Here is a 57,671-nt window from a genome sequence, read left to right as displayed (position 1 = left end):
GTACTTCGAACCACTGCAGCAGCGGGTCGATGGATTAAAAGAAACCATGACAGAATCGCAAGCCATAAAAGATATTCAAGTCGAACTCGATATCTATCATCAAGGTTTTGAGCAGTTTGGTTATCAAGTGTTTATATTGCAAAAAGTCAGTTAGACGCGATAGCCCAGTAAACACGATAAGCGAGCCGTTTGTTTAGGGCTTAATATTCACAAATGGATATTAAGCCCATTAAGCGAAGTGGCGGCCTTAATTAATGCGTTTCAATTCCTAATTTTATCCATTCCCACCGATGCTGAACTTCACGCACTTTTTGGTTGAGGATAATGTCCCGAATATCGTGAACAAATTGTTCAAGCAATTCGCCAGACTCCCCCTTACGGCAGATAACAGCCAGTTGACGGGTAATACTCGGTGCTGGCATTGGTATGCAGTCGAGTTGATCAAGCAGGGTAAGTTGGCGTGCTAAGAACGTCGGTGTCGTGATCGACCAGCCAAGACCTTGTGCGACCAAACCAAGTACGTTGTCGGCACGATCAAGCGAGAATTGTTTGTTAACGTTGATATTGCGCCACCTTAACCAGTTATTGGTTTGAGTGCCCGTTGGCGTCCAATTTTCATAACCAATGTACGGCTTGTTACGAGCGAGCTCTGTAATCGTGCTTTGTTCCCAATCTTTAGGTGTCACTATTACGTACTGCTCACTGAGTAATGGCAGCATTGCCAATTCTTGGGGAATGTCTTGGTTAGACATTGTGATAATGAGATCACTTTTACCTGACTGTAAAGACGCTAATAGCTCGGGGGCAGTCCCTGTGATTTGGTGAATGTGTGCGACTTTAGGCTGCATGTATTTGAGCAATTCGATACCCGCCAGTTGCGTGACAGAATCGACCATCCCTATGCGTAACCTTGGCAGTTTTCCTGTTTCGAGTGAATGCATCCAGTCTTGGAGCTTTTTGGATTCCACCAACAGTTTACTGCCTTGCTCATAAAGTTCTCGACCTGAGATAGTCAGCTGGATCGGACGCTTGCTTCGATCAAGGAGTTTGCTTTCAAGTGCTTGCTCTAAGCTTTGCACCAGCTGTGAGACCGCCGATTGGGTCTGATTAAGTTGCTTCGCTGCTTGGCTAAACGAGCCTGACTCAACCACGGTAATGAAAGCGCGTAGTTGGCGGAGATCGAAGGCAAGACTGTCCATATAAAACCAATACTATAAGTTAAACTAATAGTGTTAATTATAATATCCACTGCTTATAAAGTACCGATCTACCTCAACTTTTCCTTTTATATCCTGAAATACAATTGCTGCAATTGAATACAGTTGTGGAATAGAGCAATGAGAAAAGAATTTGATGTATTAGGTGAAATGATTTTATCAGACGATGCTTATTATGGCATCCAGACCCAAAGAGCATGTGAAAACTTTGCCGTGTCTGGTCGTACAGCAATCGATGTGCCCCATTACATTTGGTCGGTTGCCGCGATTAAGCAAGCAGCCGCGAAGGCGAACTGCAAAATCGGCGCGCTTGATAAGACTATTGCGGATGCGATTGTTCAGGCTTCCCAAGAAGTGATGGATCAGCGCTTTAACGACCATTTCCCAATCGATATTTTCCAAGGTGGTGGCGGTACGTCTACTAACATGAACGCGAATGAGGTTATTGCCAATCGCGCTAATGAAATTCTTACTGGCAATAAAGGCTACGATGTTGTCCACCCCAATACTCACGTCAATATGGGTCAATCAACAAATGATGTGATCCCAGCGGCAATGAAAATGACCTGCCGTTTGAATATGCATCATTTGATCGCAGAAGTCGCCGCACTAGAGGCAATGCTAGAGCAGAAAACCCAAGCCTTTGAACATGTAGTCAAATTGGCAAGAACTTGCCTACAAGATGCTGTGCCAATTACGCTTGGGCAACAGTTTAGTGGTTATTTGCATCAGGTTCGTCGTTTGAACCAATCGTTGAAAGCGGCTAACCAGCATACGTTGGATTTACCGCTGGGAGCGACGGCGGTTGGTACTGGTCTTTCAACCCACGAAGGGTACTTAGAGCAAGTTTACATTGAACTGCAAGCAATAACCGATGAAGCGTTTGTGGCTGAGGATAATTTCTTCGATGGCTTGCAAAATGGTGATGCTTATTTAGAAGTTGCTGCTCAAATTAAAAAATTAGCCACCTTTTTGTCGAAGATGGCGACTGACTTTAGAATTCAAGGCAGTGGCCCTCGTGCTGGGTTTAACGAATTATTTATCCCTGCGGTGCAGCCGGGTTCATCTATCATGCCCGGAAAAATTAACCCAGTAATGCCAGAGCTGATTAATCAAATCGCTTATCAGGTTATCGGTAATGATGTGGCAATCACCATGGCGGTTGAGGGCGGTGAGCTCGATTTGAATGTGTGGGAGCCTGTGATCATCAAGGCGCTGTTTGAGTCATGTACGTTACTGACCAATGCTATTCCACTCTTTGTCGATAAGTGCTTAAAAGATTTACAGCCTAATGAAGCCGTTTGTCGCGAATATGCAGAAAGAAGTACGGCGCTTGCCACCGTTATCGCCACTTTGTTTGGCTATAAGGTAGGCAGCCACATTGCCGTCCGCGCATTTGAGGAAAACCGCACTGTGCGTGAAGTGGTGCTGGACGAGAAATTATTGACGCCAGAGCAAGCGGATTACTTGCTAGACCCAATGGTGATGACCGATCCGAAAAACAGTGCAGCGGCGGTCAAACGTTATCAACAAGAAACCAAAACGCTGCCAGCATCTGCAGAGGTAACGGCATGATGAGCAGTGAGCCACTACTACGCCAGATCGCCCGTTGGTGTGTCAATTTACAGTGGCAGGCGATCCCTGAACCCGTTGTCGATTTAACCCGAATCGCGTTGACCGACTATGTTGCTGTAACCATTGCTGGTAGTGAAATGCCTGTTGCTCGAAATATTCAAGCGTTTGCCGCCTCGAGGGCAGCTCAGGGTAAATGCAGTGTATTTGGCACGACACATACCAGTAATGCGGCTTATGCCAGTTATGCCAATGGTGCAGCTTCCCATGCATTGGACTTTGATGATGTGAGTTGGGCAACCATTGGTCACCCAACGGTTACGGTCGCCCCTGCAGCGTTTGCTGTTGCCGAGGAGCATGGATTAAGCGGCAAAGATATTATGCGAGCCTATATTGCTGGTGTCGAAGCTCAGCATCAAATTGCTCGCTGGTTGATGCCAACGCTATCCGAACAAGGCTGGCACACTACCCCGACAATTGGTGTTTTCGGGGCAACTGTTGCCGCAGGTCTGTTAATGGGGTTAGACGAAGAGGCTCTTACACATGCCTTAGCCATTGCAGCATCTTCTGCTTCCGGTGTTAGGGGGAATTTTGGTAGTCAAACTAAAGCAATGCATGCGGGGTTAGCCGCGTTCAATGGGGTTAATGCGGCTGAACTTGCGCAGATTGGTGTTACCGGGCAGCCAAATGTCATCGAAGCTGCTGATGGCTTTGGTCAATGCTTTGCTCAATGTACCGATTTAACCCATGTTGAGGTAACACTGGGTAAGCAGTGGGATTTGTTAGAGCAGGGTTTGGTGTTTAAACAATACCCATGCTGTAGCGGAAGCCATCCTGCGATTGATTGCTGGGATGAACTGTTAAATCAACGGCAACTTGGCCTTGATGATATCGAGTATATCCAAGTAGGTGTCAGTTTACTTGGACCGCGAGAGCTGGTGTGTAGCCAACCACAAAATGTGATTGAAGCGAAGTTCTCTATGCAATATGCATTGGCTGCACGTTTGATCTACGGCGAGGTCGGGCTGGGTGTTTTCTCCGATCTGAATGTGCAGGATGAGCGTGTTCAAACCCTCATGTCACAAATACACATGCGCGTAGATCCTGAGCTAGAAAAGCTTGGGTTTATCGGCACGGCACCCGTGAAAATTCATGTGTATTTAAAGTCGGGTGAAACATTGTTTATCGAAAATGATTTAGCGAAAGGTAATCCAGAGAAACCGCTATTACTTGCCGACATACAACAGAAATTCACCGCTTGTGTTTCCCCGAAAATGAGCCCTCAAAAATGCCGTCAATGGTTAACGGTGTTAGGGGATTTTGAAACGGCCAACAGTGCTGACATTTACGAACTCCTGAATCAATAACAGGAGCGGAGGTATTCAATGATTATTATCCATACGTGTTTACTCTTAGGCGCCATTATTCTTGCAGCTCGCCTTGGCGGGATTGGTGTCGGTCTTGCTGGTGGTTTGGGAATGGCGATTGCGGTCTTTGGCTTTGGCTTGCCGCCGGGTGATATTCCGGTCGCTGTTATTTTGATTATTATGTCGGTGATCTTGGCATTGTCGGTGATGCAGCAAGCGGGGGGGATGAGCTACATGGTCAGCGTCGCTGAGCGCATGCTCCGTAACCACCCTCGGCATATCAATATTCTGGCACCAGCCACGACATTTATACTGACGACGTTGGCAGGGACAGGCTACACGGCAATGTCGGTGCTGAATGTTATTCAGCAGGTTGCTAAAGAAAACGGGGTACGTCCAAGCCAACCGCTAAGTTCTGCGGTCGTCGCTTCACAAATTGCGATTACGGCTTCCCCTATTTCAGCAGCGACTGCGGCGATGTATGTGGTCGTTGAACAAATGGGGGTAAGCTTCGGTACGGCATTAAGTGTGATTATGCCTGCGGCTTTATTTGGCACCATCGTGGCAGCGTTTGTTGCAAGTCGTCAGGGCTGTGAGCTGAAAGATGACCCTATTTTCCAAGAGCGAGTTGAAAAAGGCTTGGTGAATTTCACCCCAGAACAGCAAAAACACCAAGAACCATCGAAAGAGGCCAAGTACTCGGTATGGCTGTTTTTGAGCGGCGTTGTCTTCATTGTTACCTTGTTGCTGTTCAAACCTTTATTAGGGCACAGTTTAGGCTCACAAGATATCATTGTGATCGTTATGTTGTTGGTTAGCTTTATTATGGCGATGGTCTGTAAAGTGCCATTAACGTCTATCAAGAAAGCGCCCATTTTCGCTGATGGTGCGGAAAGCTTGGTGGTGATCCTCGGTATTGTTTGGTTAAGCTCGACAATTATCGGTGTTTATATTCCTGATATTAAATTAATTGCGGGCGATGTCCTTGCCAATTACCCAGCACTGTTGGCTATTGTATTCTTTGGAACATCTGCATTACTGTTTAGCCAAGGGGCCACCAGTGCGTTGTTGATCCCTATCGCGGCTTCTCTCAGTGTTGATCCTGCGACTATTCTTGCGAGCTTTGTGGCGGTGAGTGCGCTGTATATGACAAACATTTATCCAACCACGGCATTTGCGATTGCGACTGACGATACAGGGTCTTTCCTTAGCCGTCGTTGGAATGGTTCTTACATTATCAATCACCCGTTCTTCTTGCCGGGAATGCTAGGGATCGTTGCCGCCGTACCGTTTGGTTTTGTGTTGGCGAGTATGTTGGTTTAGTGAAGTAGATTGAGCCGACTGGCTCAGCGAGGAAAGTCCCAGCAATATCATTGCTGGGCTTTTTTGTTCGTTGGACTGATGGATTCATTCCATCAGAGTGTTATCAGGGATGAACGAGATCAGCTCTCGTTGCCGAAGTTGCAGTAGATGAAGCAAGCGGCTCCAGAGATCAGAGTTGTGAGTGAAAAAATAACAAATCCCATACGTTTCTCCCTTCAGGCTCAGAATACTAAATAACTTCAAAACACGTATTATCATTATCACGGTTGATAAGGTGGAAACATCAATTTTGATGGATTTTCATCAATGATTCGTTGTCGCTCACAGATCACGATATTTTACACTAATGTTAGTGGCGATATTTGCCTCCTAAAAGCATTTTACGTTGATTAGTGGCTGGGTGATGAAATCAATCTAGTGCTTGTCAATGGTTCGGTGATTCACTAGAGAGCCATTTCATTGGCCGAGCGTGGAGACTATCTCAAACGCAACCTTCACCGCCTCTTCTATCAACAAGCTATCTGGGGTCGTGATATACGAAACGGTAAAAGTGAGGGGATTGGGAGTCCACTCTGAATCGATAATTCTCAGGCGGCCGTTTTCGAGCTGCTCTTTGATGACCTCCTTGGGTAAGGTGGCAACCCCAACACCGCTTTCGACCAGTTTAACACTGGCAGAGAGAGCACTGACTGAGTAGTACTGTGGGTGGATTTTCTGTCCGGTAAAATGGCGGTTTATTTCGTGGTACGGCACTGTATTTCTGGCATAGGTGATAATCGGCCAGCGGGTAAAGCTATGGGTCTCAGCCGGCTCATTTAAACCAAGTGAGGGGCTCGCAACCCAGTATAAAGGATACTCACATATTACTTTATTGATCACTGACGGCTCAGAAATGGGGCCAAGGAGAATGGCGATATCAATATTATGCGCCATCAGCTCTTTGCTTAGGTTCACTGTTGCATCAACAATCAACTCAATTTCAACATCAGGGTATTTTTCATTAATACTTGTCAAAAATTCAGGTAGCCAAGTGTGTACCAGTGTTTCTGATACACCAATGCGGAGTAAGCCAGAAAGGGCGCTGGCTGCGTCGGCTTTATAACAAAGTTGCGCTGTACTATTGAGGATATTTTCCGCTAAAGGGAGTAATTCTCGTCCCTTTGCTGTCAATGTGACGCCGCCTTTTTCTCGATTAAACAGCGTTGTATTAAGCGTGTGCTCTAGGTTGGTAATACGGGTTGAAATGGCGGGCTGGGTTGTACATAAGTGCTCAGCAGCTTGGCGAAAGCTGCCTAAATTGGCAATCCAGACAAACGTTTCAAGCTGTTTTAGGTTCAACATCACAGACCCTTTCCTTATTCCTTTAAGGTATCGATAGCCGTTATTTTATGGCCACATAAATTTTTTTTATCAATATACGCAAAAAATCACGAATAGACATTATCTAAATAAGCCGTATTGTTACTTGGCGTTAACATATTAATTACCAAGGGATGGCATTATGACTGCGTCAGTATCACAACTTCCTCTTCCTGCATTACGTCAACGTATTCGTGAAAATGCATTTACCGACTCGACCAGTGGTTTAGCAAAGGGATATTTGCAAGCCAACCTTGTGATATTGCCGGCTGAGTGGGCGAATGAATTTTTGCTATTTTGCCAGCGTAATCCAGTTGCTTGTCCATTGATCGGAATGACTGAACCCGGTGCTAAAAATTTGGCTGAGATTGGCCTAGATATCGATATTAGTCGTGATGTGCCTGAATACCATGTGTTCTACGATGGTCAGTTTGAGCTTGCGACACCGGATTTAACTCAGCATTGGCGTGATGATTTGGTCACTTTCGTTTTGGGTTGCTCGTTCTCTTTTGAAGAAGCAATGCTTCAGACTGGCCTAAGTGTTCGTAACATTGACCAGCAATGTAATGTCTCTATGTACGATACCAATATTGCCTGTCAGCCCGCAGGGCGATTTCATGGCAACATGGTGGTATCGATGCGTCCGTTCACACCTGCTGATGCTATTCGTGCAATACAGGTGACCACTCGCTTCCCTAAAGCCCACGGTGCCCCCGTTCACTTTGGTACGCCAGATGCGATTGGTATTGAAGACATTAATATTCCAAATTATGGTGACCCGGTAACGATAAACCCGCAGGAAGTACCGGTGTTTTGGGCTTGTGGTGTTACTCCGCAAAACGTCATGCGCAACAGCAAGCCACCGCTGTGTATTACGCATGCTCCAGGCAAGATGCTGATCACCGATCGGCTGAATAACGAATTTGCATTCCTGTAAGGCGAAACCAAGGAGAACGTCATGAAAATTAACTGTGATATGGGTGAGAGCTTTGGCCTCTGGCAGTTAGGCTGCGATGAGCAAGTGATGCCTTATTTGGATATGGCTAATATCGCCTGTGGTATGCATGCGTCAGATCCTGTGGTGATGAAGAAAACCGTCCTGCTAGCCAAGCAACATGATGTCATGATTGGTGCACATCCGGGTTACCCCGATCTACAAGGCTTCGGTCGCCGCTTTATGGCAATGGAAAAAGACGAGCTGGCCGCGTTTTTTATTTATCAGCTTGGTGCGCTACAGGCGATCTGCCAGAGTGAATCGGTGACGCTTAGTTATGTGAAACCCCATGGCGCACTGTATAACGCGATGATGAAAGATGATGACGTTTTTCTCGCGCTGCTCTCTGCCCTTAATCAGTACAATGCTGATCTTCCGTTGGTTGTTATGGCGGTTCCGGATCACCGGAGGTATCAAGATCTAGCGGCAACTTACGGTATTCAGCTTTGGTTTGAAGCATTTGTCGATAGAGCCTATGACGACAGCGGACGTCTTACCCCGCGCTCAGTATCAGGCTCAAGCCTTACCACGATTGAGCAAATCGAGCAGCAGGCTTTAATGCTGATTGAAGAGCAAGCGGTGATCTCGCTGTCGGGACAGAAAATTGCCATTCATGCCGATACCTTATGCATTCATGGCGATGGACCATTATCGCTGCCAACGGCGCAAGTTCTGAGTGCGAGGTTACATCGCCAATGAAGATCTCTGCAGTAAATGAAAACACGTTGATGGTGTATTTTTCGGATACGGTTAGCCCTGAAACGGCTGAGCAGATCGCGGCAGCAATTCCTGTCATCCGTGAGCAGTTAGTATTGTATGTGGTTGATATCGTACCTTCATATACCTCGATATTAATTAGCTTTGATTTGATCACTATCGGGCTTCGCGAATTTAACCTGCGCTTGCAGCATGTTCTGATTGAATGTAGTCGAGCTTCGCTATCTGCGAATCAGGCAAGGTGCATTGAACTACCTGTTTATTATGGGCCTGAAGTTGCGTTGGATGCACAAGAGATCTGCGGTCATACCGGCTTGTCGTTTGATGACGTCGTTAATATCCATGCATCTGCAACATACCGCGTTTACGCGATTGGCTTTGCGCCGGGCTTTGCGTATTTAGGTAATACGGATAAACGGATAGAAATTCCCCGCAAACAAACGCCTCGTTTGAAAGTACCAGCCGGAAGCTTGGCTATCGCAGATCGGCAAACGGCTATTTACCCGAAGCAGTCTCCGGGGGGCTGGCAGATTATTGGTCGAACACCCATTAGTTTGATTGATTACCAACGTGAGAATCTAACGGTGTTTGAAATGGGGGCACAAGTGTCATTTACGCCTATCGATAGGGCGACATTCCTAGACATGGGTGGGGTACTGCTGCCAGAAGAAATCGCGATGGACAGGGAGGTGGCATGACGTTACGAATTTTAACCGCTGGCCCGTTGAGCCTACTGCAAGACCTTGGTCGATTTGGTCATCAGTCTATCGGGGTGAGTACTGGCGGACCAATGGATGAACATGCGTTCTTATGGGGTAATCGCCTGCTAGGTAACGACCGTAATGCGGCACAAATTGAGATTGCGATGGGGCAGTTCAGCTGTGAATTCTATGCCGAAACCACCATTGCTTTAACGGGCGCTGATATGGCAGCCACATTGAATGGCCGGCCTATTGCATTCTGGCAGTCTTATCCTGTTCGTCAGGGCGACCAGTTAGCACTGCGAGGAGCTCGTTCTGGGATGCGGGCATACCTTGCTGTTCAAGGCGGGTTCAAGGTGCCTACACCCCTCAATAGCTGTGCGACTGTCATTCGGGATGAGCTAGGCGGCCTTCAAGGCGTAGGTGAAAAGCTGAATGCCAAGGACTTTATCCGGTACTCGGTGAGTCAACCAATGGCGACTAAGCAAGTACTGCCCCAGTTTATTCCGCAATATAGCCAACAAGTGACACTGGAAGTGATCCCCGGTTATCAATATGACCTATTTACACCAGAGCAACGCCAGCGATTTTTCAATGCGAGTTATACCCTAACACCGCAGATGGATAGGATGGGGTGCCGATTATCTGGTGAAGCCATCGAATGCCAAAAGCGTAACTTGATCTCGGAAGGGATCGCCCTTGGCGCGATCCAGATCCCTGCAGATGGGCAGCCGATTGTCTTACTACGAGATAGGCAAACCATTGGCGGTTACCCGAAAATCGGTTGTGTTACAGCCAAAGGGCTGAGCCAACTTGCGCAATGCCAGCCGGGGGCTGAAATTCGGTTTGTTGAAAAAGATCTCTATGAAGCAGAGGCGGAACGTGCGATTCAACAGCAGTTTTTTCACGGCTACGTCGGGAAAAAATGGATACAAGAACAAACCTTAGTCGGGTAATGTTCATCAAATTATGGAAGAAGCAGCATTCGGATAGTCGCTGCAGAGTAACAATTACAGGAGTTATACATGTCTACAGACAAAGTGATACAGCAACCGGCGAGTGACTCGATCTCAAAGCCGTCAGCTAAAGGGGGCTTTAACTGGTCATTGATCATGGGCGCTGCTTTTTTAATGGCGACCTCTGCAGTTGGTCCGGGATTCCTTACTCAAACCACCGTCTTTACTCAAACACTTGGCGCCAGTTTTGCTTTTGTTATCTTGGTGTCGATCATTCTTGATATCGGCGCTCAACTGAACATATGGCGGGTAATTGTTGTCTCGAAAAAACGTGCTCAAGACATTGCAAATGATCTTTTGCCCGGTTTAGGTTTTGCCATTGCAGGTACTGTTGCGTTGGGGGGACTGGCATTTAATATCGGTAACTTAGGCGGTGCTGGTATGGGAATGAACGTCTTATTTCCGGGGATCACGCCAGTAGCAGGTGCAGCGATTAGTGCGGTGATTGCGATCAGTATCTTTTTATTAAAAGATGCTTCGAAAGTGATGGACCGATTTACCATCGTGATGGGTGGTTCACTGATAGTGATGACGTTATACGTTTTGTTTTCGACTTCGCCACCTGTTGGTGAAGCGCTGTATCGCTCTGTTTGGCCAGAGAAGCTTAATGTGTTGGCTATTGTTACTTTGGTTGGTGGTACCGTTGGCGGCTACATCACATTTGCGGGCGCACACCGATTGATCGATGCTGGTGTGACAGGGCAAGAAGCGTTGCCACAGGTTAACCGAGGTTCAATTTCAGCCATTAGTTTGGCATCTGTAGTTCGAGTAATATTGTTCCTTGCTGCGTTAGGGGTTATTAGTACAGGCGTGATCCTTGACCCTGAAAACCCACCAGCATCAATGTTCCAACATGCGGCAGGTAATATTGGCTACAAGATCTTTGGCTTAGTGCTATGGACTGCAGCTATAACCTCGGTGATCGGTGCGGCATATACCTCTGTTTCATTTTTGAAAACACTTCACCCTTTTATTGAGCGCAACACTCGAGGTTTCATTATTGGCTTTATCTTAGCGTCGAGCCTTATTTTCTGCTTTATTGGTAAGCCAGTTACTCTATTGATTGTAGCGGGTGCATTGAATGGGTTTATTCTACCCGTCACATTAAGCATCATGCTGATTGCTGCTCGTAAATCTGCCATTGTCGGTGACTATAAGCACCCTGTATGGATGTCGGTATTTGGTTGGTTGATCACTATCATGATGGCGGCAATGAGCCTGTACACCCTGTTTATCATGATCTTTGGTTAAGCTAAATTACTAACTATTAAAAAGCCCCACCATGCTTAATGCAGGGTGGGGCTTTGTTTATATATCTATTGGCTAGTGGTTAACCGAATAGATAGGTGTACATGTAGCCTGCACCAATTGCCATGCCTAGGATGACAGCAAGGAAGGCTGCGATCATCTGATTCTTGAAGATAGATTTCAGTAGAATCACTTCCGTCAAACTCGCGCCTGCACTACCAATGATCAGTGCCATAACTGATCCCATCGCCATGCCTTTTTTCACTAATGCCGCACTCAATGGGATAACGGCTTCAGCACGGATATATAGTGGGATACCAATGATCGCGGCCACTGGAATCGCATACCACATACCTTCACCGGCGTACTTGGCGATTAAATCTGTCGGAATGAAACCATAGATGAAAGAGCCAATGAAAATACCCAGCATCAAGTAAGGAAGTACTTGCTTAAAGTCTTTCCAAGTTGAGTGCCAAATACGTATCCAGCGACTTTCTTCTTTCACGGTTAGTACCGCTTCACCACAACCGCTTACTTCAACAGTTGCTTCTTCTTTCGTATTACAGCAAGAGCTTGGTGCTGCTGGTGCGGGTTTTGGCGTTGCTGTCGCCGCACAGCTTGAAGCTACTGGAGCGGGTTTAGTGCCACAGGTTGAGGTCGTGCTACCACAACTTGAGCTGGTATCAGCCGTTTGATAAGCCTCTTCACGGACATAGCGTTCAAAGCCTAGTTTTTCAAGCACGTAGCCAGCTATAACCGATACAGCCATTGCTACGATGAAGTAGAACACTGCTACTTTTATCCCAAAGGTTACGACGAATAAACCAATGATGATTGGATTAAGCAATGGGCTGGCGAACAAGAACACCATCATCGGACCAAACCCTGCTCGGGCACGAAGTAAACCTTTTAAAAAAGGAATGGTCGAGCATGAGCAAAATGGTGTGATAGATCCTAACAGTGCTGCGATCACATAACCTTTCCCGTTACGTGAGCTTAAGATCGACTGGATCTTTTTTGGGGTTAAAAATTCCTGCAATACGCCTACTAGATAGCTAATGGCTAGGAATAATACGGTTAATTCTGCTGCGAGGAATAGGAACATGCCAGCAGCTTCTTTAAACATGGTTACGAATTCAGGGCTCATAATCTTGCCTCGGTTACTCTAATGTTTCGATATATGTCGAAATATAGTGTGATGGTAGATTTCTGTCAATACGTTACTTCTGGTTTTATCGAAATAAATTTGGAGGTGATTTTATGGTATTGATTATTAACGCATAATGTTTTCAGTTTGGTAGACGAAAAATTGCTGGCAAGGTGGCATTTTTAGATTGGTATCTAAAATAGCTCTAAAAATTTGAAAGGGGCATATTGGCTGATAAGGCTTACGTCATAAGGGAAACTTGGGGTGAAGATGAACCGGAATGAAAAGTCAGCTCAATGTTATGAACACTATTTTGAGGTAGCTGGCTGAAAGCATTTGAGTTTGGTTTTTAATCGATGCAGGTGTCGTTTACGAGTCTCATCAGAGATCTGTTTAGCTTTGTCTGTACTGTATAGCTTAGCAATGTGCATTGCTTGAGTTGTACGGCTAATGCTCCACACTGTAGTTTTTCCTCTCACTTGTAGTTATACCCCGTCTCTTATCGTTAGAGAAGGGAATCTATTTCGGCTGGCAACGTTACTGGTCGTGCTTCTTTGTGTCCATATGAATTCTGTTATCAGATTTATAATAGTTGATAGCTTCGCTGTGTTATATAACCCTAATTACCTAAAAAAATTGAAAAAAGTAGTTTGATAAAATGGGCGTCACTATGTAATGACACCCATAGGTTTATATGTGTTCAGAAATCAAAGCGACTATTTATGATGATATTGGCATCGAAGCTGAGAGACTTTTCGCGTTATCTTGGTCTGTAACCAGAAAATCAAACTCGGCCACTAATTGCTCGAAATTGGCAAGATCATCATTGGTGATACTCGATGCGACGGGGAGCTCATAGGTATAGGGGTCAACGGGGCGGTTTCGTACTAATAGTTCAAAATGTAAATGTGGGCCTGTTATTCGCCCAGTTGCGCCAGAGAGGGCAATTTTTTCTCCTCGTTTGATCTCCTGCCCTTTTTGCACAAAGAATTTGCTTAGGTGCAAATAGCGTGTTTTGTAAATATTATTGTGTTCAATAACTAGGTATTTCCCAGCGTATGGGTGGTTACGTACCACAACCACTTTGCCATCCCCAATAGAATATACTGGAGAGCCGACAGGTGTGGCATAGTCAGTACCATTATGTGGGCTAACACGCCCAGTGACAGGGTGCTGCCGCTTTGGATTAAAGTGGGATGTTACTCTTCTAAATATTTTATCTACCGGAAATCGATCAAATGCCTGTTCTAGGCTTTCGCCACTGCGGTCGTAAAACCGACCATCATTTGCCAGAAATGCAGATACTTGTTTACGGTGCGCTTTTATTTCTATCCCTTTTATTTCAGTGTTGCCAGTTTTATGGTCATTCACGTATTGCTCGGCAACAAGGATATTAAATTTGTCGTTTGCTCTTAATTCTTTGGTGAAATTAATGTTATCCCCGACGATGCGTGTGATGTTGGCAATTTGATTTGTAGACAGTCCTTGCTTGTGAGCTGAGAGAGAAAAACTACCCTGTATAAAACCGCTATAAAGGGTATGAATCCATTCCGAAGGGCGCTCATTAAATTCATAACGATAGCTACCGTCATCTGTTAAGTGGTAGATAGCACGATCAACAATACTTTGGTTATAGACTAATTTATTCAGTGTGTTATTGGTTGAATCCATCTCAATCTCTAGGTGGTCACCGGGTTTAATCGTGTCTAAATGCAGATAATCTGAATCTGTTTCTAATACTTTTTGTAAGCTTGTGTAGGGGATCTGCCACTGAGCAAAAATGGTACTAAGTGTATCGCCAACCTTGACGATGTAATCAACATACTCGATAGATGTTATCGCGATTTGATTTTGAGTATCTTCGCTTGCTAACGGAATTTCTATTGATTGTTTGGGGGCTTTTTTTGTCGGTAATATGGCGGCTAGAGAAAATGACGCAGTGGCGACGAGAAGAAGCGTTGATTTCAGGAACTTCATAATAAATAGAGTGATTGGTTTTGTTATGTTATAACATAACCATTGAGGGATGTAACCCGACATAATGAAAAGGCCAGTCTTGCGACTGGCCTAATAGGTATTAAAACTGGCTATTTTTCGGGGCTACTGGCAGTTAGCTGGGCCAAGTTCTTGCCATACACCCCACTCGCCGCTTAATGTTGGATCGTCGCCCTTCGTCCACCACTTAGCGCGCCACTGTTTAGCAGCATGGGTGACTTCATCACCTTCAACATAAATGCTAGTGGCATCCCATGCATTCGGGCAAACAGGAGTATTGTCGTCATAGACTTCAACATTACGATTTTCGCTGATGCTCTGTCCGTTGCCATAAGCGGTGGTGTAGGTGAGAGCATAATTACCGACGGTACTGGTATCAACACTGCCTGATACTGTGGTTTGGTCGGTAATGTCACCATCAGTTGGGTGCGTGACCGTAACCCCTGCCATAGGGTCGAACGTACTATTCAGTACAACGCGTGTATCGTCGATACCCTCGAAGATCGGCAAGAGATCATATACTGTCACTTTTCTTGGCTCGGTAGCACTGTTGCCATCATTATCTGCGACGTTGTAGGTCAATATGTAATCGCCAATTGTGTTGGTATCTACATATCCGTCAACCGTGATATTAGCCGTAATGTCATTGCCATCGGCATCGGCTGCAGTAACTCCCAATAATGGGTCAAAGTTGTCGCCACGTAGTACACGTGCATCAATCAGGCCGCCAAAACTTGGTGTTAAATCGGGGAGGGGCGGCTCTTGATTGTGAATAAAGTAACCGTAGTCTTTAATGAACTGCTCATTGTACTGCTGACCTGCCGAGTTGGTTCCCATATCCCAGTTGACTGACCAGGTCATCACGCCGCGTATAGGTTGGCCTTGGGCTGATAAACGATTGAAGGCGTTGTATAAGTCGCTCGGCGTTTCAACGTAGCCGTTTGCTGCACCGTCGATATTGGCGGGGATACCAAACACTAATTTGTCATGGGTGATTTGGTTGTAACCACGTGTCCCATTTATCAAAGAGTCAGACATGTAGTAGATGAACTCTTCTTTACGTGGGTCATTCTGCGATAGCCAGCCAACACCTTCTACGTAGACACCGTCGCCGCCCTGATTATAAAACTGCGGGTTGATAAAATCGTAGTAACCTTCCAAGCCATCAATGTACGGCATATATTTGCCATTAACTTCTGAGAGGTAAGGGAATTCAGGAGCCATGGTGATCATGAAGTCTTTACCTTGAGCCTTGTAATGATCTTTAACCATTCTTAACGCTGCTGGTATGACGGTGCTGTTGCTGGCAGCCGTAATTGCTAATTGTTCGAGATCGATATCAAGGCCATCAAAGCCGAATTTGTCGGTTAGACGAATGACTTCGTCTGCGAAAGCTTGTTCATCGCCCGCCTGCAATTCAATATGGGCGTCAGCCCCACCTAGTGCAAGTAGGACACTACGTCCCTCGGTATTCAATTGTGCGATTTGAGTAATAAATTCATTTTCAGTTAAGCCAATGGTGGGATCTAGCTTAAAGGTTGGGATACGGCCTTCTGCAGGGTCATAGACCTTCATGAACGAGACATCGACTACGTTATAGTAAGGGTGCACATCCGTTAACTCGATACATGGTGCATTACCACCTTTATAGCCAGCACCATCACACCAGTTATGCCAGTAACCAACGACCACGTTGCCATCTTGTGCCACCATCTCATTTGCCATGACAGTACTGGGGGCGACGAATGCTCCTAGTGCCAACGAGGCGGTGAGAAGACTCATTTTTATTGCCTTCATGTTAACTCCTTTTACAACGTTATTAGTATTCCCATTCTGTAATACAAGCCACTCTCCAAGGGCTTAGTGATACCCCAAACAATATATCCTATGAAGTAAAGGGCATATGTATAAGGTATATTCAGTTATTGATAGAGGATATATTTCTTGTTGCAAATAAAGATCTGCATCCAAAAACAAGCTCTTATTTTGTTGCATTTGTGATCACAGATACGATCGTGATTGTTAATTTGAATAGGGCGTATTAGCTTGCCTCCCTCCTAATATCTCAGTAGTCAGAAACAAGACCTCATGGCTATTGCTAGATTTTTAATATCAGCTTGAATACGCCTGTTTTTTTGGGGACAAATTGCGCTGTTGTAGTATCAAGCTAGATAGTATGCCCAGTGTGCTTACGATGAGTTGATCTAATGTATGCTGGTGAAATTGGTATAAATGGCAGGACAGAAGAACCTGTCAAATAATTATAACCCCCTGAAGTTACCTATTTGGCTAGGTATGGAGTGTTTTAATGAATACTTCCCGTTATCTTTTGGCGGTCGTCATTCTGGCGTCCGTTACTGCTTGTCGTGATGATTCTAACGATGATGATACTAGTGCTGGAATTGCTGCGGCAGGTGAAGGCGAGCAGGTGACAGAACCCGCTGCTGCCTCAGAATCACCACCAGAACCTGGCTCTCAACCCGATGAACCAGCCTTGCCACCGGCTGAAGAGCCGCCACCTGAACCTAAACTTGATATCGATGGCCTGCCGTTGCCTGATTTATCGGTTACTCATGACTATGAGGCTTACCTAGCGGCACGACCTGAATATTACACAAGAATTACGGCGCCTTTTGGCAGTGTTGATGGCCAAGATAATACCCCCTTCAGAAATCCAGTGACCAATGCCGGTGCAAATTTGGGGCGAGTTATTTTTTATGATGTGCGGTTGTCGGCAAACAGTACAATTGCTTGTGCTGACTGTCATATTCAGGAACATGGTTTCACTGATCCCAAAACATTCAGTGATGGGTTTGAGGGAGGCAAAACTGGCCGTCATTCAATGAGCTTATCGAATGCAACGTATTACCGAAATGGTAAGTTCTTCTGGGATGAAAGAGCAGATTCACTAGAAGAACAAGTGTTGATGCCAATTCAAGATTCGGTAGAAATGGGGATGAACCTGTTTGATCTTGAAGTTAAATTAGCTGAAACCAGTTTTTATGGCCCGTTGTTTGAACAAGCTTTCGGTGATGAGGCAATTACCAGCGAACGTATTGGTCATGCCATGGCACAGTTTATTCGTACTATGGTGAGCTATGAATCGAAATACGATCAGGCCTTTGTGGCTGGAGAGTGGGACGACCCAGATTTCTCTGCGGTGTTTACCGAGCAGGAAATGGAAGGGTTACGTTTGTTTTCTGGCTTTCCGGGGCCAGAGCGCTCGTCACTTGGATGTGTGGCTTGCCACCAAACGACAGCACACAGTATGGATCAGGCGCATGTGAATGGTGTAGATGATAGAGATGCTACCGATCAAGGTGCTGGTGGCGGTTTCTTTAAAGCACCATCACTGCGTAATATCGCGGTAGGCGCTCCCTATATGCATGATGGGCGTTTTGAAACACTGGCTGACGTGGTTGAGTTTTATAATAGTGGTGTCCAGCGTCATCCGAACCTCAGTCCCGATCTCACCAGTAATGGTCGAGTAGGCGGTGCGCCAGTTCGTATGGAATTAAGCGAGGAAGAAAAAGCGGCATTAGTGGCATTTTTAGAAACGCTTACTGATGAAGATTTCCTAACGAATTCTATTTTTTCTACGCCATTCGAAGAACGGCCAGAGCAAGATGGTAGCGAAGAGCCAAGCGGTAACGGTACGCCATAATGAAAGTTGTATATTAAGATAAAAACGCCTGCTCAGAATAATGAGCAGGCGATGTTTATTTTGCCGCTATTGAATTGACGTTAGACAAATGGGCCTTGTTTTATATCGTGGCCAACTTTTGTAGCTTAGCCACCCCATCCTTTACTGCCACTAGAAGAACGGCTGCTTCCCCAACTTGATTTCGCCGATACGGTAGAGCCGAATCCCCCGCGTGAAATTGTACGGCTAACCGTTGGTTTCGGCTTCATTTGATCGCGGTTAACTTTTACCTTGGTGTTTTTATAACGGCTGCTGCCATAGTCACGACCATCAGCCGTTGTCCAGCGGTCATAAAAAATACTGCCTGGATAGCTAGAGCGATACATCGGCTGGGAGTAGTAGTTATTGTTGTTCATCATTCGGCCAAACATAAAGCCGGCCATAGCAGGCATAAACCAATTATTACCACGAGGTTGAACACAAGCATCATTACCAAATTCGGCTTCGCAATCATTTTGGCTTTGATACTTTGGTCCAGTACGAGATGCTTCTTGAACCGCATATTGATAGGCGCTTTGACACTCGGCGCTATAATTAGGGTTTTCATCAATACAGTCATCAAGCGATTGATAAATAGACGCATCTTGCTCGTTGTCACTACAACCACTTAGTACGGCACTGGCGATGACGACAGTGACAGGAGTGAACGTCAGAGGCCGCCAGTTTTTACGCATACTTGCGAGAACGACATGTTTACTGCGTTTCATCTGTCTTCTCCCTAGTAGGTCATACAAGCGGCATTTAATAAGCCAACAGAAACCGATGTTGCTGCCATTACGATTCCCGCTGGAATTTCACCTGCCTCAATACGTTCAACAATTTTAGGCATAAAGCCGAAGCGTAAAATAGCAAAAGCAATGAGCTGTGCAATCAGTGCAACCACGCCCCATAAAATGAAGTCGATAATGTTGACTGAGTTACTAGCCGCGCCAGCGATTGCAAGGCAGTAGCCAAGGATAGATCCTGAAAGGCCAATAGCGGCGGCAATATTTTTGTCTTCTTTTACCAGTTTCCATTCATCGTGCGGTGTGAAGCGAACATAGACAAATTTAAACAATAATAAGAAGGCCAGAGATAGCGAGAAATAAAGTAGGAATGCGCCAAGGCCTGCGAGTGAATTAGTTATTACATCCATGTGAGTTCCATTTAGTTAGCGTTAAAAAAATAATGTAGCTTTTTATTAGGTTAGCCTATGAGTTTAAAATCGGTGGGTGACAGATCAAACCCGGTGCTTATCGCGAGACAGCGTTCGGCCTGTTGGTGTCGGATCTTTTCTTCGCCAGCGACGAGTAGAAATTCAAACTGCTCACTCTCGGTTTCTCGCTCATAAATCATAACAAACTGGTCGGTATCGCTGACCGAACCATTTTCGAGCCACGTCGTTTCAGTCATTGCCACTGGGCGTACGTTGTCCCAAGCCTTGGTAAAATGATGCCCTTCAAGTTCCCATGTCGGCTGAATAAGGGTGTGGTCGAGCAGTTGCTGCCATTGGGTTTGGGTATCAATGGGTTTGGATTCGTAAAAATAATAGAGCTTCACTTCACTAATGTCGGCTTCTGATTCGCCATGTAGCAATACTTGTATGAAACCATCATCATCAGTGTAATAACGGATCAAACGAGTTTGGTCATCGAGTTGAACGACGCCAACGGCTTTAATTAGCTGGGTTCTTGCTGCGCCTTCGATAATCAAATCCGGCTCAATCAAGCGCAGCTTTAGATCATCGAGCTCAAATGCACCACCGAGCCTTAGCCCTAATATTTCAGGGCTCTTAGGTGTTTCCGGTTGAGGTGATGTTTTCTTTTTAAACCAGTCAAACATAATAATTCCTGCGTGGTGCGTGTTATGACACTGAGTTAATGCTGGAGCCAGTTAAAGGTATTGACCCGTTCATCAGCGATATAGAACAGCTTAGTCCCTGCCGGTACGGGGTGATCTAACGGTGGGTTTAATTCAACACCTTGTCCGGTATCAATCGCAATCAATATAGCCTCATAGTGTTGTTTAAAAGCCGTAAACAAAGGTGCGATTGTGGTTGCCTCAGCATCGCTTGGATAACTGACTGAATATTGAGTCATACCTTTATGGGTGCTCAATAATTCGTGGTGTAACTCACTTGAACCTGGGTCTACCGCAGCTTTGGCTAGCATTTCAACGGCAACGGAAGGGATACATTCTGCGTTAGGGCAATGGCGTTTTAGCAACTTGCTGAGTGAGTCGTCATTGAAGTAGGCCAAGAGGTGCGCATCAGGGTTACGGCTGGCACTATAAAGAGCAGCTGAAAGTGTGATGTCATCTTCTGTATTATCTATGACAATACAGCTGGCTGTATCGATTCCGGCTCGGCTCATTCCTTCACTGTCGGTAAAGCTGGCGACACGAACAAACTCAATTTCACCGGGTAATGGATTTTCAATTTCGGGCCTGACACATAACACGATAGGGCGCTGCCCTGACTCTTCATGCTGCAGCATTTTGATTAAATGGAGGGTACGCTGTTCGTTCCACCCCAGTACTAAAATATGATTGTCCACTTTCAGTTTCCTTTTTCCCAGCAAGCCACGCTTCCAATAATCAATAAATAAACTTGCGACACGGCCCACACCTAATGCAAATAGCCCAAGTCCACCAGGTATGACGAAGAGCATGACGATCCATTTACCGGTAACGGTAACGGGAGACATGTCTCCATAACCCACCGTTGAAGCCGTTACGATCAGGTAATAGATGAAATCGGTGGGGGATTGCACGAGCGCTTTTTCGCCCACAAGAGTGAGCAAAATAAAACAGATAACGGCATAACTCAGGGTGAGAAAAAGGAGGTTTTGCCCACTAAGCGCATTAAATTTTGTCGCTGCCCAGCGACGAAAAATCAGCCATAGTGACATGGGCACCTCCTTTCAAAAATAACGTCGCTATTCATTACTTGCCGAGAATACGCTTTAGTTCATCTTCGGCAGAGGATGATTGGCCACTTGTAACCCCAGCTTCTGCTAGTTTTTTGTCTAGGCTTGAGCCTGATTGTTCTTCTGCCATTTCAGCAGCCGCTTCTAACTGAGCCGATTTTTCAGCTTGACGCTGTTTAATCCGTTCTAGCGATTCGACGGCAGTATGCATCTTGGCACTGGCACCCACGTTGGTGGCTGATACAGCGGACTGGGCTTTTTGAACGGCTTCATTGGCTTTCACCACATCAACTTGCTGTTCTAGCTGGCGCAGCTTATCTTTCGCCTGACTAATGTTAGTGCGCATGCGTTGTTCAGACGTTATGAACTGGTCAAGGTATGTTTGCTCTGCTTGTTGTTCGTTGCGAATGGTCGCGACCTTTTGTGCGCATTCAAGCGCAAGCTCTTGCTGGCCTTTCTCCATCGCACTTCGGGCGTGGCCTTCATATTCTTCAATGCCTTGGTTAAAGGCATCGACCTTTTGTTGTGAAAGTTTTCGCTTAGCGACAATGCTGACAAGTGCTTCATCCGAACGGCGAAGTTCTTGTTTCGCATCGCGGATTTCTTGATCCAGAATACGCAATGCTTGACTGTCGGCAACCGACTCTGCAGTTTCATTCACACCGCCCTTAATGGCAGTAAACAGTTTTTTCCAAACGCTCATTATGCGGTCTCCTGAAGGTGGTCTTGATACAGTTCAATAAAGGCTTCGACATTGCGAAATAGGGTCGCGACTTCAATGACGACACTTTCTGCTTTTGATTGGGAAGAGAGTGAGCCAAATGCCACGTAGTAACTTATACCACCCAGAGTGTTAATGCCGATTGTAGAAAGCGGGAACATTTTGTGGGTACGTAGAATTTCTTCGTTTAGTTTGGTGGTATCAGCGACTTGCTCTGCGGGAAACAGCAAGACTTCCACTAAAATTTGCTCGCCCGAAACGGCAAGATACGCTTCAATGCCATCTTCATTTTGTACCGTAAGTACTTCGTTATTATCGGTGACATGCCAGCCATCGTGGCTAGCGAGAATCGGAGTCAGTTCTGCAAGTTGCCAAGTCATGTTAATGCCTTCTAAGTTATGGGCGGATGCTTGTATGAAAAGTGTACTTTTATTATGGGGTTAAACTTATTAATTACCACAGAATACGTTACTTTTGTTGTGTTTTTGTGAGGGGTTTTGAGGGTTTTGGTTAGCTGATGAGTTTAATAGTGGTTCTTGCGCTTGTACCGGAAGTCAGTAGAACCCTTCAGTACTAGTTAAAGCTCGGTATGGATATTAGCAACCAGATAATCGATGAGTGCCCTAACTCGGGTAGATAAATACTCTTGTGAGGAGCAGAAATCCCCAAGATTCTGGCCGCCTTGGCAAAGCTGCCTGTTAGTCGACGGCCCTTTCTTTTATTTCTGGAACTGACGGTTCTGGAAAGTCTATCCAGTCAGGTTATCTAAGAAGGATTTTTTATTTAAAGACTTCTTCAAATCCTCAAGCCACTCAGCCCCTTCTTCCGAGAAGTAGTCCCGGGTCGTTTCATACCCCATAGTATAAAGTGTTGTCAGGCTGTCATTGTTGACGTTGAAGGCTCCCCATTTATCTATGCCTTCCGGCGAAAGGCTGATATCAGGCAGCTTGATACTTTTTAGCAGGTGGGCAGAGCTGTAAATCTCGAATACCCTGTCGATGACATCAAAGGCATCGGAGAACTCATGGTTGGCCTTATGCTCTAATGGGCTTAAGTACATGCCGATATGGGCACGACACTGGTCGTGGATGAGATCAGTCGGGTAATTATTGGTGATACCACCGTCAGCAAAGAGCTTATCGCCGATTTTTACCGGGGTGAACATGCCCGGGTAGGCAGCAGAGGCGAGAAGGGGTTGAATGAGTTCCCCTTCCTTGAACACGACTTGTTGCGCGGCATTAAGATCAGTGGCCACCACATAGAGCGGGATGTCGAGGGCATCGAAGTTATCTCGTTTTATCCAGCCGTGGAAATGGCGGTTGAGCTTTTCGGCGTTGATCAATCCCAGTTTGTTAAAAGAGAAGCTGCTGGCTTTGAACATTTGGCTTTCAACGAAGAAAGAAAGGATGTTCTCAGGATTATGACCAGCAGCATAGAGAGCGCCAACTAACGCGCCGCCGCTTGCTCCAGATATCACATCCGGTTTTACGCCCTGCTCATCGAGGTACTGCAACATGCCGATTTGTGCCATGCACTTGGCGCCACCACCTGAGAGGGTGACTCCGAATTTATAGGGTTTTAAGTTGAATAATGATGACGGCAAAGTCTCTATCCTTTACTAGCCCGGTTCATGAGGTTCAATATATCACTAACTCAGCAAGCTTCATGATGAGATTGTGTTAAATAACATCCTGACTTTCCGATTTTGACCAATTATTTGGACACTCGGTGTTAGTGGGCGTTGCTTCGTCATTGCTAACTTCATTGAAAATGCCGGCGAGTCGTCGGCACTTTTGGTGTGGCTTGAATAGTTAATTGAGAGGTATTTGGGACATTTATAAAAACAAATAGTTAAAACGTTGTGATTGGTAGCAATGTAGTACTTTTCATAACTCCATTGTTTTCTAATAATTAAAATATTTATATCCAGAGTTTATTTAAACGCCACAAATTAATAATTCAATCAAATCAATTAATAAGTAATGAATTTCAATTGTTATTACATCGATTGCTAACAAAAAGAGAAAAATGTCAATAATTGACATAAATAAGAGCGCTGGATATGATTTTTACAGTAGATAATTAATGGATTCATTCAATGAGTAATATTCTTCTTAATACAATTAAGCATTCTGATATTGATGATGTTGCAAATCTAATTTGTTCTGAATTTAGCAAGAGACAAGTCTCTACTTCTGGAGATGAATCAGACGAAGAATTTAAAAGTTTCCTGAAATATACGGCACTTGAGTGTGTCCAAATAGGCCTTGGTTTTACGGCGAAATCAGGAGATAAGCTAGCGGGATGTGTGCTCTGTGTCGACTTGCATAGTACCTTTGATTCTAAAGAGTTTATTGATGCGTCCAAGCAAGAGCCAATGCTGGCGATGATATACCAGCTAAACAAAAAATACTTTCCAGATATGAAGGTCGAAAAAGGCGAGTACCTCAATGTTAAATTTATTGCAGTTGATGAAGAATATTCTGGTCAGGGTATTTCGAAATCATTAATTCAATTAGCATTGAAAGAAGCTAAAGATAACCGTTATATCTTTGCACACACTGAATCGGCCGGAACCGCTTCACAATATGTATTCAAGAAAGAAGGCTTCATTGATGTTGCCGAAACTATTTATGATGAGTTTACCTTTAATGGTAAGAAGTACTTTGTTTCCTCAGAAGGACATCGTTCTATCCAGTTACTAATAACTAAACTGTAACGACAAACCGTAGTGGCGGTGAACCGCAAATTGGTTGGTTGATAAGGCCGCAATCAGTTTAAAAGGCGAGACCAAACGAGTTGGAATCGCCTTAAATAAGTTATCTTCGACGTATTCCCACAAGCGAGTTACAGGAACTTCTCGACCAGAATCTCATCAACATACTCGCTGCGCACGTAGGCAAACAGTTTTTCGTAGCCTTTTACTTTCTCATTGTGATTTTTGAGGGTGTTTTAACGCGTGCATCGGTGTGCTTGCATGCTGTTTTTGAGCCTTAATGACAGCTGATGCAAATCCCTATCGCCGCCCACAATACGCAGTCGTGCATACTCTGTATCCATGGTTGGGTTGGTGATTTTGAAGTGCTGGCCAGAGCACGACAGTATGCCGAGCTGCCTTAGCATTTCGGCCATATCCACTCCTTGTTTATGAACCAATAGTATCGGGGTTTGTTCTGATGTCGGTACAATGTTGAAGCTGTAAGTATGGAGTACATCCATCATTGCTCGCTTGAAGGTGGTGGTTTTTGCTTGATTGTTGGCAACAAAATCGGCGGCATTGGGCAATACATGGCAAGCGATTTTCAGTGCCGGTAGCGACGGGGTAAATATGGTGACTGCCGCCTGCAAATAGGGTGTAAGTTCAGGAGAAGAGACAATATAGCCAAGACGCAGCCCTGCCAGTCCTAACCCTTTAGAAAAAGTCCTCAATACCATCAGGTAGCTGTAATGTTGGCACTCCTTTACCATAGATTGGTCATCAGTTAAGAACTCGCCGTAAGCCTCATCGATGATCAGCAAGCTACCGGCTTCCTCACACACATGGCACAAAGACAGTAAGTGCTCTTTGTCGTAAATTCGGCCGGTTGGGTTGTTCGGGTTATCGATATATACCAAGGTCGGCTTCTCGCGCAGGATCGTATTTTCTAACGCCCCAAACAAATCATTATCACAGTTGAACTCAAACATATTGAGGGCTTGGTATTTGCCGCCAACCAATTGGAACTCTGAGACCCCTTCAACAAACTGTGGGCCGATGCCAATCATGGTTCGTTGCTGATGGTCGATGAGCTTATTGAAAATCAGCTCCAATCCCCCGAGCGAGCCGGTTGTGAACGTGAGGTCATCACTGTTGACGCCTAGATATTTGCCAACGAGATGGCTCAATTGCGCGAGATTGCTAAAGCTGTAGTACTCATTGATTTCATCGAGGATCTCAAGCATTAGATCAGGCGAGATCTCAGGAGATCCAAAAGGATTCGATCCCAGCGCACAGTCAATGGTGTATATCGGGGTGACATACGAAGCCTGATCGTTTTCCAACTCACGGTTTAATTTCACGTTCAACGTCCTTGATGATCTTTTGCAATATCAAGTTTAAAGGTGACCACTTCTACACCTTTTAAATAGGTCAATTGGCGACAAATGGCTTGCCATAGTGGGCAATTGTTCAGTCGCGAAATGACCTATTTGCGGTTGTGGGCTAGGGGTAATATCTGCGCAGAAATTCAAACAAACTTCAGTAAAACGGAGCAACTCAGTATGAAATTAAAAAACGTTGCGTTAATTCTGGCACTCGCCACCTCGATGAGTGCCACTGCTGCTAATGCAGAAGGGCTTCCAGAGGCGATGAAAGAAGCCCTCAAGGTTCCAGGTGCTGATGTCACCTTTGATGTCCAGCGTGCCAAACAGCCTTTTAGCCCGCAGTTTGCCAGTGAAGCCCAGCAAGCCTTTAATAACTTCCATTTGCAGATGGGTGGCGACCACGCGGTTTACTACAACGGCCACATGACTGAGGTAATGAAATCTGCTCTGTCTCGTCCGAACGAAGACTACAAGTCGCTGGCGCGTAATATTAATGCCCGCATTGGCGATCTTAAAGTAGAAACCGGGCAGGGTATACTCCCGCTCGATGAGTACATGGAAAACCCGATGTTCCGTACCCAAGCCATGATCATGGTTCACAAGGGCAAGGTTGTTTATGAGGCCTATCCGGGCATGAACAAAAACGATCGTCATATCTGGTATTCATCGGCAAAAACCACGGTTGGCCTCGTCATGGCGCAACTGGTTCAGGAAGGTAAGGTCGATGTGAATAAGGTGGTGCCTGACTACATTCCAGAGCTAAAGGGCACGACTTGGGATGAGATCACCGTCGAAAGTGTGATTAATATGACAACGGGGTTGGATAACGAAGAAACCCTCGAGTCCATTCTTAACCCAGATTCCCCTGTGGTGCGCTACTTTGCTGCCATCACCGGCTCACCAAGAGCGTCTACGGGCGAGTATGAGGATTGGTTAACGGACGTTTCGGTTGATCAGACAAAACTTGAAGGCGAAAAGCAGGGTGATGTATTCCGCTATGCTTCGATCAATACCAGTATTCTGACCCAGATTATCGAGAATGTAGAAGATAAGACATGGACCAAGATTTTCGAGGAAAAAGTGTGGTCGAAAATGTATGCGAGGGAGCCTGCGGTATTTGGCTTAGCACCTAACGGTCACGCCCTAGCCCTTGGCCTGATGCAAACTACACCGGAAGATATGGTTCGTTTCGCCACGCTGTTTACTCCAAGCTGGCAGGCGGTTGCCGCCGAGCAAGTGGTGACGCCTGAGGTGCTTGATATTATCCGTGGTGAAGTTGACTCTGAGCGCTATGTAGGTACAGCTAAAGAGGCCTCTTCGATCTCTTCATTCCAGGACAAAGCGCATGGTAATGGGTACCAGTTTGACTTCATCTACGATGATGGGGCAATCGCGAAAAGCGGTAACATGAACCAGATGATTTATATGGATCCAGAGCGTGACTTTGCTGCGATTGTAGTATCAACCAGCCCTTATCACTCGGGTTACGGTGAAAGCAAAGCCCCGGCTTATATGCGACAGGCAGCGAAATACCTAAACGGCGAGTTGTTTATTACCCAGTAGTAATGACGAGCTAAAGATAAACGAAGATAACCCCGCATTATTTTGTTATTAATTAATGCGGGGTTTAAAAATACCCGAAGCGCCATATTATTATTATGCCAAGGTGTTGATACTTAATGTTAATTTGCAATGATATAACAGGCGGTTTTGATGGCGGTTATATGGTTGATAAAGTAAGTCGTGGTCGTTGCTAAGTGGTAGAAACATGGAATAATTGGCTAAGCAGCACTGCGACAAACAGTGACTTGGCTTTTATCCTTGGCGATTAGATACAATAATGCCGGCGCTTAGCCGGCATTTTCGTATTACTTACTTTTAATCTTTTAATATTAAGCTAGTAGTTCTTTAGATGTCTCAACTACGTTCTCAACAGTGAAGCCAAACATCTTGAATAGCTCACCTGCAGGTGCTGATTCGCCGAATGTGGTCATACCGATGATACGGCCGTCGAAGCCTACATACTTGTACCAGAAGTCAGCAATACCCGCTTCAACTGCAATACGTGCGGTTACATCAGAAGGTAGTACCGATTCACGGTAAGCCGCGTCTTGCTTATCGAAGGCATCAGTCGCAGGCATTGAAACAACACGCACTTGCTTACCTTCAGCCGTTAGTTGTGCAGCAGCTTGAACGACTAGTTCAACTTCAGAACCTGTTGCGATAAGGATAAGCTCTGGCTTGCCTTCGCAATCTTTCAGGATGTAGCCACCTTTAGCGATGTCAGCAACCTGCGCTTCAGTACGTGCTTGCTGTGCAAGGTTCTGACGCGAGAAGATAAGCGATGTAGGACCATCTTTACGTTCGATTGCTAGCTTCCAAGCCACTGCAGACTCAACCTGATCACATGGGCGCCATGTGCTCATATTTGGTGTCAGACGTAGAGAAGACACTTGTTCTACAGGTTGGTGTGTAGGACCATCTTCGCCCAGACCAATTGAATCGTGCGTGTAAACTTGGATGTTCTGAACTTTCATCAGAGCAGCCATACGCATAGCGTTACGCGCGTATTCCATGAACATTAGGAATGTTGCACCGTATGGTACGAAACCACCGTGTAGCGCAATACCGTTCATGATAGCTGTCATACCGAATTCACGTACACCGTAGTGGATGTAGTTACCCGAGAAGTCATTTGCTTCAAGAGACTTAGAACCAGACCACATAGTCAGGTTAGAAGGTGCAAGGTCAGCAGAGCCGCCCATGAATTCAGGAAGCATTGCTCCGAATGCTTCTAGTGCGTTTTGAGATGCTTTACGTGATGCGATATTCGCTGGGTTAGCTTGCAGATCAGCAATGATTGCGTTGGCTTTTTCTTCCCACTCAGCAGGTAGTTCACCGTTAGTACGACGCTTAAACTCAGCGGCTAGTTCAGGGTAAGCGGCTGCGTATGCGTCAAACTTAGCGTTCCAAGCGGCTTCTTTTGCTGCACCAGCTTCTTGTGCATTCCACTCAGCTGCAATATCAGCAGGAATTTCAAATGCGCCGTGTTCCCAGCCAAGTGCTTTCTTCGTTGCTGCAATTTCATCAGTACCTAGTGGAGCACCGTGACAGTCGTGCGTACCCGCTTTGTTTGGTGAGCCAAAGCCGATAACCGTTTTAGTACAAATTAATGTAGGGCGACCAGTTTCAGCTTTTGCTGCTTCAATCGCAGCATTAATAGCATCAGAATCATGACCGTCTACTGCTGGGATCACATGCCAGCCGTATGCTTCAAAACGCTTAGGGGTATCGTCAGAGAACCAACCTTCTACTTCGCCATCGATAGAGATGCCGTTGTCATCCCAGAAAGCAACTAACTTGCCAAGACCTAGCGTACCCGCTAGAGAACATGCCTCGTGCGAGATGCCTTCCATAAGACAACCATCACCCATGAATGCATAAGTGAAATGGTCAACGATATCGTGACCTTCTTGGTTAAATTGTGCAGCCAACGATTTTTCAGCCATCGCCATACCAACTGCATTGGTAATGCCTTGGCCAAGAGGACCTGTTGTTGTTTCGATACCTGGCGCATAACCGTATTCTGGGTGGCCTGGAGTTTTAGAGTGAAGCTGGCGGAAGTTTTTCAGGTCTTCAATTGAAAGCTCGTAGCCTGATAGATGCAATAGAGAGTAAATCAGCATTGAACCGTGACCGTTCGACAGAATGAAACGGTCGCGATCAGCCCAGTCAGGGTTCTGTGGGTTATGATTTAGGTGACTACGCCATAGAACTTCAGCGATGTCTGCCATACCCATTGGCGCACCAGGGTGGCCAGAATTAGCTTGTTGAACACCGTCCATGCTCAAGGCACGGATTGCATTTGCGAGGACTTTACGTTCCATACTGATATCACCAAAAATTAAATCAATTCAAAAAAGTAAGAAAGCGGCTAAAGGCCGCTTTCTGGAATAGTGCTAAGGCTTATAGACGCTCTGCAATCATCGTTTCAAGCTTGCCTTGGTCAACCGCAAAGTTACGGATACCTTCGGCCAGTTTTTCAACTGCCATTGGGTCTTGGTTGTGATCCCATAGGAACTCGGCGTGAGTCATTGCAGCAGGGCGTGCTTTAGTACCGTTAGAGTCGATCAGCTTTTCTACTACTTCACCTTCTGCTGCTTCTAGTTCAGCTAGAAGTTGAGGTGCGATAGTTAGACGGTCACAACCTGCAAGTTCAAGGATTTCACCGATGTTACGGAAGCTAGCGCCCATAACAACAGTCTTGTAACCGTATTCTTTGTAGTAGTTGTAGATGCTTGCTACAGAGATAACGCCTGGATCTTCAGATGCTTCGAAGTCACGGCCTTCTTTCGCTTTGTACCAGTCCATGATGCGACCAACGAAAGGAGAGATAAGGAATACACCAGCTTCAGCACAAGCACGCGCTTGGGCGAATGAGAATAGAAGCGTTAGGTTACAGTTGATGCCTTCTTTCTCTAGAATTTCAGCAGCGCGAATACCTTCCCAAGTAGAAGCGAGTTTGATAAGGATGCGATCGTTAGTGATGCCAGCGTCGTTGTACATTTTGATAAGTTGACGAGCTTTAGCAACACTGCCTTCCATATCGTAAGAAAGACGAGCATCAACTTCCGTTGAGATACGGCCAGGTACTACTTTAAGGATTTCTTTACCGATGCTTACGTTAAGCATGTCGCAAGTGTCTTGTACTTGCTGTGCTTTGTCATCGCTTTGAGCTTTAGCGTAGGCAATAGACTGATCGATAAGTGGAGCATACTCAGCAATTTGTGCTGCTTTTAGAATTAGCGATGGGTTAGTTGTCGCATCTTCAGGCTTGTATTTGCTGATTGCTTCAATGTCACCCGTGTCAGCAACAACAGTAGTTAGCGCGCGCAATTGTTCCAGTTTAGTGCTCATATCTATCGACCTTATACATGTTGGGCAGTGTTTCAATGCTAGCTTAATGTGAAGCTAGTAAAGTCATTATTACTTGCTCTTAACTAATTTGCTGCAAACCAAAAACATCATCATTGAGCAATTGGGATGCTTAAGAACAATTGATGATTCGATAATTAGCGTTTTTGGGAATTTTGTCAATTAGAAATGGAATCAAAGCGTGTATTGATCCCACTTTTTATCTGGTTATTAGCCATTTAGAGTTGTGGCACTAAATGCTGGCGGTTTTTGTTGCGATTTACAAAGGGTTTGGGTGTGAGCATATGATCAGTGCACTGATCTTATGTTCGAATTTTTGGGCTGGTGGAGTGTGTAGCCTTTGCTAAGTTGTTCGTTAGTGGAATGCATTTTGATGGCTCAAGTTTTAAGGTGACTAAAGTGCGTCCTTCGCCCATTTATCAATAAGCGCTTTTTCATAAGCTAGGGGTTTTTCTTTTGCGCGTCCGATAACACTGCTTTGATAGTTAAGGTTTCTAAGTTGCTCGGTACCTTCTTTTACGATTTCATCCCCTTGCTTAACTTGGTAGCTGAAACTCAGCTTAGGTGGTGTTGTGCTATCTAATATACGGATCTCCTGTGACAGTTCAGATCTGTATTGCACCATACCCGCTAAGTCGAGATCCGTCACAGTGACAATAAGCGTTTGGTCTTTTGCTAGGTGTTTATTTGCTTCTTTACCAAACTGTTTTGACAGCTGCGCAAATACATTTTGTTCATAACGTGACTGACTGCCAGAAGCACTTTTTACATCTTTGTATTGGTCACTGTTGAGCCAAGTAACACTGGCCGGTGGGTTACTGAAAATATTGTCGGCAAAACAGGCGTTGCTAAAGCCTAGAAGCAGTAATGGGACGATTAGTTGTTTAGTACGCATGTGGACTCCGGATACTCGCGAGATAAAGTGGCGATAGCTAATCATATAGACCGGATAAGCATGAACTTGTTCGAAACGGTTTACTCACTGCACGTTGTTTGGTTTTGTAAACGAAGCCAAGCTTTCAGTTCATCATTTTATAAAACAATGCCTTATGTGCTAAATACTGTTGCCAAACGCTGTCCATCTGCTGTTGATAGAGCTGTTGGTTTGCCATATGGTGCAGGCGATTGGATATTAACAGCTCACTTAATTGCATCGCGCTTGCCATCGCATTAAACATGCCTTGCGATGAAATCGGATCAAAACTCATCGCAGCATCACCGATCGCAAACCATTGTTGACCACTACAGGTGGTCAGTTTTGACGAGTTTGCGGCAACTATTCCCTGAAGTTTGACTGATGAGAGATCAATTCTATCAATCAAGGGCTTAAAGCCCGGGGCTTTGCAGGCTGCAGCTAAAAAAGCTTGCGGTGATTTAGACAATGTTTTGTCAATAATGGCTGATTCTGCCTGCCATGAGACAACACGGGCTTGTGCAGAGCTGCTCTTACTTTCTGGCGCGTGATTTGTTGGCAAGGTTGGAATTGGTGCGCTATACCACCAGCTTTTATCCGTACTGCTGATCAGCCCAAATTTTTTATTCACATGTACATTAGCCGTTAGCCATATAGACATTAGCTTATCAAATTGCTGTCTTGCCACGCCCAGCTGGCGAGTGAAAACACAATGCCGGCCTGTCGCATCTATAACAACATCCGCATTGAGTGAGCTTATCTCGCTGCCTTGCTGTAGCGTTAACTCCCAATGTTTAGCCATTTTAGTATGGGTAATTAAATGGCTTGGCCAAAGGCAGGTCACCCCTCGCTCTTGTGCTGCTTGGCGTAGTTGTTGTTCAAATAGAGGCCTATCAATATGCCAACCAAAGCCATCAGGGTTACTCAAGTTGTCAGCAATAGTTGGTTGTTGACTGCCCCAATAAGACAACATTCCTTGGCTTTTCAGGTGATGCTCTTCATCAAGTAGGTGCTCTAACTTGAGTGCTCTTAATATTCGCAGAGTAGCAGATGGCAGGCATTCTCCAACTCTTGGAGGCAAATCTACCTGCTTATCAATGAGTGTGACTGAATAGTGCGGCGCTAGCGCAAGGGCTGCAATACAACCTCCAACGCCAGCGCCAATAATCGCAATATTCGTGTCAGCGTTTGGCTTAACACTCATACGGCCTAGCCTTTTCTTACAAAGCGGTTGGCTTTGTCAGTCAGACTTAAATTAGGACGGCACTTGAGGGTATTCTTCGATTTAACTTCCATGAATGTTTTAGAATCAAAAAGTACCGTACTTTCAGGCTCGTTATGTGTTAAACCTACTTGCATGGTTTTTGGAAACCCAGTAATGCCTACTTTAGACTTCGGTAGAACGATGGCTAGTTTGTCAAAGTTCGTCACCATGCTATTAATTTGTGCTTGATAAATGGCTGAGGGTTCCAAACCTTCGCTTATTGGAAGATCTTCTAACCAAAACTCACGTTCATTAAACGCCTGCTGCCTATCTTCCATCGAGTGGGCTTCATCGATCACTTTTTGGTAATTACTATGGTTTAGCATGTTATTTGGCACGCGAGCAGGCCAGAATGTTGGTAGATACGGGTCATAAGCTTCATTGTAGCCATCTCGACAACTGGCGGTGTCCGTTTGCCACGGGATAGCCATCCAGCGGGTAAGCCCGCCAGCAATTTGACCACTTAATAGTGGGCCATTTGGTTGTTGGGTTATTTGTGGCGTCATCACAGGCCCATAATTAATGTTATGAGTTGGAGCGGTATTATCAGCATGCTGTAAACGGAATGCCTCTGAATACATGCCCGGCGTGCGCATTGGCCATGTCAATTCACAACCTGGGTGGAAAGCATCAGCAAGACAAAACTCCATTGCCGCTTTGGTCAACATATCTGGCTGTTCAGCTAAAGGAACATCTTCAATACTTGTCACTGTGGGGGAGCAAGGGACGTAATCATCTATGAAATCGCCCTCTACCCACTGTGCTAAGGCGCTCAATTGAACTCGCGTTAAACTGGCAAACTGGCGTGGAGAGTCAGTTGCATGCTTATCCATGGCATCACCATATATCCACGGCCATTGTTGTGGTGATAGCGCACTATATTCAGGGTTCCAGCTAGAGACAGAACTTGGAATATCAGCTGTCAGTTTAAAATCGGTGTCTAAGCGACGAAAGTTATTATAGAGCGTGCGACGGAGTTCTTGCCATGTATCGGACTCTTTCGTGGTGTCAAAGCGTTTACTGAGGCGAGATAGCCACTTTTCAGATGTAAAATCAAAGGGACTATCCCAGCCAAAGCCTGCGGCAAACCCAGCATTGACCCACTGTAAGTCTGTCATTCGTTGAAAAATGGGCAATATGTCATGAGTGAAAGAAGGCTCTTTAGGCTCGGGAAGCATTCGGGCAGAGACGGCCACATCACGCATTAAGTCCCACATAGTTCTGACAGACTTTTGCATCGGTGCATAATCTGGTGGCGCGCAAATAACCCAAGCAGGTCTAACATAGATTGGTTTGCCATCGATTGTTACTTCGGCTGTTATTGGCCCGTCAGAGGTATCATCATACCAGCCCTCATTGTTACCAAAGGACACGGCGAGTTCGCCGTTGAGGTTTTCAGCTTTACCGTGCCCACCGAGCATAACTAAGCGACCTTTTTCATCTGTGCGCATTTCACCTAAATAGACGGATGTATCTTTTAACTCTCCTGACTTATTGACTAAGCCAAAGCTTCCAATGAACCGGCTTGATTGACCATCGATGTTACATCCGCTTACTTGCTGCTGGCCGCCATCGATCAGCAGCTTGCTGCGGTCGGGTTGACTTTCATTACGCAGCGTTGATGGTGTCGCATCCACTGCTTCGGGAATATCTAACGCTAATTCAAATTTATACCAAGAGGATTTTTGATTGGCGAGCTGAGCTGTCCAGTTAATTACTGCGTTATCCGTTGTTAGTTCTTTAACGATGTTTCCATGTGTATTTAACCCATAAATCCGAAACCGTGCTGCTTGACGTTTTAATGCCCCACTAGAATCCCGATAATAATTGGCGTCTTGGGCCTGCGGTTGATTGACCTCTGGCCCAATGAAGAATTCATTTAAGCTATTGCCGACACGCGTTACTCCAATAGGTGGATAAATTGCAGCAGAAACGATCGTGGATTCATCTACGTTGGTGGTCATGGTTAGTATCCCTTCATGTATGAGCGGGCTTCATGTTTGAAAAGCTTAGCCAGTACGTACTACGCGCGTTGATGTATAGCGTGAAAAGAAGACTCACAACATCAGTTTCGACAACCCATGATATCGACTAAGAATATGCTGTTGAGTGTATATTAAAGGCCATGGTTAGTTATTACACAATATTACATGGCGTTGTTTATCGTAGGCGAAGGAGTCATTGTGCAGGTGCTAGCGCAGATATGAGGGAGAGCTCTGAGTGGATTTAGTTACACACACACGGCATAAATTACGGCACCTTCATATGAAGGCACCTTACAACCTGCGGGTTAAGACAGCTTTTCTTTGATTTGGCTACAAGCAGCAATGAGGCTTGCTTCAAGGTGGTTGATATCTTGTTCTGATGGGAGCTGTTGTTGCTTTACCTGCTGCTCAACAACGATTGCGGCTTGGTGAACTTTATATGCACAAACACTGCTTGAGACTCCTTTTAATGAATGGCTGATCAATACTGCATTATCAAAATCTCTTTGCTCTAATGTGCGCTTTAAGCGCGACACATCGCCTCCGTGTTCATCGCAGAACATATGAAGGAATTGAACAGAAATATCGTGGTCGTTATCCATCACTTCTAATAATGTATTAATGTCTATTTCTGTAAAAGCATCAGGATCGAGTGTAAAGCCAGAGGGTGCATCATCCACGTCAAAGTCATCAAAGTCATCAAAGCCTTCGTTAACCATATCACTCATGCTTTCTATATGGTTTTCTTCGTTAGTGGTTCGATTTGATGTGGCCGCTGAATGATGCTGAGTGACGATGGTGTGAGGAGCTTCTTGATCGTCATCCTCAGAGAAAGCGAGCGTTAGTTCTTGAACGTTTTCACCGATGGTATTTAGTGAACGGAGTGAAGCCATCGCAGTGATTCTGCTTTTAAAACGTTGTAGGGCATCAATAAGCTTCCGTTCATCAAGCGGCTTGGTGATCACACATTCGACGCCAGCATTAAGCATGTTTTGCTGAGTTTCTGCAAAAACATCGGCGGTACAGGCGAAAATTGGCGTTTGGCTGGCAATAGTGGGTAGGGCGCGAATACGGCTGGTTGCTTCGATCCCATCCATAACGGGCATATGGTTGTCCATCAAAATAAGGTCGAAGATATTATTTTCTAGCATCGCCAGGGCTTCAGCCCCGTTTTCTGCTACATCTGTTTTGAAACCTCTGTGCTTTAGAAAGGTATCAATGATCATGACGTTCAAGTGATTGTCTTCGACAATAAGGACTTTTAAGTTAGAGAAAGCACTTTGATCAAAAGCGACATCATGCTTCTCCTCCTCTATGTATTGCCCTTTTTCAACGGTTAGATTGACGGTAAAGGTGGACCCTTGCCCTGTTTGGCTTTCGACCTTGATGTCGCCTTTCATCAGCGTTGCAAGCTGGTTAACAATGCTTAATCCCAACCCTGTACCACCGAAACGCCGGCTGGTCGAAGCTTCTGCTTGGGCGAATGGGTTAAAAATCTGGCTGATACGTTCGGTTGGAATACCAATGCCCGTATCTTTGGTAATAATGGTTAAAACGTGGTGATTTTTTTCACGGCTATCACAAAGGCGAAGCGTAATATCCACATGGCCTTTTTCGGTGAACTTGACGGCATTACTGCTTAAGTTAAACAAAATCTGGCGGATTCTCGCTTTATCTGCATAAAACCAACCTGTTTGGTCAAACTCGCAGTGGATATTAAATCCGATACCTTTTTCTTTAGCGAGTGAGTAATAGGTACTTTCAATGGTACCAATGAGATCGGTAAAGCAAAAGTGAGTGGGATCTAGTTTGAGCTGACCTTGCTCAATCTTAGAAAAATCGAGGATGTCATTAAGCAGTGACATCATGTGTTTACCGGAATCAAGCAAGGTATATAAGTGCTGTTCTTGCGCCTTATTTAAATCAGTCTTAAGTAAAAGCTGCGCAAGGCCGAGCATGCCGTTCATCGGAGTGCGTATCTCATGAGAGAGGTTCGCTAAAAAGGCCGATTTAGCACTATCTGCAGATTCTGCTTTATGTAACGCTTGATTTAACCTTCCAGTATCGTAGGAAATTTTATCTGCCCCTTGGTTCAGGGCATCGTGCAGTACTTTAAATTCATGTGGACCATGAAAGTTTTCATTACGGGTATAGTTGCCCAGTCTGAACTGTGCTGCGAATCGAGAAAGCTTGGCGATCGGCACTGTGATACGTCGTGATAGCATCAACGATAAAATTAACACGACACCAGCCGTTGCGAGCAGCGCCAGCATAAAATAGTGATGTAGGTACTCAATCGTCGCAGTAACAGTGTGTTTAGGGGTGATGGAAACGAGTGACCAGTGCGGAACGCCATCTAAACGGAAAGTTAATGGCGACAAGGTTGCGACCATGGTTTCGCCAAGCTGATTGTCGTAGGTTATGAGCTCATTAGCCGCTGTTGGTTGCTTATCCACTGACTGTTGGAAAAAGCGCTTAAAATCGATAAAGGCCGCTGTTGTTTTATCTTGGTCACGGCCTGTTAGTACTGCATTACCTTGCGGATCAATCAGCATAATGTAGTCACTATTGCTAATACGTTCGCCCAAGTAAGTCAGTTGGCGGTTTAGTTCTTCAAGCTTATATTTGATGATTAAAAAACGCTCTTTAGCGTCAGTAGGCTGGTGTGAGTGACGCACTGTCGAGACGATATAAATATACGGGTTACTGTTTTGGTTTTGTGTTGATGAGAAAAATATCGGTGACGGAGTGCTAGGCAAGGTTTCAATGCGTACAGATTGTAAATTAATACCAGCTTGCTTGAGCGCTGAATCTAACTCCGGCAGTGATTGTTCGGTAGAGCCAGCCAATAGTGAAAGTTGCTGTTGTTGATTTTCAAGCAGATATATCTCGCCAAAGCCAGCATCCACAGTCACGAGTTCTTTCAGGTAGCTGGTTATAAAATCATCGGTGATAATGCTGTTATTTGAGGCTAAATCGAAAACGGGAGAACTCGCCAGTTTCTGAATACTGAGTACCCGTTGAGCGAGAATATCATCGAGGTTGTGAGCCGCCAGTTCGTTACGGCTACTAAGCCCTTTGGCTATTTGGCCGATAGCAACCGTCGATAATTTATCGCTACTAAACCAGCTATAAAAAAAGGCAGGAACGATACCAATAAAAAGCATGCTGCCGAGCAAAATTGGTTTTATTCGATTTGAAAAAATATATTGCAAACTACACCTCGAAATCCATTTCGATATTACTTTCTTGTTTTATTAATAATGAGTGTCGTATAGAAGGCTGGTAGGAATCAATCTATTGTCTAGATTGATATGAAGAAATACGATCTCATCGATCATAATAGCGCTCACAATACTAGCGTTGTTGCGTATTGTGAGCGATAAAATAGAGTTTAAATGTACGACGTTAGCTTAGCAGTTGCTCTAGTGTTAACGGACTTGTAATGAGACCAACTTTTTGTGCTGGTGTTTGCCCATTACGGTCTTGATGGCATAGGTTATTCCATGCTCGGTAAATATCGAGCAGTGGCAGTAAACCACCTGGACGAAGCTTTCTACGTGGCTCATTAACCAGCTGGCTAAATTGGTCTTGAAAGCGCTGTTGGTATTCGGTAATTGCGTCATGCGAGGCATGCTCAAGCCAATATCCTTCATTGTCTTTTTCTCCGCCAAGGTGGCAAATACCTTTACTGATACTGTTGTGGCGGGTAAAGGCCCATCGGTCTCGCCACCAACCCATTAAGACAATGTCGATACGCTCTACAGATTGGTTATGTTGCCAGTGAGGATCGTATTCGACATAAATAGGGTGGATGGTTTTGCCTTTTATATGATCGACAAAAATGGAGATACAGGCTGAACGCAACAAGGTTTCTTGCGGCATGTAAATTGACAATGAGTGATTATTTTCGATCATGCCACGTAGATGAAGGTAGTGGGCATATACGGTGTATTGTGGCCGGATTAAACAACCTTTAGCTGGATAATTAATCCTTGGCATACTGGTTAATGGGTCTTCAAGGTTGGGCCTTGACATCATATCACGGTATTTCGTGTCAATTTGTGCCAATAACCCTTGTAGGGGAGCGGTGTTTGTTTCAATCGGATCTTCGATGGGAACAGACATAAACCGTGTCCCATTCACGTATGGGTCATGCTGAGCTGTGCCCTGAATTTCTGCTGTTTGTTGGTAATTAATATCTTGTGCAACAACATAGCCTGTTTGGGCTTCACAGCTGGCCATCCACAGCACACCATTATTACTTTTTGGTTGTAGTGGACGAATGTTTGACGCTAATTCAAGTGACTTTGCATGTTTGAATAAGCGGGCATCAAAGATGGTTAGTTGGCGTCGGCAGCGACTCGCGATGTGAGACAAGTGATCATAAAACGATTTTGGGTTCATATCCAAACGTCGGCAGATATCGCGCACTGAATAGCCCGTAAATAACATAGCCAATAACTTCTGTTGTAATTGGTTTTTATTATTAAACCCAGACCAGCGGTCGACGAAAGTAGCCTGACAACATTTGCATCGATAGCGTTGACGATCACCACTATAACCAAAGGCATGATACAAATGACGGTGAGTGAGAACGGGCAGTCCAAGGTTTTCACACTCAGCATTATTACAAGCGGGTAGACCACAGCGTTGCTGCTGCTGAAGTCGTGTGACTTCAGCGTCGACATCATGGTTATTCACCAATGGTGGGAAAGCACCGCATTCACGGCACACAAGAATCGGCTTTTTCGGATTGCTTCTTTGTAGAACATAATGACTGGTATCGGTTGACCCAAAATGTTTGCAACTGACGGTTTTACAGTGATTAAGCTGGGTACCGTGACTTGCTTCAGGAAGCAAAAGGGTGTGATTATCGCTGTGGGGTGTTTTCATCATGCCAGCCTAACGTTATTCCATGGGCTTGAGTAACCGTTGTGTTATCCGTTTCGCTTGTCTTTATAAATAATGAAGAGGGAAGGGAAGTACAGGGTAGGTAATTCTTAACCCTGCACATAATTAGTACCTGCAATTTGTTGTCGCCATTATTTACCGCTTGAATTGAAACCTGAAGGGGTTTCATTCGTCAAATTGTGTAAGACGCCACATTTTACAAAATATTGAGCAGCGGTTCAGTAGGCTAAAGCATTTTGTTGACACTAACATCCCTATTTTCGGCAATACCTATAACATCTAGCGATGATGGTAGAGGTATTGCTTGAAAATAATACAAAGAAAAAGTGGCCAGTACATCGGGGCGTACTGACCACGAAATTGGTTACAGTTTAATGGCTGTTTCTAGTGCGACATTCATCATTTGAGCAAACGATTTTTGGCGGTCTTCTGCACTAAGGTTTTCACCACGCTTGATGTGATCTGAAACCGTTAAGATAGTCAGTGCTTTTGCACCAAGCTCTGCTGCAACACCGTAAATGCCCGCAGCTTCCATATCTACCCCTAAAATGCCAAGTTTTTCCATCTTATCGAATAGATCCGCTTCTGGGCTGTAGAATAGATCGGCAGAGAATACGTTACCAACGCGAACCGGTACATTTTGAGCGCGAGCTTCGTTAACTGCGGTCTCTAGCATGCCGTAATCCGCGATAGCGGCGAAATCATGATCGTTAAAGCGAATACGGTTAACTTTAGAGTCAGTAGAAGCACCTAAGCCAATGATAACGTCCATTAGTTTTACGTCGTCATGTACAGCACCACAGCTACCAATACGGATGATGTTTTTTACACCGAAGTCTTTGATCAATTCGTGTACATAGATTGAGCATGAAGGAATACCCATACCGTGACCCATCACTGAAACAGGTTGGCCTTTGTATGTGCCAGTGTAACCAAACATGTTACGTACATCACATACAAGTTTTACGTCATCTAGATAGTTTTCAGCGATGAACTTGGCACGAAGTGGATCTCCTGGCATCAGTACGGTTTCAGCGAAATCACCACGTTCTGCGTTAATGTGTGGGGTAGCCATAGATAACTCCTAGAATGACGAATAATTATGAGAAAGCGTTCACAATGGCTTCTACCGAAGAGGCCGTATTGTTGTGTCGCTTGATGGAGAAAGTGTAAGTAAGTGCAACGCAGAATCTCGCGATCCTGATCACACTTCGGTTCTCCACCATTCTAAAATAGCACCTTGATTACCAAATATGTTGAAAGGGCGAGGGATATCGTTTGCGTGAATGTCGCTATTTATTATGGTTACATTGGGGGTTTTGAGTTTAATTTGTTTTATATCAATTGTTTATTTATCTTTGTGTTGTTGTGGTGATTACAAGAGAATCGATGTAATAAAGGGGATAGACCTGTGATCTTGTAATGGATTTCATTATTTACTCGGTATTGGCTTGGCTGAAAAGTGTTTTTCCTTCTTTTATGGTTTCGATAATTTGAATATCACGTAGCAAGCCGGGTGCAACCTCTAAGGGGTTCTGTGACAAGACCACTAAATCAGCCAATTTTCCGGGTTCAAGAGAACCCTTGCTATTTTCTTCGAAAAATTGATAAGCGGCATTTATGGTAATGGCTTTGAGGGCGTTAAGTATGTCGATACGCTCATTTGGACCAGCAATGATCCCTTCTTGGGTGAGGCGGCTGACGGCACTCCAAATACTGTTTAAGCCATGTATTCCATGGGTGGCACTGCTGGTATGGTTAGTAAAGCCGATATCAAGCTCACGGGCTGACAGTGTGGGGCTTTGGAAGTAAGCACGCTGCTTACCAAGTAGTAAGGCATCATTATCACCGTAGAAATAAATATGCCCCGTAGAGAAGCTTGGAATAAAACCCAATTTCACGTAATGAGTGAGTTGGTTAACCCGCATAAAACGAGACTTAATGACCACGTGGCGCTTATTTTGCGAGGCATTAATTTTTAAATCATATGCCGCCTGAATCAGGGCGTCGATAGCTGCATCGCCAACAGCACGAACGAAGACTTGTAGCTCTTGGTTTATGGCATCACTGTACTGTTGCTTGAATTGACTAAAGGGTTGGCTGGGTTTGCCTCTCCATCCAGATTCTTGTGATAGAGGTGCAAGGTAGGGCATAGAAAGCCAAGCCGTCTCTTCTGCGGCAGTGCCATCTAAAACGAGTGTTATGCCACCAAATTTCAAACGGTTATGATAATAACCAAAGATATCAGGCGTGTTCGATAAGAGTAATGTCGCAGCGTCATAGAGCGGAATGACGATAATATCTTGGGTAAGCAATTCATCTTTGGCTGCTTGCTGCAGGACGGTAATGGTTTCTTTTGTGGCTGAACCCTCAGAGAGGGTCGTAAAACCTTGCTTTGCAAATGCCAATTGCGCGTCCTGTATCGAGCCTAATTGTTCGATATTTGCCATCAGGGCACCGTGTGGGTCAATAAAGCCAGGAAGCATCGTTTTACCACCCAAGTCGACAATTTCTGTTCTGTCTCCTTTATGTCGCATCACCCCAATTTGTGTGCCTATCGCTTGTATCCGCCCATCCTTTACTGCAAGGGCACTGACAATCGCAGGTGTGGCCATGGTAACAATATCGCCATTGATATAGATGATGTCGGCGTTAGGGGAACTCTCTTTGTCACAGGCACTCAGTAGCAGTACTAACACAGAGAGCAGTAATAACCGGAACATTGTTGAAGCCACCTCCGATGCCATGATTTTATAAGCATATACCATTGCCGTTAGTGTGCGTTAAATGCCTATTTTAAAAATGAAATAGAGACAGTGATTTGCTGCACGGAAATGTGGGGTATCACTGGTAATTTATTGGGCCATCAACTACTCGTTAAAGATAATTATCAGAATTTTACGGCAAGTAATTCGAGGGAAAGAGCAAATGAAAAAGTTTGGAGTGGCTGCCATTGCATTATTTTTATCAGTACCAGCAAGTGCTGATATTTTGGGGTTATCAGTTGGAGCGCATGCTGGGAGTGCGAAAGTCGAATACGACGGTAATAGTGACTACGGTTTTGAATATGGCATTAATGCGTCGTATCAAATCAATGATATATTTTCACTCAACGCGGGTGTCGTGCAGGGCAGTGCGGATGTTGATGCGAACGTTGGTGGATCTAATGACATCGATTATACCACTTTCCCTTTAACGGTACGGGGCGATATCCCGTTATTGATTGGTAGCGTGTATGCGAAAATTGGCACCAATTACTATGACTACGATATCGAGCGACCAGGCAGCAAAATAGAAGACGACGGTTGGGGCTTCACGGGTGGGGCTGGTGTTGTTTTTTCGATGCTACCATTTATTGACCTTTCTTTGGGTTATGAGTATCGCGATATGGGCGATGTAACCAACAATGCAATCATGTTTGGCATTGGCGCTAGCCTTTAAATCGTAGGCCAATATTTTAAGTCAACGTCTTGAAAAAATCATTGAATTAGCCGCCATTGGTTCGCTACGAACAACCCTCTGGTGGCTATTTTATTGAAGGCTTAACGTTAACCTCAGCATGTCTTTATGCTGAATACCATTCTCAAAAATCGGCTCATCATAATGGCGTAAGAAAAAATCTTTATCGATGCTTGTTACGCGAAAACCTGCACGCTGGTAAAAAGACAACTGGTAACCAAATGTACCAGTACCAAGCGTTAACGTTTTGATGCCTAACTGCTTTGTTTGTTTTATGGCATGTAGTAGCAATTGGCTTCCAATCCCCTTGGACTGATGTGTCGGACAAACCGCAATATTCATTAACTCTGCGTTGTGTAATGGCATTGCTTGAATAACGCAAACTCCCACCGCTTTGTTATTCAACATAGCAACATAAATGAGTGACTCTTCGAGGTATGTCTGTATTTGCTTTTCACTTGGGTCAGCTTCAAGCAGTAATGACATTGGTGCGTTTTCGGGAAGTGTCGTACTGATAGTTAATTCAGGCATAATTGTGAATCATCACTTAGCGGTTTGCATTGTTTTGGTGACGTGATTATAAATTGTTTTGGTGGTGTGAACATAGTAATAATGGCGAAAAAAACATCGTTTGAAAATAAGATTCCGATCAAGTTAGTGCTGTTACCATTCTAGTATAATGGCCGTAATCCATAGGTGATATCTCCGGAGGCAAGCCATGACCAACTATCAATATTACCAGTCCACAGTTGAACAGGTTTATCGGTCTATTTTACAGGAGGTATCAAGACCGTGGCGTATTGAATACAACGTGGCATCACGTTTACCATCGCCGGGTGCTCTGCAGTCGGTGATACTGGTGGCTCCTAGCGGAACGGTTTGCCAGCGTTTAACGTTACCTTCATTGACTGCGAAAAACATATGGCCAGATAACACGTCCGTTAGCCAGTTGGTGACCGAATATGTTGTACGCGGTGCTGCTCGACTAGCGCCGTTACGTCAAACGGCTTTCCGTAATAACTTTCCGCATTGGCTCGAGCGTTGTTTACAGCAACTTCATTATCTTAATGACTCGAAAGATAAACTACTCGATGTCATGAAAGATCCGCAGTTTCCATTCCCAAGTAAAGTGAAAGTTGAAGGTACCTATCTACCTTGTTGGGTGTGGTCTCAGCGTGATGAAAAAATGGAGGTGTCGGTAATTGACCGCCGGACTGGCCATTTTAGTGAACCAAGAACCGTGGCTCAGGATCAATTAGTCGATCACGAAAAGTGGTTAGGTGCTCAAGTCATTGACTCCGTTGATGAGTCGGTTGAAACCATCAAATATTATGTCAATGAGTTGATTCAAGGCCAGAAACAAATCGTTTTTGATGAGCCTACACTTTCTGACGCTATTCATAATCCTTGTGTTTCGACACTAAGCCCGATATTGAGCGTGGCATTAACTGTCGCTGTTGTGGCTGGGTTCTTTATTACCTTCAAATTATTGCTAGGCTTTTAGCCGACACCCTCGAACGTGCTAAAACGTCCATTAAGCCCACCATTATGGTGGGCTTAATGGTTATAGGTATAGGCGAGTGAAGGAAATGGGTGATAGATGACGAGTTATTGGTATCAGGCTAGGATATTCGCTAAAATTAGCCGCAGTATTCATAGATTGATGTTGGAACATAGCAATGCATAACTTAGCCCAGTTGTCAGATGCAGAAAAAAACCGTGTAGAACTGGATAAGCAGGCCGCTTACTCGGTGTGGCAAGTAAAAAATGCCAAAAAAGGCTATGAAGTATTTGCAGAAATTGCAAACAACATCAGCGATGATGATGAACGTGACTTTTTTGAACGTGCTGTCACTAAATATAAAGTGCAAATGGGTGTCGCATAATAGCATTGGTTATTGCCTGAGCGATATCGCCAGATGAGGTAACCCGTTTTCCTATTCAGATCATGATTCTTAGGCGCAGTACGCGCCTTTTTTGATTGGGTTTGTTATGTTTGTCTGCCTGGGTGGAAAAGGAAGAAAGAATGAACACGAGCAAGAAGGTTCTTGTTGTCGATGATGATCAGGAAATCCGCGAGCTGTTAGAAGAGTTTTTAACGAAAGCGGGATTTACTGTTACCACCGCAGCTGAAGGCGAAGAAATGAAGCGCCGTCTCGCAATGGGCTACCCTGATTTAATCTTATTGGACGTTATGATGCCGGGTGATGATGGTTTTACATTATGCCAATACATTCGTAAAACGTCTGATGTACCGATTATTATGCTAACAGCTGTATCAGACGAAATGGATCAGATTATCGGCCTTGAACTCGGCGCTGATGATTATATTGCCAAGCCCTTTAGCCCGCGACAGCTCATGGCCCGAATTAAGGCACTTTTACGTCGAGTAAAGCCAACAGAAGCTCAGCAAATGCCGGCCGCGCCCAAATCAATCCGATTTGCTCATTGGCGGCTAGATACGGCTGCACAGCGTTTGTATGATCTTGAAAAAAACAAAGATTACGATATGAGTGGCAGCGACTTTGCACTATTGATGCTGTTTCTAACCCGCCCTAATGAAGTACTTGACCGCGATACCATTTCATTTGCTACCCGTGGCCGTGAGGCAACACCGTCGGCAAGAAGTATCGATGTTCAATTAAGTCGCCTGCGCCAACGCTTGGGTGACAAAGGGACGCAGCAGCGATTAATCAAGACCATTCGAGGGAATGGTTATTCGTTTAATGCTGATGTGACCTACGAAGACTAACACGTTCCGCCAGCTCTCCAGCAGGCAAGGCAACTGGCCATCATTACTTCTCTGGGTCACGCTGGCGGTTGGGCTTAACGACCAATACGTTAGGTATAACGACACAGCCAAAGGCTGATCTGGACAATATGAATATTCAAAAATGGGTGCCCAAATCATTATTAGCGCGCACCTTATGGTTTACGTTATTAGCCGTTTTTCTCGCACAAATGATTGCGACCAGTATTTGGTACGGACAATCAAAACAGCGGGATTTAGAAGGGTTAGAATCGGCGTCATCAAGCATGGCAAATATGTTTGCATCGACAGTGACATTCTTTCAATCTCTGCCCCTTGAATATCGCCATATCGTATTGGATCAACTGAGAAACATGGGGGGAACCCGCTTCTTTGTTTCTTTTAATGAAGAAGAAATCTTGATTGACCCTATTCCTTCGTCGCAAATGAGGAATACCGCAGTAAGAACATTTAAAGATGTACTAACAGACAAGCTGCCTCGCCTTGATGTTATTCGCGTTGAGTTCTCACGACCTGAAACGCTACATGTCTTAAAGAATGATATTTTATTAGCGGATTTACCTCGTTCATGGGCGCACTATACCCTTAGCCTTGAGCCGCTTAACCCTCCTATCTTAGTTGTGCAGCTAGAGTTGGCAGAAAATGAATGGCTGTACATTGCTGGGTTATTACCTGCCCCTTATGTCACATTAGAAGATGAGATAATTACCAGCCAGCAAGTCATTTTTATGGGGTTCATGACGACCTTGCTACTGGTGTTTACCTATTTCATGATCCGCCGTCAAACTAAACCACTGAAACGTCTAGCCAATGCGGCTAATGCGTTAAGTTTTGATATTTATCAGAAGCCGCTTAAAGAGGAAGGGGCCAGTGAGTTGGTCACGGCAACACGTGCTTTTAACCGAATGCAGTTACGTGTTCGGCGTTATATTGACGATCGTGAACATCTTTTTTCGGCGATATCACATGACCTAAAAACACCGATTACCCGGTTACGGCTCCGGGCTGAATTGATTGATGACGAAAGCAAAATAGAAAAGTTTAATAATGATCTCGATGAGCTGGAAATGATGGTTAAAGGAGCGCTACAAACCGTTAAAGACACCGATTTGCACGAAAACCTAGCGCAAGTCGATATTTCAGAGTTATTACGCAGCATTGCTGAACAGTACAATCACGGGCAGATCAAAGTCCATATACCTGAAATGTCTATCCAGCCATTAACCGGTAAACCGCTCGCGTTAAAACGGTGCTTCACAAACTTGATTGATAATGGCGTGAAATATGGTGAAGAGGTCCGGTTCATTATTGTCGATGAAAAAGGTTCACTCATCCTGATTATTAAAGACAATGGCCCAGGCATTCCTGAAGAATCACTTGAAGCGGTTTTTGAACCCTATGTCCGTGTTGCTAAAGATGATGAAGGTCATGGCTTGGGGATGGGAATAGCCCGTAACATTATTCATGCTCATGGTGGTGACTTAGCCATTCATAATGCCGCTGATGGTGGACTTGAAGTGAAAGTCTTCATTCCACGTTTGATTAAAGAAAGATAAAGGTCAAAATGATGAAACATACCCTGTTGTCTATTGCCTGTGGCGTTGGTTTGGTGGCTTCATCGCTAACGGTTTATGCGGGTGAAATTGAGGTTTTACATTGGTGGACCTCGGGTGGTGAAGCGAAATCTGTCAAGCTATTAAAAGAGAGTCTTGAAGCGCAAGGTAATGAATGGAAAGACTTTGCTATCGCTGGCGGTGGTGGTGAAAGCGCGATGACAGTTTTAAAAACACGAGCGGTCTCTGGCAATCCACCCTCTGCGGCACAAATAAAGGGACATGACATTGAAGAGTGGGGACGATTAGGCTTTTTAGCGGATTTAAATGCCGTTGCCACAGCGGATCACTGGCAGCAATTTCTTCCTAAGGTCGCGCAAGATATCATTTTGTATCAAGACGATTATGTTGCAGTACCAGTCAATATCCACCGAGTAAACTGGCTATGGGCAAATCCAGAAGTCTTTGCCGATGTTGGGGTTGATATCCCAGTTACGCTTGACGATTTTTTCACCGCAGCCGAGAAAATTAAGCAAGCTGGGTATATTCCTCTCGCCCACGGCGGTGGGCAGCCATGGCAAAACGTAACCTTGTTTGAAGCCGTTGCTTTGGCTGTATTAGGGCCGTCAGACTACCAGAAAGCATTTGTATCTTTAGACATGGCGGTATTAAACAGCGCGAAGATGGTTGAGGTCTTTACCCAGTTCCGCCGGATGAAAGATTACGTAGATCCCAAATATCGAGGTAACGACTGGAATACCGCGACAAGCATGGTGAGCAATGGCAAAGCGGCCATGCAGATAATGGGGGATTGGGCGAAAGGTGAATTTGCCGCAGACGGCAAAGTACCAGGAAAAGACTATATTTGTGTCGCAGCCCCAGGTACTCAGGGGCAGTTTACTTACAATATTGATAGCTTCGCTTTCTTTAAATTGAATGATGAAGATAAACAAAAAGCTCAGGAAGACCTAGCTCGAGCCATTTTAGATGAAGAATTTCAAACGGTATTTAACCTCAATAAAGGTTCGATTCCCGTCAGAATGGACATGTCATTAGATAACTTTGATCAGTGCGCGAAAGACTCGATGGCAGCGTTTAAAGCGACCGCGGTCAACGGCGGGCTAGTACCGAGTGTTTCACAGGGCTTGGCGACAACCAGTTATGTACAGGCGGCCATTTTTGATGTTGTAAGTAACTTCTTTAATGCTAAAGACGCTGATCCTAAACAAGCAGCACATCGGTTGGCTCGGGCTGTGAAAGCTGCCATGTAAATACCTTAAATCCAAGTGAGTCATGACTTCAAGCAGGTTCCTATTAGGAACCTGTTTTGTATTCGACACAGCATAACCTGCTCGGTTTTATATACTTTGTGTAATACACCAAGTAGTGAACTGATCTTAATGGCAGTAGAAATACGTAATATGCCAGACGAGCGTTGAGGGGGAAATGATGAAGCTATTGTTTTTGGTTCGGCATGCAAAGTCATCATGGGACGATCCAATGTTAGACGATCATGAGCGTCCACTGAATCATCGAGGGCTTAAAAATGCCCCGAAAATGGCACATCAATTGAATGCTTGGCAGATGGCGCCTCAACTAATTATCACCAGTTCAGCCTTAAGAGCATCAGAGACGGCTTATTTGCTTGCAAAAGGTTTAGAAAGTCAGCCAAAGTTGGAATCGCGTACTGAGCTATATTCTGAGTCGCCTTTTGAGTTATTGGATATTATCCGTGAATGTAGGGATGTTGTTGACCGACTGATGATTGTCGGGCATAACCCTGCAGTGACTGATTTAGCCAATATGTTGGGGTTTCAAATCGAGAATATGCCGACCTGCAGCGTCGTTGTCATAGGGTTTGAAGTGGATTGTTGGCAAGCTGTCGCAGAAGATGAGTCAAACGTACTTTATTATGATTACCCGAAACGGCTTAAATAACCGTTGTTTTAGCGCTAATTTGGCTTATAGATTAACGCTTTGGTCAAATTTTACTCGAACGATCCATTTTGATAAAAACAGTATTTACAAAATTGATAAGGGTATGTATTATTCGCCGCATAACGGAGAGATGGCTGAGTGGCCGAAAGCACCTGACTTGAAATCAGGCGAGGGGCGACCCTCCTAGGGTTCAAATCCCTATCTCTCCGCCACATTATAAGGGTCAGTAGTTATACTGGCCGCTTAGCATCTGGGAACGAGGGTTCAAATCCTCCATACCCAGAGCGTATCCACCACATTCTACAAGTTGGGTTAGTTACCGAGCTTGGCAAAGAATTGGAGCGGTAGTTCAGTTGGTTAGAATACCGGCCTGTCACGCCGGGGGTCGCGGGTTCGAGTCCCGTCCGCTCCGCCACTACAACGAAGCCTCGTCAGAAATGACGGGGCTTTTTTGTATGTGCTGATTTTGATTTCGCCCTTCGGTCGAATGAGTCCCGCTGGAATGCCAGCCCAAACTAGGCGTCCCCACCGTTCCGCCACTACAACGAAGCCTCAGCAGAAATTCTGGGGCTTTTTTATGAGGTGAACCATATGTCTTCTATCCACATCTTAGGTTGATTATGTGTCTTGGTATGCTTGGCGGTGAACTTAATGTTCTACACAGCAACTACCATATCCCTATTTCTAATACGGGTGCGGGTACCATGTTGATAGAAAATAAAGCGTAAGATGTTGTTTATCGGCTGAATCAGCGGTGCTAAAAGGTATTGATTAGGCAAAAGGTGCAGATATCGTTTGAACTCTAACCACTTGGTGTTTTAGGGCCTTTACAACTTTTCCGTATCCTCGTATTATTCGCCGCACAACGGAGAGATGGCTGAGTGGCCGAAAGCACCTGACTTGAAATCAGGCGAGGGGCGACCCTCCTAGGGTTCAAATCCCTATCTCTCCGCCACATTAAAAGAAGCCGCTGACTTATCAGCGGCTTTTTTGCATCTGTTATTTAGGGTTCAAATCCGTAATACCCTCGTAGCACTCCGCCACATTTAGAAAGCCTCGACAGAAATGCTGGGCTTTCGTCGTTTTGGGGCTTTTAGGCACTCTAATTACTTTTCAGGCCACAGGTAAACTTGTACATTCTGCGGGTCGCTTTGAGCTGGGCTTTTGTAAAGTGTGCGAAGCACAGATTTGGCACGATCACCAAAGGTCTCGCCATCATCACCAAACCCTGGCCAGTGTCCATCTCCGCCATCAACGTTTTTCATAAAGCCAAGGTAATGTGCAGTTTCGTGCAATACGATTCCTTTATCGAACCAACATTGGCCAGACTTGTCACCGAGGTTAATCCAATTAAAGCCTTTTTGGCCGTTGAAGTAGTTGTTTTCATCTACAATCAGGTTGGCACCGGTAGACATGTTTGGTCCGCCCGACACCGTACCGCAGGTTTGTTGGTTATCATACACTTTGATAGTTGTGCCTACCGAGAAGATAACGCCACCTTCACCTGCAATAGATGAGTAGTCGATATCGTGTTTCCATGGGTTTTCTACACTGGTATCAATATCGGTATAGCCCATGAATTTAAACGCCCCAGGCGCTTCCATAACCACTTCCAGCTCGGCAATTGCAGATTTGATTAACTGCTGGTTGGCGTCTGTCATTTTATCTGAGTTATTGAAGTAGTAGTGAATTGGGTCTTCTGCTGTGGCGTGAAAGCGCATGGTTAACCCTTCAGTTGATGGGAGGCCATAGTTTTCTGCACAAAGAGAAGACCAAGATGTGTTGTCAGCTAGTTGGCCACCACGACAGTACCAGAGGTTATTCTTATCTATCAGATCTTGATCAACAATGTCGCTGAGTGGGTAGATGTTACCAGCATAGGATTCAACAAAGGTTTCTTCAGCAAGCTTACTCATTATGGTTCGGACTTGATTTTCCGAAGCGGATTTTGAAGATGAGCCTGAGTCACTATTACTGCTACCGCCACAACCTGTCAGGGCAAGAACTGCTAACGCAGGGTAAAATAGTTTATACATTATCTACATGATTTTATTGGTTAAAAGACTTGTAATAATAGCGCTTTGTTTCAACTAGTTACATATGGATATGACTCATTGTAAGCTGGTTGGGTGAATGTTGGCCTAATTGTATTAATTGCGAACGGTATAATGCTTTTATTTGATGGTTATAATTTAACTGTCTGTATTTTCTATTGTTTTTGTGTACTTTTTGACTCGAATGAATGGTGTCTATCGCTTGATAAGCGCAACACTGTTAATTATGCGGCGAATTTGCAATCTCCTCACTGACCCATTGCAACAGCTGTTTAATTGCTCGAGATAACACTTGGTTTTGCCTAACAATATAGCCAAGACTGGTGGTTGGAAAACCCGGCAGTGGCGTAATCGTGCTCTTTAGATTGAGTTTAGGGTGAAGCGAGAAAGCCGGCACGATAGCAATACCAAAACCTGCTTCGGCCCAGTCAATTTGTGCATCAACGCTACCGACTTCCATTATTCTGTATTTGGGTAGTTTCAGGCTAGGTAGTGCCATGTCGATTAAATCGCGAGTTCGGGTATCGTGCCCAAGCAATATCAGCGTTGGTTCCTCACCTTTTTCTGGCTCTTTATTCTGCTTCGCGAGTCGCTGCCATTTTTCTAATCCATCTCCAAGTGCACACCAGCGTACTTGCCTGAGTTCAGTAAAGTGCAGTGGCTGGCTTTCTTTCTGGGCGATCACAAATCCCAAATCGGCTTTAGCACTTTTAACTAACTCAGCAGCTTGGGTCGAGGTGGTATTAAAAAGTGATAGGTCAATACCGGGAAATTCGTGTTTGAATGACTGGAAAGGTTTAATAAGTAACAGACGCGAGATAATGTCGCTGGCGGCAATGGATACTGTACCTTGGCTCATGTCGTTAATGGCATTGAGATCAGCCTGACAAACTTGTAACTCTTGTAATGACCGCTGTGCGCTAAGCAGTAAGCGTTCACCCGCTTGAGTTAGACGAAATGGGCTACGCTCAATGAGCTTCACTCGGGTTGTTTGTTCGAGTTGCTTTATGTGCAGGCTGACATTTGGCTGGGTCATGTGCAGTGCTGCTGCCGTTTTACCAAAATGCTCAAGATGCGCAAGCGTAACAAAAGTATTGAGCCAGTTGAGATCTAGCATACAGAGCCCTCGAAAGCAGGAAGGTGATGGTAATAATTGCCGATACGGCTTGAGTTACGCGGCCTATTTTATCTAATTTTAGCTAGATTCTCATATGGAATCCTTATCAAGCTGATAATTATTATTAATTTCTCTTATTTTTGGTTGAGGCATAGCATAGAGGCTTCGCTTATGAGGAGAGTTAATTATGTCGTCTATCGTTGTGGTTGGTGCAAACTGGGGTGATGAAGGTAAAGGTCGTATTGTCGATTTTCTGGCTGAGCAGGCATCGGCAAGCATTCGTTTCCAAGGTGGTAATAATGCCGGTCATACCGTTGTTAATGATCTTGGTACTTTCAAACTTCACCAGCTACCAAGCGGCGTATTTAACCCAGACTGTATTGCCGTTTTAGGCCCTGGCATGGTGATTAGCCCAGAGCATCTCTCTACAGAAATTGAAGAAGTGAAAGCTGCAGGCGTAAATGTAAATCTCTGCGTGTCAGATCGTGCGACCTTGTGTCTTCCACTGCATGCACTAGAAGATACGTTGGAAGAAGAACGTTTAGGTGATGGCGCTTATGGTTCTACCCGTCAGGGCATTGCACCTGCATACGGCGACCGCGTCATGAAAAAAGGCATTTTGGTTGGCTGGTTACAGCAACCGGAAGTATTGCTTGAGCGTATCCAGTTTATGATGGACTGGAAATTGCCACAGCTAAAAGCGCTTTACCCAACGTTTGAGTTTGAGCAAACGGCAGAGGAAATGACCCAGTGGTTGCTAGACGTTTCTGCACCTTGGCGTGATTCCATCTGCAATGTCACGCTGCCGCTTAAAGCACTACAAGCCAAAAATGAAAACCTGTTGTTTGAAGCTCAGCTAGGTGCAGGTCGTGACTTGGTTTATGGCGAGTACCCATGGACAACATCATCGAACGTTATTTCTACTTACGCGGGTATTGGTAGTGGCTTGCCAGCGCTACGTCCTGAACGTGTGATCGCGGTTGCTAAAGCATTTAGCTCATCGGTTGGTACAGGCACGTTGGTTACGGCGATGGAAGAGCAAGACGCTTTCCGTGAAGCTTCTAATGAATTTGGTGCAACCACGGGTCGTCCACGTGACATGGGCTACTTCGATGCAGTTGCAACGCGTAATGGGGTTGAGATCCAAGCGGCAACTGAAATTGCCCTAACGAAACTCGATTGCTTAAGTGGCATGGCAGATCTGAAAATTTGTGTTGATTATGATGGCGACCACAGCGAAAACCCTATTTGGCCACAAACGGCTTCATTGGCACCGGTTTACGAGCAAATGGACGCGTGGAGTGAAGACATTACAGGTTGTCGTCAGTTTGAAGAGTTACCAAAAGCAGCCCAAGCTTATGTATTGCGCATTGAAGAATTAATGGGTGTTCCCGTGAAAATGGTATCGGTAGGTCCAGGTCGCGAACAGATGATCATGCGATAAACTGCGTTGATGGAATATAAAGCCAGCAAGTACTTCTGCTGGCTTTTTTACGGCTATTGGATTAACGAATTAACAGTAAAGCCGCTTCACTGTCAGCCATGATTTTCGTGGTGTTACTACCGACGAAAAATTGTCGCCACTGTGAATGGCCGTAGGCACCCATAACAATCAGCTCAATTTGCTTTTCTTGCTGGTAATTGAGCAACGTCGAGTGAACTTCGCCTTGTAATACTTGCTCAATAACCTCAATGCCTGCAGCTTGAAGTCTTTGGCTGGCTTGTACAAAACCATCAGACCTCTGTTTATCTACCGTTACAAGATGACAGGTCATTCCTTTCAATAGCGGTGTTTTGATCGCCTTTTCAATCAACTTTTGTCCGATAGCGCTGCCATCATAGGCCAGCAGGTACTCTGCCGGAACGGTAAAGCAATTGGTTGCGACTAAGATATGCGCTTGAACCGAGCGTACGACACTCTCTAGCTGAGACCCAATCGTATGCTGCATGTTCTGGTGTTCGTTGCCAGATTTACCAATCACCAATAAACGCAGCTCGTCTGATAATTCATCCAAGGTGCTGAGTAAAGACCCATGTAGCAATAATCGTTGCGGATCAATTAAGCCAAGTTGTAACGCTTTTTTCTGTGCATCTTCAAGCAACAGTTTTCCGTGCTTAACGGCCAGTTTATTACGTTGTTCATCAAGTATGACTAACTGGTTCAGCAGTTGCTCTCGGCTACCCAGTCCAATCTGGCCTGATAATTCACTCGAAGTTGCCTGTTCTGGTTGATCGATAACATGTAAAAATGCCAGCGGGGCGTTAAGAGATTGCGCGGCCCAGCAAGCGGTATCTTCGACAGCAGATGAAAGGGAGGAGCCATCAAGACATGCAATAATTTTCGTCATCATATTTCCTTTAATGCCCTGTTAGCATTTTTTCTACGGCTTCAGGTTTATCATGGATTGCGAATTTGTCCACGATGGTTGATGTTGCCTGATTCATTCCTATTATTTCGACATCTGTGCCTTCCCTACGGAACTTGATCACAACTTTGTCCAGCGCAGAAACAGCGGTGATATCCCAGAAGTGGGCTTGAGAGAGATCGATAGTTACCTTATCGATCACTTCTTTAAAATCAAATGACTGACTGAACTTATCTGATGAAGCAAAGAAGATTTGACCGACAACATCATAGCGTCGACAGAGAGTCTGCTCTGAAGGAACGTTGTTTTTGATAATCATGAAACGGCTAATTTTATTGGCAAAGAACAACGAGGCCAGAAGCACCCCCACAAACACACCAATGGCTAAATTATGCGTGGTTACGACAACCGCCACGGTACTTATCATTACGATGTTAGTTGAAGGTGGATGCTGTTTTAGGTTGCGTATGGAGTCCCAGGAAAAAGTACCAATTGATACCATGATCATGACAGCGACTAAGGCAGCCATTGGGATCAACTTGAGCCATTCGCCCAGAAAAACCACCATAACGAGTAAGAAGACACCCGCACATAGACTGGATAATCGGCCTCTGCCACCAGATTTAATGTTGATAATAGACTGACCGATCATGGCACAACCGGCCATTCCACCCATTAGACCAACACCGATATTGGCAATACCTTGGCCTTTACATTCTCGATTTTTATCGCTTTCGGTATCGGTAAGGTCGTCAACAATGGTTGCGGTCATCATTGATTCCAGCAGGCCAACGACGGCGAGTGCTGCGGAATAAGGGAAGATGATCGTAAGGGTTTCCATGGTCAAAGGCACTTCAGGCCAAAGAAAGACGGGTAGTGTGTCGGGTAGCTGTCCCATATCACCGACGGTGCGAATATCAAGCCCAAGTGCGATAGTGACAACGGTAAGCGTCACAATACAGACGAGCGGAGAGGGGATGAGGCTGCCAATTTTGGGTATATATGGGAACAGGTAAATGATCCCGAGGCCAATAGCGGTCATGGCATAGACGTGCCAGCTAACATTTGTCAGCTCTGGCAATTGAGCCATGAAAATGAGGATGGCCAACGCGTTAACAAAACCCGTAACCACCGATTGGGAAACAAAGCGCATCAAGTTACCAAGGCGAAGGTAGCCTGCGATAATCTGCAGTACGCCCGTTAACAAAGTAGCCGCAAGAAGGTATTCGAGGCCATGCTCTCTAACAAGCGTAACCATTAACAATGCCATGGCGCCAGTCGCGGCTGAAATCATGCCTGGTCGCCCGCCAGTAAACGAAATAATGACAGCCATACAGAATGAAGCATAGAGCCCGACCTTCGGATCTACGCCGGCGATAATAGAGAAAGCGATTGCCTCTGGGATCAGGGCTAATGCGACGACAAGACCTGCTAATACGTCCACACGGACATTAGCAAGCCACTGCTTTTTCACAGTTTCAATCATTGATAAACTCATTTTTTTGATGCAGGAAACCGACCATAGACTGGCATGGTTGTTAGCATAAGATTATTGTCCGATTGATTAGATCAATCAGATATAGATACGACAGCCTGTTGGCTGCTTATAGCGGTATGGTTGAGCGTGCTGCTCGGATGGGGAGCCCTAAGGCGGAGTCAAAGTCACTTGGTTTCTTCGTTAGGAAAAGTTGGTGCAATGCTAACGACTTGAGCAATAAAGTGCAACCAGTTTGGTTTTCTAAAGTTCTTACCTGATAGAAAAGCGAGAGCAAGGCATTGGGACAAAAAAGGCCAGTACCCTACGGTACTGGCCTTTTGCTATTGCGTTTTATGGTGATGGTTTAGATCTCGTCAGCAACAGCCCAAACTGCAGCCAGTACATCTTGACCAAATGCGACGCTACGCTCTGGTGACCAACCGTAGAACTCATCAGGTTGGTTGTTGTGATCCTTAAATGGCATCTCAACAGTGTAAGACAAGCACTTGAACTGCTCGCCCACCCAGCTAGAACCAACGGTTAGGTTCGCTTTGCCCGGTTCACTTTTGTCGTAGCCATGCTCGTCCTGAAACTCAGGGGTAATAGTCAGCAGTGCTTGTTTGAAGGCATTTTCCAGTGACTCAAGACGCTTGTCGTAAGATGGGATCCCTTCGCTACCAGCCACAAAATTGAATGGAATTGCTTCATCGCCATGGATATCAAGGAACATATCAACGCCAGTTGCTAGCATGCGTTCACGAACAAGGAAGACTTCCGGACTTTTTTCCATTGATGGCGTCTGCCATTCACGGTTAAGGTTTACACCAATCGCATTGGTGCGTAGGTGACCTCGAATG

General features: G+C 45.1%; 47 protein-coding genes, 3 tRNA genes and 1 pseudogene (2 of these 51 cut by a window edge). 23 read left to right on the top strand and 28 right to left on the bottom strand.

All coding sequences use genetic code 11. The annotated features are described in order from the left end of the window. Positions 1-154: the final stretch of a MerR family transcriptional regulator gene (locus tag L4D78_RS11290; protein WP_428467011.1), read on the top strand. It extends 1,019 nt beyond the left edge of the window; only the last 154 of its 1,173 coding nucleotides appear in the window; its start codon lies off the left edge, out of view; the stop codon is at positions 152-154. 97 nt (positions 155-251) lie between these two features. Here the strand turns inward: L4D78_RS11290 and L4D78_RS11285 are convergent, their stop codons facing one another. Continuing rightward, the gene (locus L4D78_RS11285; RefSeq protein WP_428467010.1) at positions 252-1,199 is read right to left on the bottom strand and encodes a LysR family transcriptional regulator; all 948 of its coding nucleotides are present in this window, start codon (positions 1,197-1,199) and stop codon (positions 252-254) included. A gap of 138 nt (positions 1,200-1,337) precedes the next feature. Between L4D78_RS11285 and L4D78_RS11280 the strand changes: the two genes are divergently transcribed. From L4D78_RS11280 to L4D78_RS11270, 3 genes are read left to right on the top strand one after another with little or no spacing between them, the layout of a single operon-like run. Further along, a complete protein-coding gene (locus L4D78_RS11280; protein ID WP_428467009.1) occupies positions 1,338-2,792 on the top strand; it encodes an aspartate ammonia-lyase in 1,455 nt (484 codons plus the stop codon). Next, entirely contained in the window at positions 2,789-4,156 is a 1,368-nt protein-coding gene (locus L4D78_RS11275; RefSeq protein WP_428459949.1) for an MmgE/PrpD family protein, read from the top strand. The genes L4D78_RS11280 and L4D78_RS11275 overlap by 4 nt, the downstream gene beginning before the upstream one ends. 18 nt (positions 4,157-4,174) lie before the next feature. Beyond that, positions 4,175-5,479: an anaerobic C4-dicarboxylate transporter gene (locus L4D78_RS11270; protein WP_428467008.1), complete on the top strand. Its 1,305-nt coding sequence runs from the start codon at positions 4,175-4,177 to the stop codon at positions 5,477-5,479. Positions 5,480-5,935: 456 nt separating this feature from the next. On the opposite strand, the gene L4D78_RS11265 is transcribed toward L4D78_RS11270, so the two are convergent. Next, positions 5,936-6,820, bottom strand: coding sequence for a LysR family transcriptional regulator (locus L4D78_RS11265; RefSeq protein WP_428459947.1), 885 nt, complete (start codon positions 6,818-6,820; stop codon positions 5,936-5,938). Between the two features lie 160 nt (positions 6,821-6,980). On the opposite strand from L4D78_RS11265, the gene L4D78_RS11260 reads away from it, so the two are divergent. The 5 genes from L4D78_RS11260 (at position 6,981) to L4D78_RS11240 (ending at position 11,517) form a co-directional block, all read left to right on the top strand. Continuing rightward, positions 6,981-7,775, top strand: a complete 795-nt coding sequence (locus tag L4D78_RS11260) for a putative hydro-lyase (RefSeq protein WP_428459946.1) — start codon at positions 6,981-6,983, stop codon at positions 7,773-7,775. Between the two features lie 21 nt (positions 7,776-7,796). Further along, positions 7,797-8,531: a 5-oxoprolinase subunit PxpA gene (locus L4D78_RS11255; RefSeq protein WP_428467007.1), complete on the top strand. Its 735-nt coding sequence runs from the start codon at positions 7,797-7,799 to the stop codon at positions 8,529-8,531. Beyond that, the gene (gene pxpB / locus L4D78_RS11250) at positions 8,528-9,247 is read left to right on the top strand and encodes a 5-oxoprolinase subunit PxpB (protein WP_428467006.1); all 720 of its coding nucleotides are present in this window, start codon (positions 8,528-8,530) and stop codon (positions 9,245-9,247) included. Before L4D78_RS11255 ends, pxpB begins: the two co-directional genes overlap by 4 nt. Then, the gene (locus tag L4D78_RS11245) at positions 9,244-10,206 is read left to right on the top strand and encodes a 5-oxoprolinase subunit C family protein (RefSeq protein ID WP_428459943.1); all 963 of its coding nucleotides are present in this window, start codon (positions 9,244-9,246) and stop codon (positions 10,204-10,206) included. The genes pxpB and L4D78_RS11245 overlap by 4 nt, the downstream gene beginning before the upstream one ends. 69 nt (positions 10,207-10,275) lie before the next feature. Continuing rightward, entirely contained in the window at positions 10,276-11,517 is a 1,242-nt protein-coding gene (locus L4D78_RS11240) for an NRAMP family divalent metal transporter (protein WP_428467005.1), read from the top strand. A gap of 79 nt (positions 11,518-11,596) precedes the next feature. Here the strand turns inward: L4D78_RS11240 and L4D78_RS11235 are convergent, their stop codons facing one another. From L4D78_RS11235 to L4D78_RS11225, 3 genes and pseudogenes are all read right to left on the bottom strand, one after another. Further along, positions 11,597-12,661 carry a permease gene (locus L4D78_RS11235; RefSeq protein ID WP_428467004.1) on the bottom strand — a complete coding sequence of 355 codons (1,065 nt, stop codon included), beginning with the start codon at positions 12,659-12,661 and terminating at the stop codon, positions 11,597-11,599. Positions 12,662-13,381: 720 nt separating this feature from the next. Next, on the bottom strand, positions 13,382-14,638 hold the full coding sequence (locus L4D78_RS11230; protein WP_428467003.1) for a peptidoglycan DD-metalloendopeptidase family protein: 1,257 nt from the start codon (positions 14,636-14,638) through the stop codon (positions 13,382-13,384). A 129-nt stretch (positions 14,639-14,767) separates the two neighbouring features. Next, positions 14,768-16,453 (bottom strand): annotated as a pseudogene (locus tag L4D78_RS11225) (immunoglobulin-like domain-containing protein); the annotation flags it as partial. 511 nt (positions 16,454-16,964) lie between these two features. Between L4D78_RS11225 and L4D78_RS11220 the strand changes: the two are divergent. After that, a complete protein-coding gene (locus tag L4D78_RS11220; RefSeq protein ID WP_428467002.1) occupies positions 16,965-18,320 on the top strand; it encodes a cytochrome-c peroxidase in 1,356 nt (451 codons plus the stop codon). Positions 18,321-18,445: 125 nt separating this feature from the next. Here the strand turns inward: L4D78_RS11220 and L4D78_RS11215 are convergent, their stop codons facing one another. From L4D78_RS11215 to L4D78_RS11185, 7 genes are all read right to left on the bottom strand, one after another. Next, a complete protein-coding gene (locus tag L4D78_RS11215; RefSeq protein ID WP_428467001.1) occupies positions 18,446-19,066 on the bottom strand; it encodes a DUF1190 family protein in 621 nt (206 codons plus the stop codon). A gap of 11 nt (positions 19,067-19,077) precedes the next feature. Then, a complete protein-coding gene (locus tag L4D78_RS11210; protein ID WP_428459937.1) occupies positions 19,078-19,494 on the bottom strand; it encodes a DUF350 domain-containing protein in 417 nt (138 codons plus the stop codon). A 50-nt stretch (positions 19,495-19,544) separates the two neighbouring features. Continuing rightward, positions 19,545-20,180, bottom strand: a complete 636-nt coding sequence (locus L4D78_RS11205; protein ID WP_428467000.1) for a YjfK family protein — start codon at positions 20,178-20,180, stop codon at positions 19,545-19,547. Positions 20,181-20,215: 35 nt separating this feature from the next. Next, on the bottom strand, positions 20,216-21,247 hold the full coding sequence (locus L4D78_RS11200) for an ion channel (protein WP_428466999.1): 1,032 nt from the start codon (positions 21,245-21,247) through the stop codon (positions 20,216-20,218). Between the two features lie 34 nt (positions 21,248-21,281). Continuing rightward, positions 21,282-21,968, bottom strand: a complete 687-nt coding sequence (locus L4D78_RS11195) for a PspA/IM30 family protein (protein ID WP_428466998.1) — start codon at positions 21,966-21,968, stop codon at positions 21,282-21,284. Next, a complete protein-coding gene (locus L4D78_RS11190; RefSeq protein ID WP_428466997.1) occupies positions 21,968-22,366 on the bottom strand; it encodes a DUF2170 family protein in 399 nt (132 codons plus the stop codon). The genes L4D78_RS11195 and L4D78_RS11190 overlap by 1 nt, the downstream gene beginning before the upstream one ends. Positions 22,367-22,734: 368 nt before the next feature. After that, positions 22,735-23,589, bottom strand: a complete 855-nt coding sequence (locus tag L4D78_RS11185; protein ID WP_428466996.1) for a patatin-like phospholipase family protein — start codon at positions 23,587-23,589, stop codon at positions 22,735-22,737. Positions 23,590-24,084: 495 nt separating this feature from the next. On the opposite strand from L4D78_RS11185, the gene L4D78_RS11180 reads away from it, so the two are divergent. Next, complete coding sequence (locus tag L4D78_RS11180; RefSeq protein ID WP_428466995.1) at positions 24,085-24,705, top strand: GNAT family N-acetyltransferase; 621 nt, start codon at positions 24,085-24,087, stop codon at positions 24,703-24,705. Positions 24,706-24,938: 233 nt separating this feature from the next. On the opposite strand, the gene L4D78_RS11175 is transcribed toward L4D78_RS11180, so the two are convergent. Next, positions 24,939-26,045: an aminotransferase class I/II-fold pyridoxal phosphate-dependent enzyme gene (locus L4D78_RS11175; protein ID WP_428466994.1), complete on the bottom strand. Its 1,107-nt coding sequence runs from the start codon at positions 26,043-26,045 to the stop codon at positions 24,939-24,941. A 201-nt stretch (positions 26,046-26,246) separates the two neighbouring features. Here L4D78_RS11175 and L4D78_RS11170 point away from each other — a divergent pair, with 201 nt between their 5' ends. Next, positions 26,247-27,632 carry a serine hydrolase domain-containing protein gene (locus tag L4D78_RS11170; protein WP_428467039.1) on the top strand — a complete coding sequence of 462 codons (1,386 nt, stop codon included), beginning with the start codon at positions 26,247-26,249 and terminating at the stop codon, positions 27,630-27,632. Positions 27,633-27,961: 329 nt separating this feature from the next. On the opposite strand, the gene tkt is transcribed toward L4D78_RS11170, so the two are convergent. The 9 genes from tkt to L4D78_RS11125 form a co-directional block, all read right to left on the bottom strand. Continuing rightward, complete coding sequence (gene tkt / locus L4D78_RS11165) at positions 27,962-29,956, bottom strand: transketolase (protein ID WP_428466993.1); 1,995 nt, start codon at positions 29,954-29,956, stop codon at positions 27,962-27,964. Between the two features lie 79 nt (positions 29,957-30,035). Beyond that, entirely contained in the window at positions 30,036-30,986 is a 951-nt protein-coding gene (gene tal, locus L4D78_RS11160; RefSeq protein WP_428466992.1) for a transaldolase, read from the bottom strand. Positions 30,987-31,398: 412 nt separating this feature from the next. After that, positions 31,399-31,899, bottom strand: coding sequence for a DUF3016 domain-containing protein (locus tag L4D78_RS11155; RefSeq protein WP_428466991.1), 501 nt, complete (start codon positions 31,897-31,899; stop codon positions 31,399-31,401). 124 nt (positions 31,900-32,023) lie between these two features. After that, positions 32,024-33,121 (bottom strand): NAD(P)/FAD-dependent oxidoreductase, encoded by a 1,098-nt coding sequence (locus L4D78_RS11150; RefSeq protein WP_428466990.1) that lies wholly within the window; start codon positions 33,119-33,121, stop codon positions 32,024-32,026. A gap of 5 nt (positions 33,122-33,126) precedes the next feature. Next, positions 33,127-35,145 carry a LodA/GoxA family CTQ-dependent oxidase gene (locus L4D78_RS11145; RefSeq protein ID WP_428466989.1) on the bottom strand — a complete coding sequence of 673 codons (2,019 nt, stop codon included), beginning with the start codon at positions 35,143-35,145 and terminating at the stop codon, positions 33,127-33,129. Positions 35,146-35,471: 326 nt separating this feature from the next. Next, positions 35,472-38,381 carry an ATP-binding protein gene (locus L4D78_RS11140; RefSeq protein WP_428466988.1) on the bottom strand — a complete coding sequence of 970 codons (2,910 nt, stop codon included), beginning with the start codon at positions 38,379-38,381 and terminating at the stop codon, positions 35,472-35,474. 193 nt (positions 38,382-38,574) lie between these two features. Beyond that, positions 38,575-40,065 (bottom strand): transposase, encoded by a 1,491-nt coding sequence (locus L4D78_RS11135; RefSeq protein ID WP_428466987.1) that lies wholly within the window; start codon positions 40,063-40,065, stop codon positions 38,575-38,577. Positions 40,066-40,444: 379 nt separating this feature from the next. After that, positions 40,445-41,155, bottom strand: a complete 711-nt coding sequence (deoD, locus tag L4D78_RS11130; protein ID WP_428466986.1) for a purine-nucleoside phosphorylase — start codon at positions 41,153-41,155, stop codon at positions 40,445-40,447. A 361-nt stretch (positions 41,156-41,516) separates the two neighbouring features. Further along, entirely contained in the window at positions 41,517-42,803 is a 1,287-nt protein-coding gene (locus tag L4D78_RS11125; RefSeq protein WP_428466985.1) for an amidohydrolase, read from the bottom strand. A gap of 205 nt (positions 42,804-43,008) precedes the next feature. Here L4D78_RS11125 and L4D78_RS11120 point away from each other — a divergent pair, with 205 nt between their 5' ends. Continuing rightward, the gene (locus L4D78_RS11120; protein WP_428466984.1) at positions 43,009-43,521 is read left to right on the top strand and encodes a porin family protein; all 513 of its coding nucleotides are present in this window, start codon (positions 43,009-43,011) and stop codon (positions 43,519-43,521) included. Between the two features lie 90 nt (positions 43,522-43,611). Here L4D78_RS11120 and L4D78_RS11115 read toward each other — a convergent pair whose 3' ends face one another. Continuing rightward, positions 43,612-44,070 (bottom strand): GNAT family N-acetyltransferase, encoded by a 459-nt coding sequence (locus tag L4D78_RS11115; protein ID WP_428466983.1) that lies wholly within the window; start codon positions 44,068-44,070, stop codon positions 43,612-43,614. A gap of 187 nt (positions 44,071-44,257) precedes the next feature. On the opposite strand from L4D78_RS11115, the gene L4D78_RS11110 reads away from it, so the two are divergent. From L4D78_RS11110 to L4D78_RS11070, 9 genes are all read left to right on the top strand, one after another. Continuing rightward, positions 44,258-45,043, top strand: a complete 786-nt coding sequence (locus tag L4D78_RS11110; RefSeq protein ID WP_428466982.1) for a hypothetical protein — start codon at positions 44,258-44,260, stop codon at positions 45,041-45,043. A gap of 175 nt (positions 45,044-45,218) precedes the next feature. Further along, positions 45,219-45,425, top strand: coding sequence for a DUF3283 family protein (locus L4D78_RS11105; RefSeq protein ID WP_428466981.1), 207 nt, complete (start codon positions 45,219-45,221; stop codon positions 45,423-45,425). Between the two features lie 140 nt (positions 45,426-45,565). After that, positions 45,566-46,291, top strand: a complete 726-nt coding sequence (locus L4D78_RS11100; protein WP_428466980.1) for a response regulator — start codon at positions 45,566-45,568, stop codon at positions 46,289-46,291. Positions 46,292-46,419: 128 nt separating this feature from the next. Beyond that, positions 46,420-47,865: an ATP-binding protein gene (locus L4D78_RS11095; RefSeq protein ID WP_428466979.1), complete on the top strand. Its 1,446-nt coding sequence runs from the start codon at positions 46,420-46,422 to the stop codon at positions 47,863-47,865. 11 nt (positions 47,866-47,876) lie between these two features. Then, on the top strand, positions 47,877-49,133 hold the full coding sequence (locus L4D78_RS11090; RefSeq protein WP_428467038.1) for an ABC transporter substrate-binding protein: 1,257 nt from the start codon (positions 47,877-47,879) through the stop codon (positions 49,131-49,133). A gap of 178 nt (positions 49,134-49,311) precedes the next feature. Next, positions 49,312-49,800 carry a SixA phosphatase family protein gene (locus tag L4D78_RS11085; RefSeq protein WP_428466978.1) on the top strand — a complete coding sequence of 163 codons (489 nt, stop codon included), beginning with the start codon at positions 49,312-49,314 and terminating at the stop codon, positions 49,798-49,800. 124 nt (positions 49,801-49,924) lie between these two features. After that, positions 49,925-50,012: transfer RNA gene (locus tag L4D78_RS11080), tRNA-Ser, on the top strand. A gap of 126 nt (positions 50,013-50,138) precedes the next feature. Then, positions 50,139-50,215 (top strand) — tRNA-Asp (locus L4D78_RS11075). Positions 50,216-50,667: 452 nt separating this feature from the next. Next, positions 50,668-50,755, top strand: a tRNA-Ser gene (locus L4D78_RS11070). A 151-nt stretch (positions 50,756-50,906) separates the two neighbouring features. Here L4D78_RS11070 and L4D78_RS11065 read toward each other — a convergent pair. After that, positions 50,907-51,836 carry a hypothetical protein gene (locus L4D78_RS11065; RefSeq protein ID WP_428466977.1) on the bottom strand — a complete coding sequence of 310 codons (930 nt, stop codon included), beginning with the start codon at positions 51,834-51,836 and terminating at the stop codon, positions 50,907-50,909. 238 nt (positions 51,837-52,074) lie between these two features. Beyond that, positions 52,075-52,971, bottom strand: a complete 897-nt coding sequence (locus L4D78_RS11060; RefSeq protein WP_428466976.1) for a LysR family transcriptional regulator — start codon at positions 52,969-52,971, stop codon at positions 52,075-52,077. Positions 52,972-53,158: 187 nt separating this feature from the next. On the opposite strand from L4D78_RS11060, the gene L4D78_RS11055 reads away from it, so the two are divergent. Next, positions 53,159-54,415 (top strand): adenylosuccinate synthase, encoded by a 1,257-nt coding sequence (locus L4D78_RS11055; protein ID WP_428466975.1) that lies wholly within the window; start codon positions 53,159-53,161, stop codon positions 54,413-54,415. A 61-nt stretch (positions 54,416-54,476) separates the two neighbouring features. On the opposite strand, the gene L4D78_RS11050 is transcribed toward L4D78_RS11055, so the two are convergent. The 3 genes from L4D78_RS11050 to L4D78_RS11040 all read right to left on the bottom strand — a co-directional run. Further along, positions 54,477-55,319, bottom strand: a complete 843-nt coding sequence (locus tag L4D78_RS11050; protein WP_428466974.1) for a universal stress protein — start codon at positions 55,317-55,319, stop codon at positions 54,477-54,479. A gap of 10 nt (positions 55,320-55,329) precedes the next feature. Continuing rightward, a complete protein-coding gene (locus L4D78_RS11045) occupies positions 55,330-56,823 on the bottom strand; it encodes a SulP family inorganic anion transporter (protein WP_428466973.1) in 1,494 nt (497 codons plus the stop codon). Positions 56,824-57,178: 355 nt separating this feature from the next. Further along, positions 57,179-57,671 carry the final stretch of a M14 family metallopeptidase gene (locus tag L4D78_RS11040; protein ID WP_428466972.1) on the bottom strand. The gene runs 632 nt beyond the window's last position, so 493 of the gene's 1,125 nt are visible here — the last part of the coding sequence; its start codon lies beyond the right edge, outside the window; it ends in the stop codon at positions 57,179-57,181.

Source organism: Photobacterium minamisatsumaniensis (genome assembly GCF_050336695.1).
Classification (GTDB): Bacteria; Pseudomonadota; Gammaproteobacteria; order Enterobacterales; family Vibrionaceae; genus Photobacterium; species Photobacterium minamisatsumaniensis.
The sequence above is the reverse complement of the archived record's forward strand: the minus strand, read 5'-3'. Positions and strand labels throughout refer to the sequence as shown.

What these genes read in the sequence shown, in the direction of transcription:
- L4D78_RS11285 (WP_428467010.1), bottom strand. Translation starts at nt 1,199, where the DNA reads ATGGACAGTCTTGCCTTCGATCTCCGCCAACTACGCGCTTTCATTACC.
- L4D78_RS11280 (WP_428467009.1), top strand. Translation starts at nt 1,338, where the DNA reads ATGAGAAAAGAATTTGATGTATTAGGTGAAATGATTTTATCAGACGAT.
- L4D78_RS11275 (WP_428459949.1), top strand. Translation starts at nt 2,789, where the DNA reads ATGATGAGCAGTGAGCCACTACTACGCCAGATCGCCCGTTGGTGTGTC.
- L4D78_RS11270 (WP_428467008.1), top strand. Translation starts at nt 4,175, where the DNA reads ATGATTATTATCCATACGTGTTTACTCTTAGGCGCCATTATTCTTGCA.
- L4D78_RS11265 (WP_428459947.1), bottom strand. Translation starts at nt 6,820, where the DNA reads ATGTTGAACCTAAAACAGCTTGAAACGTTTGTCTGGATTGCCAATTTA.
- L4D78_RS11260 (WP_428459946.1), top strand. Translation starts at nt 6,981, where the DNA reads ATGACTGCGTCAGTATCACAACTTCCTCTTCCTGCATTACGTCAACGT.
- L4D78_RS11255 (WP_428467007.1), top strand. Translation starts at nt 7,797, where the DNA reads ATGAAAATTAACTGTGATATGGGTGAGAGCTTTGGCCTCTGGCAGTTA.
- pxpB (WP_428467006.1), top strand. Translation starts at nt 8,528, where the DNA reads ATGAAGATCTCTGCAGTAAATGAAAACACGTTGATGGTGTATTTTTCG.
- L4D78_RS11245 (WP_428459943.1), top strand. Translation starts at nt 9,244, where the DNA reads ATGACGTTACGAATTTTAACCGCTGGCCCGTTGAGCCTACTGCAAGAC.
- L4D78_RS11240 (WP_428467005.1), top strand. Translation starts at nt 10,276, where the DNA reads ATGTCTACAGACAAAGTGATACAGCAACCGGCGAGTGACTCGATCTCA.
- L4D78_RS11235 (WP_428467004.1), bottom strand. Translation starts at nt 12,661, where the DNA reads ATGAGCCCTGAATTCGTAACCATGTTTAAAGAAGCTGCTGGCATGTTC.
- L4D78_RS11230 (WP_428467003.1), bottom strand. Translation starts at nt 14,638, where the DNA reads ATGAAGTTCCTGAAATCAACGCTTCTTCTCGTCGCCACTGCGTCATTT.
- L4D78_RS11220 (WP_428467002.1), top strand. Translation starts at nt 16,965, where the DNA reads ATGAATACTTCCCGTTATCTTTTGGCGGTCGTCATTCTGGCGTCCGTT.
- L4D78_RS11215 (WP_428467001.1), bottom strand. Translation starts at nt 19,066, where the DNA reads ATGAAACGCAGTAAACATGTCGTTCTCGCAAGTATGCGTAAAAACTGG.
- L4D78_RS11210 (WP_428459937.1), bottom strand. Translation starts at nt 19,494, where the DNA reads ATGGATGTAATAACTAATTCACTCGCAGGCCTTGGCGCATTCCTACTT.
- L4D78_RS11205 (WP_428467000.1), bottom strand. Translation starts at nt 20,180, where the DNA reads ATGTTTGACTGGTTTAAAAAGAAAACATCACCTCAACCGGAAACACCT.
- L4D78_RS11200 (WP_428466999.1), bottom strand. Translation starts at nt 21,247, where the DNA reads ATGTCACTATGGCTGATTTTTCGTCGCTGGGCAGCGACAAAATTTAAT.
- L4D78_RS11195 (WP_428466998.1), bottom strand. Translation starts at nt 21,968, where the DNA reads ATGAGCGTTTGGAAAAAACTGTTTACTGCCATTAAGGGCGGTGTGAAT.
- L4D78_RS11190 (WP_428466997.1), bottom strand. Translation starts at nt 22,366, where the DNA reads ATGACTTGGCAACTTGCAGAACTGACTCCGATTCTCGCTAGCCACGAT.
- L4D78_RS11180 (WP_428466995.1), top strand. Translation starts at nt 24,085, where the DNA reads ATGAGTAATATTCTTCTTAATACAATTAAGCATTCTGATATTGATGAT.
- L4D78_RS11170 (WP_428467039.1), top strand. Translation starts at nt 26,247, where the DNA reads ATGAAATTAAAAAACGTTGCGTTAATTCTGGCACTCGCCACCTCGATG.
- tkt (WP_428466993.1), bottom strand. Translation starts at nt 29,956, where the DNA reads ATGGAACGTAAAGTCCTCGCAAATGCAATCCGTGCCTTGAGCATGGAC.
- tal (WP_428466992.1), bottom strand. Translation starts at nt 30,986, where the DNA reads ATGAGCACTAAACTGGAACAATTGCGCGCGCTAACTACTGTTGTTGCT.
- L4D78_RS11155 (WP_428466991.1), bottom strand. Translation starts at nt 31,899, where the DNA reads ATGCGTACTAAACAACTAATCGTCCCATTACTGCTTCTAGGCTTTAGC.
- L4D78_RS11150 (WP_428466990.1), bottom strand. Translation starts at nt 33,121, where the DNA reads ATGAGTGTTAAGCCAAACGCTGACACGAATATTGCGATTATTGGCGCT.
- L4D78_RS11145 (WP_428466989.1), bottom strand. Translation starts at nt 35,145, where the DNA reads ATGACCACCAACGTAGATGAATCCACGATCGTTTCTGCTGCAATTTAT.
- L4D78_RS11135 (WP_428466987.1), bottom strand. Translation starts at nt 40,065, where the DNA reads ATGATGAAAACACCCCACAGCGATAATCACACCCTTTTGCTTCCTGAA.
- deoD (WP_428466986.1), bottom strand. Translation starts at nt 41,155, where the DNA reads ATGGCTACCCCACACATTAACGCAGAACGTGGTGATTTCGCTGAAACC.
- L4D78_RS11125 (WP_428466985.1), bottom strand. Translation starts at nt 42,803, where the DNA reads ATGTTCCGGTTATTACTGCTCTCTGTGTTAGTACTGCTACTGAGTGCC.
- L4D78_RS11120 (WP_428466984.1), top strand. Translation starts at nt 43,009, where the DNA reads ATGAAAAAGTTTGGAGTGGCTGCCATTGCATTATTTTTATCAGTACCA.
- L4D78_RS11115 (WP_428466983.1), bottom strand. Translation starts at nt 44,070, where the DNA reads ATGCCTGAATTAACTATCAGTACGACACTTCCCGAAAACGCACCAATG.
- L4D78_RS11110 (WP_428466982.1), top strand. Translation starts at nt 44,258, where the DNA reads ATGACCAACTATCAATATTACCAGTCCACAGTTGAACAGGTTTATCGG.
- L4D78_RS11105 (WP_428466981.1), top strand. Translation starts at nt 45,219, where the DNA reads ATGCATAACTTAGCCCAGTTGTCAGATGCAGAAAAAAACCGTGTAGAA.
- L4D78_RS11100 (WP_428466980.1), top strand. Translation starts at nt 45,566, where the DNA reads ATGAACACGAGCAAGAAGGTTCTTGTTGTCGATGATGATCAGGAAATC.
- L4D78_RS11095 (WP_428466979.1), top strand. Translation starts at nt 46,420, where the DNA reads ATGAATATTCAAAAATGGGTGCCCAAATCATTATTAGCGCGCACCTTA.
- L4D78_RS11090 (WP_428467038.1), top strand. Translation starts at nt 47,877, where the DNA reads ATGAAACATACCCTGTTGTCTATTGCCTGTGGCGTTGGTTTGGTGGCT.
- L4D78_RS11085 (WP_428466978.1), top strand. Translation starts at nt 49,312, where the DNA reads ATGAAGCTATTGTTTTTGGTTCGGCATGCAAAGTCATCATGGGACGAT.
- L4D78_RS11065 (WP_428466977.1), bottom strand. Translation starts at nt 51,836, where the DNA reads ATGTATAAACTATTTTACCCTGCGTTAGCAGTTCTTGCCCTGACAGGT.
- L4D78_RS11060 (WP_428466976.1), bottom strand. Translation starts at nt 52,971, where the DNA reads ATGCTAGATCTCAACTGGCTCAATACTTTTGTTACGCTTGCGCATCTT.
- L4D78_RS11055 (WP_428466975.1), top strand. Translation starts at nt 53,159, where the DNA reads ATGTCGTCTATCGTTGTGGTTGGTGCAAACTGGGGTGATGAAGGTAAA.
- L4D78_RS11050 (WP_428466974.1), bottom strand. Translation starts at nt 55,319, where the DNA reads ATGACGAAAATTATTGCATGTCTTGATGGCTCCTCCCTTTCATCTGCT.
- L4D78_RS11045 (WP_428466973.1), bottom strand. Translation starts at nt 56,823, where the DNA reads ATGATTGAAACTGTGAAAAAGCAGTGGCTTGCTAATGTCCGTGTGGAC.